The organism is Pseudomonas sp. G5(2012) (assembly GCF_000408945.1).
Lineage (GTDB): Bacteria > Pseudomonadota > Gammaproteobacteria > Pseudomonadales > Pseudomonadaceae > Aquipseudomonas > Aquipseudomonas umsongensis.
The window spans coordinates 112,613-170,107 of sequence record NZ_APIO01000009.1 but is presented as its reverse complement, the minus strand read 5'-3'; the positions used below and the strand labels follow the sequence as shown (position 1 = coordinate 170,107).

Below are 57,495 nucleotides of genomic sequence, written 5' to 3'. Positions count from 1 at the left end.
ATCGACCCACCTTCGACCACGGCGCCGGTCGCGGTGAGCGTCAGGCCGGTAGTATCTGGCGAATCGGTGATGGTGGTCACGGCAGGCGTGGTGCTGGGCACCAGGTTCTCAAAATTACCGCCGGTAGCACCAGTAATCGTGGTGCTGACCGTACTGCCATTCACGTACACATCATTGGCCGGTGTCTCAACGACCACGGTACCCGTAGTCTTGCCCGCTTCGATGGTAATGACCGAGCCATTGCTCAAGGTCACGGTCACCGGTGTGCCGGCCGGGTTGGTCAAGGTGGCGGTGTAGGTGATCGACCCACCTTCGACCACAGCGCCGGTCGCGGTGAGCGAAACCCCAGTGGTGTCTGGCGAATCGGTGATGGTGGTCACGGCTGGCGTGGTGCTGGGCACCAGGTTCTCAAAATTGCCGCCGGTAGCACCAGTAATCGTGGTGCTGACCGTGCTGCCATTCACGTAAACATCATTGGCCGGGGTTTCAACGACCACGGTACCCGTGGTCTTGCCCGCTTCGATGGTGATGACCGAGCCATTGCTCAAGGTCACGGTCACCGGCGTGCCAGCCGGGTTGGTCAAGGTGGCGGTGTAGGTGATCGACCCACCTTCGACCACGGCGCCGGTCGCGGTAAGCGTCAGGCCGGTGGTGTCGACGGTGTCGGTGACCTGAGTCACGGCTGGAACCGTTGGAGGAATGACCACTATTGCGCCACCGGTGATGCCGGTGACAGTGACCGAGATCTGGGTCGCATCTTTATAAACGGTGTCGTTCGGCGCGAGCGGAACGTTCACGGTGCCGGTGATTTGACCGGCGGCGACGATGATCACTGCACCATTGGACAGCGTAACGGTCAGGTCGGTCAGGGGCGCCTGGCTCAGGGTCGCGGTGTAGACCAGTACGCCGCCGGCCTCGGTGATTGTCGGGGTGGCGCTCAGGCTCAGTGTCGACTGGAGCGGGTCATTGGCATTCGCATTGTTGTTGGTCGACTGGCCGCCCGGGGTCTCCAGGGTGACCTGCGCCGCGGAATCGAGGCCTTCAGTCGGGAAACCAATGGTTGGGTCTACACGGCCAGCGGTGGCGTCCAGCATCACGAAACTATGGCCACCGCCAGCCGCGCCGCCAGTGCCTGCCGCCGCTGGGCCGGCCGCGGTCGGTTCAAGATCCTTGGTCGGGTCGGCGCCAGCAGCGATGGCTTGCTGCAGTTCTTCAACGGAGGGCGCGGCCTGTGCTGTGGCTGCTGCCAGGTCGGTGCTGGAGTCCGGAGCGCTGCCGCTCCACTGAGTATCGCGGCCCAGATCCAAAGTCCGGCCATCCGCCAACTCGAGCGTAACGGCCCCGGCCGCGCCCGTGTCTACCTGGTCGCCGACATACAGGCGGTCGCCTTCAACGAGCACACGGCGGATGCCCTCCGGGGACACCACGAAAACTTGACCAACAATGTTTTTGACGATGGCCACAACGCTGCTCATTGAAGACTCTCCGGTGACACGTTCAGTTGACTTCCATGACCTGAGAGACAATCGCCTGATCAGTCTGGCCGTGCTTTTAAAACTACTTGAATGAAATATTGACGCGATGGAAGGTCAATTTATTGACTATATTCTTTCGCTATTAACTTTATGCCAAACTATTGACCTTCCTGTGGGCATCCTAAACAATCGTCCCAGTAATGTCACATTGATATTCAAGCGATGACTGCCTCACAGGATGTGACCCAATTCTGAATTTTGACTTTCCGACATACGGCCATTCCGGTTGCCATCATCCGATGCAGCGCCGCTTTCTGCAGTGATTCAAGACAAGCATTCCCCGGGAAATTCCAACTATGCGTTTGCACCTGTTCAAGGCTTTACCCTTCGTCGTTGTCGCCAGTTTTGTTCAGGCTCAGACCCTTCCGCAGGCCATGCAACAGGCGCTGGAAGTCCATCCGGAGATCCAGGCAGGTGTTAACAGTCGATTGGCTGCGGATTATCAGTTAAAAGCGGCCCAGGGGGGATACCTGCCACGGGTCGACCTGCTGGGCGGTTATGGTCGTGAAGGCACTGACAGCGTCACCACTCGAGGTGCTGGCAGCAACAACCACTGGGAAACCTTGAACCGCAGCGAGTCGAACTTGCGCCTCTCGCAAATGGTGTTTGACGGTTATGCAACGTCCAGCGAAGTGGGGCGTCAACAAGCCACCGTGAATGCTCGCGCCTACTCCCTGTTGGGCACTTCGGAGCGAACCGCTCTCACCGTGGCACAGGTGTACCTGGACGTGCTGACGCGGCGCGAATTCGTGCGCCTGGCTGAAGAGAACCTCAAGAGCCATCAACGGATTTACGACCAGATCCAGTTGCGCACCCAGCGCGGTGTCGGCAGCGGTGCGGACCTGGACCAGGCTGAGGCGCGCATGGCTCAGGCGCGCAACAACCTGATTACCGAACAAACCAATCTGGCCGATGCCGAGACCAACTTCCTCAGTGCTGTCGGGCAGATGCCAGACCAGCTGGAACGTCCCGCCCCGTTCCTGGCGCTGTTGCCGGCCAGCCTGAACGAAGCCCGTGCGCAGATGCTGGAAAACAGCCCGATCCTGCGCTCCGCCGAGTCCGATATCGCGGCAGCGGAAAAACAGTATGAAGCCGCCAAGTCGAGCTTCTACCCTCGTTTCGATGCCGAGCTCGGTCGTTCCGCCGACAATGACATCGATGGCCAGAACGGCCACAACAACGAATGGCAGGCCATGCTGCGCATGCGTTTCAACCTGTATGCCGGCGGCAGCAACAAGGCCGACATGGAATCGAAGTCCTACCTGTCCAACCAGGCGCTGGATATTCGCAACAACGCGTTGCGTCAATTGAACGAAGAGCTGGGCCTGGCGTGGAACGCGCAGAACAACGCCAATGCCCAGGTGCCCATCGCCCAGCAATACGTGGACCATAGCACCAGCGTGCGCACGGCCTATCAGCGCCAGTTCAGCCTCGGTGAGCGAACCCTGCTGGACTTGCTCGACAGTGAAAACGAGTTGTTCAACGCTTCGCGCCGTTTGGCGGAGATCAAGAACATTCAGTTATTTACTCAGTATCGAATCAAGGCGACCATGGGCGAGTTGCTCAAGAGCCAGGGAGTGGTCGCACCGTTGGCATCCGTCGTGCAGAACGATGTAAAGCCAAAGGTCCAGCTGCCCGGTATGAACTGAGCAGGATCTTATTGTTCATCCGTTAGCCAAGAGTGCCGAGCGTGGAATCAGAAGCCAGTCGAGTTCATCTCATTCATGACCCACGCGCGTTGCATGACGATCCTTTGCTGGACGGCTTGCTGAGCCTTTGTACGTTGCATCAAAAGCCCGCCAGCGCGGCGATGTTGACCACGGGCCTGCCGTTACCCAAGCAACGCCTGAGCGTCGAATTGTTGCCACGCGCAGCGGCGCGCGCCGGTTTGCAAGGGCGGGTGCTGGTGCGCAAGCTGGACCAGATCCCGGCGATCGCGATGCCGGCACTGTTGCTGCTCAAGGACGGTCGCAGTGCCGTGCTGCTTGGCTGGCAAGGCGACGACCAGGCCCGGTTGTTGCTCAGTGAAAGTGACGGCGGCGAGAGCCTGGTCAGTCGCGAGCTGCTGAACGACGACTACAGCGGCAAGGTGTTCTTTGCTCAACCCCAGCATAAATTCGACGTCAATCACGGCACCCTGATTCCCCGGGCGCGCTCATGGTTTCGCGACACCCTCATGCGTTCGCGCTGGCTTTACGCCGATGCCATCGCCGCCAGCTTCCTGATCAACATCATCGCCATGGCCGCGCCATTGTTCGTGATGAACGTCTACGATCGCGTGGTGCCGAACCAGGCCGAATCGACCCTGTGGGTACTGGCCATCGGCATCACCGGTGCCTACATATTCGACCTGATCCTCAAGAGCCTGCGCAGCCTCTGCCTGGACCTGGCGGGCAAGAAAACCGACCTGATCATCTCGGCGACGTTGTTCGAGCGCATCGTCGGCATGGCCATGAAGTACCGTCCGGCGCGCGTCGGCAGCTTTGCCCAGAACATCCATGAGTTCCAGAGCCTGCGCGATTTTCTTGCGTCGCTGACCCTGACCAGCCTGATCGACCTGCCTTTTACGCTGCTGATCTTCCTGGTCATCGCCATTCTGGGCGGACACCTGGTGTGGATTCCGGTGTTGGCGTTCCCGATTGCCTTGCTGATCGGCTATGCCTTGCAGAAACCCCTGGTGGCCACCATGGAGCGCACCATGGCGCTCGGCGCCGAGCGGCAGTCGAGCCTGATCGAGACCCTTGCAGGGCTTGACGCGGTGAAGGTCAACAACGCTGAGAGCGAGCGCCAGTATCAGTGGGAGCAAACCATCGGTACCCTCAGTCGCCTTGAGTTGCGGGTGAAAATGCTGTCTGGCCTGGCGATGAATATCACCTTGCTGATCCAGCAACTGGCCGGCGTGATCATGATCGTCTTTGGTGTGTACCAGATCATCGCCGGCAACCTGAGCATGGGTGGCCTGATTGCCTGCTACATGCTCAGCGGTCGCGCACTCAGCCCGCTGGCGTCGTTGTCCGGCCTGCTGACACGCTACCAGCAGGCGCGTGTCACCATGACCTCGGTCGACCAGATGATGGAATTGCCCCAGGAGCGTAATTTCGAAGAACGCCCCTTGAGCCGCAAGGTGCTGCAAGGTGCCATCGAATGCCGCCAGCTGAATTTCACCTACCCGGACCAGCAAAACCCGGCGCTGAAAAACATCAATCTCACGATCAAGCCGGGCGAGAAGATCGGCATCATCGGTCGCAGCGGCTCGGGCAAGAGCTCCCTGGCCAAGCTGGTCGTGGGCCTTTATCAGCCCGATGAAGGTGCGCTGTTGGTTGACGGTGTGGACATCCGTCAGATCGACGTCAGCGAACTGCGCCACAACATTGGCTACGTGCCTCAGGATATCCAGCTACTCGCCGGTACGCTGCGCGACAACCTGGTCTCGGGTGCACGCTATGTAGAAGACGAAATGGTGCTGCAAGCCGCTGAACTGGCAGGCGTTCATGAGTTCGCCCGCTTGCACCCGCAGGGCTACGAACTGCAAGTCGGTGAGCGAGGGCAGAACCTGTCCGGCGGTCAGCGCCAGAACGTGGCCCTGGCCCGTGCATTGCTGCTCAACCCGCCGGTCCTGCTGCTCGATGAGCCAACCAGCGCCATGGACAACACCGGCGAAGAACGCCTCAAGCAACGGCTCGCCGCGGTGGTTGAAAACAAGACCGTGGTGCTGGTGACGCACCGTGCTTCGCTGCTGTCGCTGGTCGATCGCCTGATCGTCATCGACCGTGGGCAGATACTCGCCGATGGCCCGAAAGCCGTCGTGATGGAAGCGTTGAAGAAGGGGCAGATCAGTGTTGCTTAAGTCCGGCCTCAAAGGCTCCATCCGCCGTTACTTCAAAGGTTCCGACTCGCTTAGGGACCAGCCTCTGCCCGAGGTCAACAAGGCGCTTATCGAAGACGCCCCGCGCGTGGTGCGGCTGACCATCTGGACAATTATCGCCTTCTTCGTCTTCCTGATGCTCTGGGCCAACTTTGCGGTCATTGACGAAGTGACCAAGGGCGACGGCAAGGCGATTCCTTCCTCCAAGATTCAAAAGATCCAGAACCTTGAGGGCGGTATCGTCGCCGAGTTGTTCGTCAGTGAGGGGCAGATCGTCGAGGCCGGCGCGCCACTGATCCGCCTGGACGATACGCGGTTCGCCTCTAACGTCGGCGAAACCGAAGCCGACCGGCTATCGATGTTGCTTCGGGTGGAACGCTTGAGTGCTGAAGTCGATGACCGTCCGCTGAATTTTCCGTCTGACGTCTTGAAAGCGGTTCCCGGTCAGGCCGCGAGCGAAGAATCCCTGTACATCAGCCGTCGCCAGCAACTGCAGGATGAAATCGGCGGTTTGCAGGAGCAGTTGATCCAGCGTCAGCAAGAACTGCGCGAATTTACCTCCAAACAGTCCCAGTACCGCACTGCGCTGGGGTTGCAGCGCCAGGAAATCAACATGTCCGAGCCGCTGGTGGCCCAGGGTGCCGTTTCGCCCGTGGAAGTACTGCGACTCAAGCGCGCCGAGGTTGAAACCCGCGGGCAACTGGATGCCACCACCCTGGCGATCCCGCGTGCGGAGTCGGCGATCAAGGAAGTGGCGCGCAAGATCGAAGAGACCCGTGGAAAATTCCGCAGCGAGGCACTGACCCAGCTCAATGAAGCGCGCACTGACCTGAACAAGGCCCAGGCCACCGGCAAGGCGCTGGAGGATCGCGTGAGCCGGACAATGGTCACATCGCCGATGCGCGGCATCGTCAACAAGCTTCTGGTGAACACCATCGGGGGTGTGATTCAGCCAGGCAGTGACCTGGTGGAAATCGTTCCGCTGGACGATACCTTGCTGGTGGAAGCCAAGATCCGCCCACAAGATATCGCCTTCCTGCACCCTGGTCAGGAGGCGACAGTGAAATTCACCGCCTATGACTACACCATCTACGGTGGGCTCAAGGCCAGGCTCGAGCAGATCGGCGCGGACACCATCACCGACGAAGACAAGAAGACCACCTACTACGTCATCAAGCTGCGCACGGAGCGCAGCCACCTGGGGACGGATGAAAAGCCCCTGTTGATCATTCCGGGCATGGTGGCGTCGGTGGATATCATCACAGGCAAGAAGACCGTTCTGAGTTACCTGCTCAAACCGATCATCCGGGCTCGCGCCGAGGCATTGCACGAGCGGTGATTCGTTGGTACGGCTGATTGGCCTCTTCGCTGGCAAGCCAGCTCCCACCGGATCACGCGGTCCCTTGTAGGAGCTGGCTTGCCAGCGAAGGGGCCGCAAGGCTATTACAAGATTCAAGACCGCCTTTGCCGGCAAGCCGGCTCCTACAAAGGAGCGGCATCTCAAAAGCCATATCGTTATTCGTTAACGGTATTTAAATTTCAATTCTTATATCTATAAAGTCACTCTCCTGCGTACCTGCCGACCAATCGGCGCGCCGCACGACACGAACCAACACGGGACCTCCGTGAGTTTCTGATCGACGCGCGCGCCTTTGAGCGCGCCGTGCGTGGGAGTGATTTATGTCTGCAGCTTCACCATCGCCAAGCATCGCGCCACAATCTTTCGACATCCGCCCGTTCAGCGGTGCGGTGGGCGCCGAAATCATCGGCCTCGATTTGTCCCGCCCGGTCAATGACCAGGACTTCGCGCGCATTCACCGCGCGCACCTGGATCATCACGTGGTGGTGTTCCGCGACCAACGCATTACCCCCGAGCAGCAAATCGATTTCAGCCGCCGTTTCGGTGTGCTGCAGATCCATGTGCTCAAGCAATTCCTGCTGGCCGGGCACCCGGAAATCCTCATCGTTTCCAACATCATCGAAAACGGCCAATCCATCGGCCTGGGGGACGCCGGCAAGTTCTGGCACTCCGACCTTTCCTATAAGGAACTGCCAAGCCTGGGCTCAATGCTGCATGCCCAGGAACTGCCGTCCGAAGGCGGCGACACGCTATTTGCCGACATGCACAAAGCCTGGGACAGCCTGCCCGAGGCATTACGCAAAGCCGTTGAAGGTCGCTCGGCGGCGCACTCCTATACGGCGCGCTACAGCGAGACAAAATTCGAAGGCAATTGGCGCCCGACCCTGACCCCGGAACAACTGGCCCAGGTTGCCGAAGTCATTCACCCGGTGGTGCGTACCCACCCGGAAAACGGCCGCAAGGCGCTGTTCGTCAGCGAGGGTTTTACTACCCGTATCGTTGGCTTGCCGGAAGACGAGAGCAAGCAATTGCTCGACGAGCTCTACGCCCACAGCGTGTTGCCGCAAAACATCTACCGCCACCAGTGGCAGCCCCATGACCTGGTGTTCTGGGACAACCGATCGCTGATCCACCTCGCCGCCGGATGCCCCAGCCATCTGCGCCGCAAGCTGTATCGCACCACCATCCAGGGCGACGCGCCTTTCTGATTTGTCGGAGATTTGACCATGTCCAAACGTCTACCCTTTGCACCGCTGGCCGCGGCAATCGGCCTGGGGTTCAGCCTGATCGCCGGCAGCCTGGTCGCACCGACCGTGGCCCAGGCCGAAGGTGAAATACGCATCGCCGAACAGTTCGGCATCGTTTACCTGCTGCTCAACGTGGTGCGCGATCAGAACCTGATCGAGAAGTACGGCAAGCAGCAAGGCATCGACATCAAGGTCGACTGGACGCAGCTCTCCGGTGGTGCCGCGGTCAACGATGCGCTGCTCTCCGGCTCCATCGATATCGCGGGTGCCGGCGTCGGCCCGCTGCTGACCATCTGGGACCGCACCCACGGCAAGCAGAACGTCAAGGCCGTGGCCTCCCTGGGCAACTTCCCGTACTACCTGGTCAGCAACAATCCCAAGGTCAAGACCATTGCCGACTTCACCGAAAAGGACCGTATCGCGGTACCGGCGGTGGGCGTGTCGGTGCAGTCGCGCTTCCTGCAATATGCCGCCGCCAAGCAGTGGGGCGACAAGGAATTCAATCGCCTCGACAAATACACCATCGCCGTGCCGCACCCGGATGCCACGGCAGCGTTGATCGCCGGCGGTACCGAGCTGAGCGGGCACTTCTCCAACCCGCCATTCCAGGATCAGGCGCTGGCCAATCCAAACGTGCATGTGGTGCTCAACACCTATGATTTGCTGGGCCCGAACTCGCCGACTGTGTTGTTCGCCACCGAAAAATTCCGCAATGAAAACCCGAAAACCTACAAAGCCTTCATCGACGCGCTGACTGAAGCGGCGACCTTTGCCCAGAACGATAAGGGCGCGGCAGCGGACACCTACATTCGCGTCACCAAGGCCAAGATCGACCGCGCCGAGCTGCTGAAAATCATCGACAACCCGCAGTTCGAATTCAGCGTCACGCCGAAAAATACCTACCCCCTGGCCGAGTTCCTCTACCGCGTGGGCGCGATCAAAAACAAACCGGATTCGTGGAAGGACTACTTCTTCCAGGACGCCAAACCGCTGCAAGGGAGCTGACCGACATGAACGCCCCTTTGCAAGGCCACACGGTCAGCAAACCGAACGCCTGCGCCCAAGCGCTGCTGTCGGTCGATAACGTCAGCCTGGAATACCGCACGCCCCAGCGGGTGGTGCGTGCCACGCACCAGGTCAGCTTCGAGGTCGACCCTGCGGATCGCTTTGTGCTTCTTGGGCCGTCCGGGTGCGGCAAGTCGACATTGCTCAAGGCTGCCGCGGGATTCATCCAGCCAGTCGAAGGCGAGATCCGTCTGCAAGGCCAGCGCGTCCATGCGCCAGGGCCTGACCGGATCGTGGTGTTCCAGGAATTCGATCAACTACCACCGTGGAAAACCGTCAAGCAGAACGTGATGTTCCCGCTGCTGGCTTCTAAAACCCTCAAGCGCAATGAGGCCGAAGAACGGGCGTTGCACTACCTGGACAAGGTCGGTCTGGCGGCGTTTGCCGATGCCTATCCGCACACCCTGTCAGGCGGCATGAAGGCGCGGGTTGCCATCGCCCGGGCCTTGGCGATGCAGCCGAAAATCCTCTTGATGGACGAACCCTTCGCCGCGCTCGACGCCCTGACCCGACGCAAAATGCAGGAAGAATTGCTGCTGCTCTGGGAGGAGGTGCGCTTCACACTGCTGTTCGTCACGCACTCCATCGAGGAGGCGTTGGTGGTGGGCAATCGCATCCTGCTGCTGTCGCCGCATCCGGGGCGCGTGCGTGCCGAAGTCCACAGCCATCAGTACGACTTGCACAGCCTGGGCGGCGTGGCATTCCAGGAGTCGGCGCGGCGCATCCATCGCTTGTTATTCGATGAAGGCCAGTCGCCGGGAACCGAGCGCGAGCTGGATTTCGCCGACATCCGCATTGCTTATTGAGCCAGTTTGAGAGGAGGGCCCGATGAGCCATTTATCATCCCCGCGTGAAGAGTTCGAAACGGTTTTGCAGCCACTCACCAGCGTACCGCTGGAACGCGAACTGCCGCTTGGCCAACGCCTGTGGCAACAGGGTTGGCTGCGCAAAAGCCTGATCCTGATTTTGCTCGCCGTACTCTGGGAAGCCGTTGCCCGTTATCAGAACAACGATCTGCTGCTGCCAAGTTTTGTGCAGACCACGCATGCGCTGTACGACGGCCTGCTCAGCGGCGAATTGCTGGGTAAAGTGTGGATTTCCCTGGTGGTGCTGCTCAAGGGCTACCTGATCGGCATCGTCCTGGCCTTCGCCCTGACCACCTTGGCGGTGTCGACGCAATTGGGCCGCGACCTGCTCAGCACCCTGACCTCGATGTTCAACCCGTTGCCGGCGATTGCCCTGCTGCCGTTGGCGTTGCTGTGGTTCGGACTGGGGCAGAACAGCCTGATCTTCGTACTGGTGCATTCGGTGCTCTGGGCCCTGGCGCTCAATACCTACGCAGGCTTTCTCGGCGTCTCGGAAACCCTGCGCATGGCCGGGCGCAACTACGGCCTCAAGGGCCTGCGCCTGGTGCTGTTCATCCTGATCCCGGCGGCGCTGCCATCGATCCTCGCCGGCTTGAAAATCGGCTGGGCCTTTGCCTGGCGCACGTTGATCGCTGCCGAACTGGTGTTTGGCGCGACCAGTGGCAAGGGTGGGTTGGGTTGGTACATCTTCCAGAACCGTAATGAGCTGTACACGGACAAGGTGTTTGCCGGGTTGGCGGTGGTGATTCTGATTGGGTTGCTGGTTGAGAATCTGGTGTTTGATACGTTGGAGCGGGTGACGGTGAAGCGGTGGGGGATGCAGCGCTGATCCGTTGAGTCTGCCTGTCAATGATTTGCTAGCATTGCGCCTGAATCAATCCTGATAAGGCATGCGTGCTCTCCATGCAACTACCAGATATGAACCTGTTGGTCGCCCTCGACGCCTTGCTCGACGAGGGCAGTGTGGTGGGCGCCGCGCGGCGAATGAATCTCAGCCCGGCGGCCATGAGCCGCACCCTGACGCGTATCCGCGAAGCCATCGGTGATCCGATCCTGGTGCGAGCCGGCCGTGGTCTGGTGCCGACGCCAAAGGCACTTGAATTACGCGAGCAGGTACGCGACGTAGTAGAGCAGGCCGCGCACTTGTTCCACTCGGCCAGGGTTGTGGACCTGGGCAGCCTGCGCCGGCGCTTCAGTATTCGGGCCAACGATTTTTTCATCGGCATCTATGGCGGCAAGCTGTTCGACACCATGGAGCGTCAGGCCCCGCACTGCGAATTACGTTTTGCGCCAGAGGGCGATGGCGATGATGAGGCCTTGCGAGAGGGTCGCATCGATCTGAGCGTCAGCAACAACCGGCCGTTGATGCCGGAAGTGAAGGTGCAGAATCTGTTCTCCACCCAGTTTGTCGGCCTGGTGCGCGAGGATCACCCCTTGCTCGATCAAGAAATCACCGCAGAACGTTTTGCTGGCTATTCACATATCAGCATGTCCCGTCGCGGGATCGCTCGCGGGCCGATCGATGCGGCGCTCAACGCCCTGGGCCTGGAGCGGCGAGTGGCGGTGATTGCGCCAAGTTTCCACGCGGCGATGTTTGCCTTGCCCGATTCCGACCTGATTCTGCCGGTGCCCAGGGAGACGCTGTTGAGCGTGCGTCGACTGGGGCTGAAATTACGCTCGTTCACCTTGCCCATTCCATTGCCGACCATCGTGCTTAACCAGGCCTGGCACCCGCGCTTCGACAATGACCCCGCTCACCGCTGGCTGCGTGAAACGCTGAAAGCTTGCTGTGACGAGACGTGGTTGGCAGCGCAACCGGTGGTGAGTTGAACGAATGAACCTGTGGGAGCGAGCCTGCTCGCGATAGCGGGGTGTCAGTCAACGGTGATGGTGAATGTTACAACCCTTTCGCGAGCAGGCTCGCTCCCACAGGTTCTGCAGCATTGCGTGTAACGCACTTATAACCTGTCGATAAGTCAGTTTTCGTCAGGTCACACGCTTCATAGAATGTTTCGGACTTCAAATCCCGGAGCTCGCAACAATGACTTCCCTCACGGTCACGGCACCTCTCGCCGCGACCATCCCGACGGCCGCCACACCACCGGTTTTCGGCCCGCGGATCATCATCGGCCTGGTTGGCGTGTTGCTGGCAGTGCTGGTGTCGGGCCTGAACGAGATGGTGACCAAGGTTGCCCTGGCCGATATCCGTGGCGGGTTGGCCATCGGTTACGACGAAGGCACCTGGCTAGTCGCTTGCTATGCCGCGACCTCGGTGGCTGCCATGGCGTTTGCGCCTTGGTGTGCCGTCACGTTCTCGCTGCGGCGCTTCACCCTTTACGCCATCAGTGCCTTCACGCTGTTGGGGGTTTTGTGCCCGCTGGCGCCGAACTACGAAAGCCTGCTGGTCCTGCGCACGTTGCAGGGGCTGGCCGGTGGCGCGCTGCCGCCGATGCTGATGACCGTTGCCCTGCGTTTTCTGCCAGCCAACGTAAAGCTCTACGGATTGGCTGGTTATGCCCTGACGGCCACTTTCGGCCCGGGCCTGGGCACGCCACTGGCAGGCCTCTGGACCGAGTATGTGGGCTGGCAGTGGACCTTCTGGCAAGTGGTCGTACCCTGCTTGATTGCCCTGGTCGCGGTTGCCTACGGCATACCCCAGGACCCGCTGCGGCTGGAGCGTTTCAAACAGTTCAACTGGCGTGGTTTGCTGTTGGGTTTTCCGGCGATCTGCATGCTGGTGATTGGCATCTTGCAGGGCAATCGGCTGGATTGGTTCGAGTCGAGCCTGATTGTTGGATTGCTGGTGGGCGGTACGCTGTTGCTGGTGCTGTTTTTGATCAACGAGTGGTCGCAGCCGATTCCGTTTTTCAAGATGCAGATGCTCGGCATCCGCAATCTGTCGTTCGCGCTGGTCACCCTGGCCGGCGTGCTGGTGGTGTTGCTGGCGGTGGTGATCATTCCTTCCAGCTATCTGGCGCAGGTTCAGGGGTATCGCCCGGTACAAACTGCACCCATCACCCTGTTGGCGGCGCTCCCGCAATTGATAGCGCTGCCGTTGGTCGCTGCGCTGTGCAACCTGCGCTGGGTCGATTGCCGCTGGGTATTGGGGATCGGCCTGAGCATGCTGGTGTTGTCCTGCATCGGCGGTTCGCAGTTGACCTCGGCGTGGATTCGCGACGAATTCTATGTCCTGCAACTGCTGCAGATCTTCGGTCAACCCATGGCGGTCCTGCCGCTGCTGATGCTCTCGACTGGCAGCATCAACCCCATGGACGGGCCGTTTGCGTCGTCCTGGTTCAACACCGTGAAAGGCCTGGCAGCAGTGGTCGCCACCGGCGTGCTGGAAACCCTGACCACGCAGCGCCTGCATTTTCACTCGACCATGCTGGTGGACCGTCTCGGCAACTCTCCCCTGGTCGACAGCGACGCCCCGGGCCTTGCCCACCGGCTGCATGAGCAGGCCGTGGTGCTGGCCGCCTCGGACCTTTACCTGTGCATGGCCGGCGTCGCATTGGCGCTGATCCTGCTGATTTTCTGGCTGCCGACGCGGATCTATCCGCCCCGTGCGCCGACTTGAACGCATCACTGAAACAGAAGGTTTTCATGACGACTCAATCCAAGCAAAAAGTAGCTGTTGGCGTCGCCGTCGTGATCGCGACGGGCGTACTGATTTATCTGCTGGCGCCCGGCCTGTTTGGCCAGCGCACAGAGCAGAGCACCAATGATGCCTATGTCTCGGCTGACTACACACTGGTGGTGCCGCGCGTTGCCGGATTCATCAAGCAAGTGCTGGTGGAAGACAACCAGCAGGTCAAGGCCGGGCAACTGCTGGCGCTGATCGATGATCGCGACCTGCGCGCCGCCGCCGAAGCGGCCGCCGCCGAAGCCGTGGTGGCTCAGGCGCAACTGCAAAATGCCCGGGCGACGCTTGAGCGTCAGGCCTCGGTGATCGCCCAGGCACAGGCACAGGTAGTGTCCGCCAAGGCTGAAATAGCCTTCGCTCAACATGAACTGAACCGATACGACCACCTGGCCGGGGTCGGTGCCGGCACGGTGCAGAATGCTCAGCAAGCGCGCACGCGCATCGATCAGGCTACTGCCCGGTTGGCCAATGTCACGGCGGTGCTGGCGGCGGAGCGCAAGCAGGTGGATATCCTTACGGCCCAGCGTGACGGAGCAGAAGGTGGGTTGAAACGGGCGCAGGCAAAGCTGGAAATCGCCAGTTACGAACTGTCTTACACACGTATTACCGCGCCGCAGGATGGCATGGTCGGTGAGCGCGCGTTGCGTGTCGGGGCCTATGTCACGCCGGGCAGCAAACTGCTCGCCGTGGTACCGCTGGCGCAAGCCTATGTGGTGGCCAACTTCCAGGAAACCCAACTGACGAATGTGCAGCCAGGGCAGGACGTGCAGGTGCGTGTCGACACCTTTGGCGGCGCAGCGCTGAACGGCCGGGTCGAGAGCATCGCACCGGCCACCGGCGTGACCTTTGCTTCAATCAAGCCGGATAACGCGACGGGCAACTTCACCAAGGTGGTGCAGCGGATTCCGGTGAAGATCGTGCTGGAACCGGGTCAGCCGTTAGCCGAACGGTTGCGGGTGGGGATGTCGGTGGAGGCGAGTATCGATACGGCTGGTGCGAAGGCCAATGAGGTTGCGCAGCGATGAGTATCTTCGTTGATTGCGATCCCCTGTGGGAGCGAGCCTGCTCGCGAAGAGGCCATCCGTCTCGACTCACCCTTTGTGCCTTGCTCGTGATGAGCCTGTCAGCCTGCACCGTAGGCCCGGACTTCCAAAAACCTCAGGCACAGCAAGTCACCGAGTGGGCGAAACCATCCAAGGCCGCCGCCAGCCAGGCCAGTGAGGAGACGATGAACGAACGCTGGTGGCAAGTGTTCAACGATCCGCAACTCTCGGCCCTCACTCAACGTGCCCTGAGCGACAACCTTGACCTGAAACTCGCCAGCAGCCGCTTGCAACAAAGCCGTGCTTTACGCCAGGTGATCACCGCCGACCGCTATCCGAATACCGCCGCCACGGGTAGTTACGCCCGTAAACGCAACAGCGGCGAAGGCCTGAGCGATCCGTCGGGGCACAACGGCAATTCTGCATTCAGTCTCTGGGATGCCGGCTTCTCCGCCTCTTGGGAGCTGGATTTCTGGGGTCGCGTGCGCCGCGAAACCGAGGCCGCCGATGCCACCGTGGAAGTCGCCGAAAACGACCGTCGCGGTGTGCTGTTGTCGGTGCTGGCGGAAACCGCTCAGGACTACATTCAACTGCGCGGAGTGCAGAACACCCGTGCCGTTACCGAACAGAACCTCGAGGTCGCTCGGCACAGCCTGAAACTTTCGCAGCTGCGCCTGGCTGATGGTGTCGCAACGGACCTTGATGTCGCCGAAGCCGCCGCCCAGGTCGCGGCCATCGAGTCGCGCCTGCCAGCACTGGAGCAGCGCCAGGCCCAACTGATCAACGCCTTGAGCCTGTTGATGGGGGAACCTCCCCAGGCGCTGGCGGCCGAGTTATCCACTGACGCGCCGGTGCCGCAAACGCCGCGCCAGGTTGCCATCGGCCTGCCTTCGCAACTGGCCGAGCGCCGCCCGGACATTCGCCAGGCCGAAGCCCGCCTGCATGCCGCGACCGCGAGCATCGGCGTGGCCAAGGGGGATTTTTATCCACGGATTACCCTGTCAGGCAGCGTCGGTTCGCAAGCCATGCAACTGAGCGATTTCGGTTCCTGGGGTTCACGCACGTTCGGCATCGGCCCGCAATTCAGCCTGCCGCTGTTCGACGGCGGCCGCCTGCGCGGCGTGCTGAACCTGCGCGAAGCCCAGCAACAGGAAGCGGCCATCGCCTATCAGCAAACCGTCTTGCGCGCCTGGCATGAAATCGACGACCAATTGAGCGCTTACAACGCCAGCCAACTGCGCCGCGACAGCCTCGCCGAAGCGGTACGCCAGAACCGTATCGCCCTGCAAACCGCGCAACAGCAATATGTCGAGGGCGTGGTGGACTTCGTCAACGTCCTTACCGTGCAAGGCGCATTGCTGGCGACCCAGGAGCAATGGGTGGAGAGTTCCACCGGCGTGTCGCTGGCAGCAGTCGGGTTGTACAAGGCACTGGGTGGCGGATGGGAGTCGGTTTATCCGCTGGCGGCGCAACGCTGACTCAAGGTTTAGCCGACAGATCCGCCATGCCCTTGAGCAATTCGATCGGCAACGGGAAGACAATGGTCGAACTCTTGTCCCCGGCGATCGAACTCAGCGTCTGCATATAACGCAGCTGCATGGCGCCGGGTTGGCGGCCGAGCATTTCGGCGGCTTGCATGAGTTTTTCCGACGCCTGCAATTCGCCTTCCGCATGGATCACCTTGGCCCGGCGTTCGCGTTCCGCTTCTGCTTGTCTGGCGATAGCGCGGATCATCGATTCGTTGAGGTCCACGTGCTTGATTTCGACATTGGCAACCTTGATGCCCCAAGCGTCGGTCTGGGCGTCGAGAACTTGCTGGATGTCGATGTTCAGTCGTTCTCGCTCAGCCAGCAGTTCATCAAGTTCGTGTTTACCGAGCACCGCACGCAAGGTGGTTTGCGCCAGCTGGCTGGTGGCCATGAGAAAATCTTCGACCTGGATGATTGCCTTCTGTGGATCAAGTACTCGAAAGTACAGCACTGCATTGACTTTGACCGAGACGTTATCGCGGGTGATAACATCTTGCGTCGGGACGTCGAGGACGATGGTGCGCAAGTCGACCCGGACCATTTGCTGGATCACCGGAATCAGCAGGATCAGGCCGGGGCCCTTGACCTGCCAGAAGCGTCCGAGCTGGAACACCACCCCACGCTCGTACTCGCGCAGGATGCGGAACGTCGCCCCCGCCAGTGCGATCAGCAGTAGCAGCAGCGCGACAAAACCGATTTGCAGACCCATGGCTAACCTCCAACCGTTACCGCGTCAGCCGCGGCCACTTCCAGCAACAATCCCTTGCGCGCCACCACCCGGACCTTTTGCCCGACCTGCAATGGCTGGGCGCTCGATACCTGCCAGTGTTCGCCCTGTAGATGCACCCAGCCCAGACACGCATCGCCGGCCTGCAAAGACAGCACCGGGGTCACGCTGCCCAACAGGCCGGCGTCACCGCTGACGGTGTGGCGCGGTCGGGTCTTGAGGGCGCGGATCAACAGGAATATCAAGAGCAGCGCGCTGAGCAGTCCCAGGCCGATCATCAACGGCACGGGCAGTTCGGCATTGGTCAGGATCACTGCGCCGATCACGAACATCACGATTCCGCCCAGACCGATCACGCCATAGTTGGGCAGCGCCGCCTCGGCGATTAAAAAAGCGATACCGAAAGTGATCAGCCAGATCCCCGCGGGATTGGAACCGGGCAGTTCGGCGGTGTCCGCAGCGATGGCGACTCCGCTCAATGCCAACAGCAACGCAAGCGCACAACAACGAATGTTCACGTGACCCTCCGGGAGAGTCGCAGGTGGTTCTGTATACAGTCTAGTTGAGCTGCTGATTGTATGAATTTTGCTCAGTTGTCGACCTGTCCGATGGGCGGAATTCCCGCTGGTTTGCCCCAGCGGGCCTAGACTTTTACTACGTACAAAAGTGTTAACCATCGTCCGCCAGGCGTTTTTGCGGACACCGAGGTGCATCATGCGTATGGCAAGAACCGTGCAGAAAAGCCTGGAGCAGGCTCAATGCGAATATGACATCGTCACCCATCCCCACTCGGCCAGCAGCCTCGAAACCGCACGGGTGGCGGGTATTCCTGCAGAACGGGTGGCCAAGTCGGTCATTCTTGACGACCACCACGGGCATTACCTGATGGCCGTGCTTCCCGCCAGCCGTCACCTGGACTTGAGCAAAGTGCGCAGCACCGGTGAATGGCAGGTTTCCCGCGAGAGCAACCTTCCGCATCTGTTTGAAGACTGCGAACGCGGGGCCGTGCCGGCCCTGGGCGAAGCCTATGGACTTGACGTTGTCATCGACCCGCTGCTGACTCGACAGAAAGACATCTATCTGGAAGCCGGCAATCACATCAACCTGCTGCACATGGACATGCCGCAATTCCTGAAAATGGTGCCCCATGCAGAGGTGCGGGAGTTGAGTCATTGAGGATCGTTTCGTCAATGCTGTCGTCTTCACGAGCGGGCTCGCTCCCACAAGGTGAACGCCTTCCCTGTGGGAGCGAGCCTGCTCGCGATTGACCGCGCAGCGGTCCCTTTATCAGTTTTACTGGAGCCCGACATGGAAAACCCAACCCACAATCTTCCCTCCCTGTTCAAGCAACTCGGCCTGCCTGACGACGCCGAGAGTATCGACAAATTCATCACCACCCACTCACCGCTCAAACCGGACCTGCACCTGGCGGATGCTTTTTTCTGGAACCCGAGCCAGGCGGATCTGTTGCGCAATGAAATTCTGGAAGACGCCGATTGGGCGGAGGTGGTGGATCAGCTGGATGTGATGTTGAGGAAGGGGAGGGGAATGTAAAAAGCCGAAGATTTGTTTCAAAACTTGACTGAAAATCCCTTCCAATGCCATATTGATAGTTAGCAAACTAACAGTGTGTTTTCCCTCGTGCCGAATAACCTCGACGCTCTGCAAATGAACATCAGCAGCACCATGGTGGTGGCCGCCCGGCACTGGCGCAAAATCTGCCAGTCCACCCTGGCCAACTATGGAATTTCCGAAGCTTGTGCCGTCCCGTTACTGATGATCGGGCGTCTAGGCGAGGGCGTGCGGCAGGTGACGGTGGCGCAGGCGGCGGGGATGGAAAGCCCGTCCCTGGTACGTTTGCTCGATCAGTTGTGCCATGGCGGTTACGTCTGCCGCACCGCAGACGCCCAGGACCGGCGCGCCAAATGCCTGAGCCTGACCGCTACCGGTCGGACCCTGGTGCAAGCCGTCGAGGTTGAGTTGGTGCGTTTGCGTCATGAAGTCCTCGAAGGCATCGATCCGGCAGATCTTGAAGCGACGCTGCGCGTATTGAAGGCCTTCGAGTCGGCCAGTCATTTGCCGGTAACCAGCCCTTGAACGGTTTCTTTTCCGGTATGCCCCCGGCCCGGGACTGGTTCTACGGAGTACGCACCTTCGCGGCCTCGATGATCGCGCTGTATATCGCCTTGCTCATGCAAATGCCGCGTCCTTATTGGGCGATGGCCACGGTGTATATCGTTTCCAGCCCGTTTGTCGGCCCCACCAGTTCCAAGGCGTTGTACCGCGCAGTCGGCACTTTTCTGGGCGCCGCTGCGGCGGTCCTGTTCGTGCCGATGTTCGTGCAGAGTCCTTATGTGCTGGTGCTGGTCATCGCACTGTGGACCGGGATTTTGTTGTTCCTGTCCATGCATTTGCGCACCGCGAACAATTACGCCCTGATGCTGGCCGGCTACACCTTGCCTTTGATCGCCCTGCCGGTAGTGAATAACCCGTTGGCAGTGTGGGACGTGGCCGAAGCGCGCACAGAAGAAATTTTCCTCGGCATCGCCGTCGCTGCGGTGGTCGGTGCGATGTTCTGGCCGCGACGGCTGGCGCCGGTGTTCAACGATTCGGTGAGCAAGTGGTTTGCCGACGCGTCGAATTACAGCACGTGCTTTCTCGCCCGCAACGTGCAGTCCGAGGAGGTCAGCGCCTTGCGCGCCTCGATGGTCGCCACGTTCAATACCCTGGAACTGATGATCGGTCAGTTGCCCCACGAAGGCGCGCGTCCGCAAACAGTGCGCAACACCAAGGAGTTGCGCGGACGGATGATTCACCTGTTGCCAGTGATCGATGCCCTCGACGATGCGCTCTACGCGCTGGAAAGGCGCACCCCTGAGCTGGTGGACAAGTTCGCGCCATTGCTGGCCGCTGCCACTGAATGGCTCGATCACAAGAATGCTGATCCCGAGCGTTGGCAAGCGCTCAAAGACCAACTCGAAGCGCTGCAGCCCAGCACCGAAGTGCTGGATGATCGCAAGCAACTGCTGTTCTCCAACGCCCTTTATCGCCTCGGCGAGTGGGTCGATTTGTGGCAGGACTGTCGCAGCCTGCAACACGCGATCCAGTGCGAAAGCCAGGACAGTTGGCGTGCGGTCTATCGGCATTGGCGCCTGGGGCGCCTGACCCCCTTTCTGGATCGTGGGCTGATGCTCTATTCCGCCGCTTCCACCGTCGCGGCGATCATTGTCGCCTCGGTGCTGTGGATTCTGCTGGGCTGGACCGATGGCGGCAGTGCAGTGATCCTGGCGGCCGTGGCGTGCAGCTTCTTTGCCTCGATGGATGACCCGGCACCGCAGATCTACCGATTCTTTTTCTGGACGGCGATGTCGGTGGTATTCGCCAGCCTTTACCTGTTTCTCGTCCTGCCCAATCTGCATGATTTCCCGATGCTGGTGCTGGCCTTCGCCGTACCGTTCATCTGCATCGGCACACTGACGGTCAAGCCGCAGTTTTACCTGGGCATGTTGCTGACGCTGGTCAATACCTCGTCGTTCATCAGTATTCAGGGCGCCTACGACGCGGACTTCCTCAGTTTCGCCAACTCCAACCTGGCTGGACCGGTGGGCTTGCTGTTCGCGTTCGTCTGGACCCTGATCGCCCGGCCGTTCGGTGCGGAGCTTGCGGCCAAACGCCTGACCCGTTTCGCCTGGCGCGACATTATCAGCCTCACTGAGCCGGCCACGCTGGCCGACCATCGACGCCTGGGCGTGCAGGTCCTGGATCGACTGATGCAGCATCTACCGCGGCTGGCGGTGACCGGCCAGGACACCGGCATCGCCTTGCGCGAAGTTCGTGTGGCGCTGAACCTGCTTGACCTGCTGGCTTATACGCCGCGGGTTCACGGCGTTCCGCAGGCATTGCTGCGTCAGGTAGTGGCCGAGGTCGGCGAATACTTCAAGGCCTGCCTCAAGGCCGGCGAACGCCTGCCGGCGCCGAGTCCGTTGCTGATGACCCTCGACCGAACGCGCCGAGCGTTGGGCGGCGCGGGTGATGAAGAAACCCGCTTGCACCTGTTGCACGCCTTGAGCGGCTTGCGCCTGGCGTTGTTGCCCGGCGTCGAGTTCGTCGGATCTGCCGAGCCCGAAGAACCGCTTCCCCATGGCATCGATGGAGCGCCTTTATGATCGGTGATCTGGATATCAGCGGGGTGTTTTTGCCTACGCTGCTGGTGCTGATGGGCATTACCTATGTGTTGTACCTGTTGGTGCACGGGGTGCTGACGCGCCTGCACTTTTACCGTCTGGTCTGGCACCGGGCATTGTTTAACGTGGCTCTCTACGCCTTGCTGCTTGGCGCCGTGGATTCACTCAGTCGATACCTGATGACATGAAAAAGCCGTTTCTAACCCTTGGTCGCGTGGTCCTGACCCTGTTGATCGTAACTTTCGCCGTGGTCGTGGTCTGGCGCATGGTGATGTACTACATGTTCGCGCCCTGGACCCGTGACGGGCACATCCGGGCCGACATCGTGCAGATCGCGCCGGACGTATCCGGGCTGATCCAGCAAGTGCAAGTGCGCGACAACCAGTTGGTAAAGCGCGGCCAAGTACTGTTCAGCATCGACCAGGACCGTTTCAAACTGGCCTTGCGCCAGGCGAAAGCGGCGGTCGCAGACCGCGAGGAAACCTTGGCCCAGGCCCAGCGTGAAGCCAAGCGTAACAAGGGTCTTGGCAATCTGGTGCCGGGCGAACAGCTGGAAGAAAGCCAGTCCCGGGTGGCCCGCGCACAAGTGGCGTTGATGGAAGCCCAGGTTGCGGTAGACAGCGCGCAACTGAACCTCGACCGTTCGGTGATCAGAAGTCCCGTGGACGGTTACGTCAACGACCGCGCGCCGCGAACCCAGGAGTTCGTCAGTGCCGGGCGGCCAGTGTTGTCCGTCGTGGACAGCAATTCTTTCCATATCGACGGCTATTTCGAAGAAACCAAACTCAACGGCATCCACATCGGCCAAAGCGTCGACATCCGGGTCATTGGCGACAATGCGCGCCTGCGCGGCCATGTGGAAAGCATCGTGGCCGGTATCGAAGACCGCGACCGCACCAGTGGCAACAACTTGCTGCCCAACGTCAATCCGGCCTTCAGCTGGGTGCGGTTGGCCCAGCGGATTCCCGTGCGTATCGCGTTCGATGAGGTCCCTGAGGATTTCCGCATGATCGCCGGGCGCACCGCCACGGTATCGATCATCGACGACCAGAACCGGGAGCCCGTGCAATGAGCAAGGCCTCGGGTTTGGCGATCGCCGGATTAGGCTTGCTGCTGTCGGCGTGTCAGATGGTCGGTCCGGATTATCACCTGCCGGAGGAAGCCGCGATCCACCGTGAAGACCTGCAGGGCGAACTGGCAGTGGACGGCAAGCCGGTGGTCTCGGCGCCGGTGCCTGCCGATTGGTGGCGCTTGTATCAGGACCCGCGGCTCGACCAACTGGTGCAGCAGGCCATGGCGTCCAACACTGATCTGCGTGTAGCGGCCGCCAGCCTGCTGCGCGCTCGCGCTCAGGTGGACGAGGCCGAGGCGGCGGGCGGCTGGAGCGGTGGGGTGAAGATGGGCGCCCAGCGCTTGCAGGAATCCGGTGAAGCGTTCTTGCTGCCGGAAAAGGTGCCGGTGGCCAACATCGGCGATATCGGCATCAGCGCGTCCTACCAATTTGACCTGTTCGGCACCTTGCAGCGCGGCATCGAAGCGGCCAAGGCCAATGCCGATGCGACCCAGGCTGCCGCCGATACGGCGCGCATCACTCTGGTGGCCGATGTGGTCCGGGCTTACACCCAGGTGTGCGCAGCCAACGAGGAACGGGAAATCGCCCAGCATTCCCTCGACCTGCAAGCCCAGAGCACCACGCTGATCCAGCGTTTGCGCGATGCCGGGCGTGGCGACGAAACCCAGGTCACCCGTTCGCAAACCCAATTCAAATCCTTGCGCGCCGACATGCCGCGCTATGAGGCGGCACGTCAGGCCGGGCTTTTCCGCTTGTCGATGCTGCTGGCCAAGCCTGTGGATCAACTACCGGCCGGCACCGCCAGCTGCGACGAACTGCCAAAAATCACGCAATTGGTACCCGTGGGCGACGGTGCATCGCTGCTTAAGCGCCGCCCCGACATCCGCCAGGCCGAACGTCGACTGGCGGCCGCGACCGCGGGTATCGGCATTGCTACCGGTGAGCTTTACCCGGACATTCGCATCGGCGCGACCATCGGCACGGTCGGTCTCCTGGAAAACCTCGGCGAACCCTCTGCCAACCGTTGGGGCTTTGGCCCATCGCTGACCTGGAATGTGCCGACCAACGGCGCCAGGGCACGAATTCGCGAAGCTGAAGCGGTGACCCAGGCGACGCTGGCGCATTTCGATGGTGTGGTACTCAACGCTATTCGTGAAACCCAGACCGGCCTGGCCCAGTACTCCGCCTTGCTGCAACGCCGTGAGGCGCTGGCGGACGCCGAGCAGTCGGCGAAGCTGGCCGCCGACCAGACCCATCGTTTCTTCCAGGCCGGTCGTGCATCGTTCCTGGCGGACTTGCAGGCGACCCGCACCTACATCGACGTCACCGCGCAACTGGCCGCTGCCAACACCCAGGTTGCCATCAGCCAGATCGATTTGTTCCTCGCCTTGGGCGGTGGTTGGGAAAGCGGACGAACGCAAGCATCGAACTCCGGCAAACCCTGAGGCCGTTGCTATGCTTTGAAGTGTTGAAAGGGCGTTCGTGCAAAAGCGCCCTGGATTCGTACAAGGCATGCGCAGGTCATGGGGAAACCAATAATGAAAAACCCTTATGCTCTCGGCTTCTGGTGCGCCGTTGTGGCGCTGGTGCTGCTCACAGGCACCTATTTCTACGGCATCATGCTGGCTAACCAGATCGACAAAGCGCTGACGTTCCTCGACAGCGCCGCCCTCTTGATTGCCGTGATGTCCATTGCGGTGGTGGCCTGGGCGTCGGTCCAAGGACAACGAATCAAAAAAAGACAGCTTGAACAAGGCAAGACCCTGGTGATGATCTGGAACACCAAGGTGGCGCTACGGCGTGTCGAATCGGTCTTCGACCGGTATTTCTGGGGCAGCTACTGGCAGCCGGGCAGGACCTTCCAGGAAGTCATGGGCGAGCTCACGGGCACACCCCTGGAAAAAAGCCTCGAAACCTTGAAAAAACAATGCCTTGAGTTGGACAAACAAGTGGCCGACGACGGTCGGCACTGGCTCAACAATGCTCGCGAGCTGGCTGACGTCGCCACCGCCATGGCCCGGGAGCGCTATCAGCTCGACTACTGCGACCCGCGCAGTGAAGTGACGGGCGGGGCGGTGATCAACCGGGATTTCGAAGTGTTGATCTACACCTGGACGGCGCGGCTGAAAACCTTTGATCACCAGCTTGATGAGATCGAGGTTCAGTATTCCTGATTGCTAAAAGATCGCAGCCTGCGGCAGCTCCTACAGGAGATTCGTATCACCCTGTCGGAGCTGCCGCAGGCTGCGATCTTTTTTCAGGCGACACTTTTTCACCGTTAACCATTGGGCTGCCTTGCACGCCTGATGCTAACCTGCACCCCATTTTCAGCGCAGTCGTGACCGCAACCCCTCATGGGTTCAGGGAAGACGACCACATTTTCAACAACGGACATCGAACGGGTCTTTCATGAATAAATCAGCAGGCGTGCTCCTGGGAATCGTTGTCGCGATTGGTGCAATCAGCGCTGGCGGAGCCTGGTTCACCGGCACCAAAATCGAAGGTGTGCTCAACAGCTCCCTGGCGGATGCCAACAAGCAATTGCAGGCTGCAATGGTCGGTTACAAAGGCACGGCCTCGCTGGAACTGGTGTCCCTGGAACGTCATGTATTCAGTAGCACTGCGCATTACCGCCTCAAGGGTGAAGGCGAAATGTTCGGCGAGGTACCGGTCGAATTGCTGTTTACCGACCACATCGAGCACGGCCCGCTTCCGTTCTCGCGCCTGGTATCGCTGAAATGGTTGCCGGTCATGGCCACCAGTCACTATGAACTGGAAAAGACCCCGCTCACGGAAAAATGGTTCGCCGCCACCAAGGACGCGTCGCCGCTCAAGGGCGTGGTCAACATCGGCTACGACAATTCCACCAACGGCACGCTTGAATTGCTGCCGCTGGAAACTGCACTGGATGACAAGTCCAGCCTGAAATTTTCCGGCCTGAAGGTTGATGTCGCGGCCAGCGCCCAGGCGCAGAAGGTCAAGGCCGATGGCTACATGGACAGCCTCAAGCTGACCACTGTTTCCGAAGACCAGGCACCCGTGCTGGTCGAGTTGAGTGGTCTTACCCTGGCCAGCAACCTGACCAAAAGCACCTACGGTTATTACACCGGCGATAACACCGTCGAATTGAGCAACAGTAAAACCACCTTTGGCCCCAAGCAGTCGGTGCTGGGCTTGAAGAGTTTCGAAATGAAGAACCACACCGAGGAGTCAGGCACCAACGCTTCCGGGCATGCCGACTACAAGATCGGTGAAGTGTCCCTGAACGGCAAGGCTGTGGGTTCTGCCCAGCTTGCCATGAGCCTGAAGAACCTCGACATCCCGGCGACGTTGTCGCTGATGCAGATCTACCAGACTAAATTGCAGCCTTATGAGCAGGCCGCCGCCGAGGCTGCCGAGGCCGGTCAACCGGTCCCCGAGCTGAACTTGACCCCTGCAGAAGAAGCGCAGCTTAAAACCGGCCTGGAAAAATTGCTGGCGGCCGGCCCGCAGGTGGCTCTGGAGAACCTGTCGTTCAACACCGCCAATGGTGAAAGCCGCGCCAACCTGGTGCTTAACCTGACCAAGCCGCAATCGATCGACCTGCCGGCTGACCAGTTGATCCGCCAGATGATCGCGTTACTGGACGTCAACCTGAAAGTGTCGAAGCCGATGCTCGTCGACATACTCAGCGTGCAGTCGCAAATCGACGGCCAGACCGACGCCAAGCTCATCGCCGACCAGGCGACTGCCACCACCGATATGTTCAGCAGCATGGCGGTCGGCTCGCAGTTGGCGAAACTGGATGGCAGCAACGTCGTCACCCAACTGCACTTCGCCAATAACCAGGTGGAATTCAACGGCCAGAAAATGACCGTCGAGGAGTTTGTCGGTTTCCTTATGAGCAAGTTCAGCGCTCCTGCCGTCGTCCAGGAGCCGTAACCCCCAGCAGGCTGGCTGGCGAACTTCGGTGTCCGGTTTGCCTGTAGGAGCCAGGCTTGCCGGCGAAGAACGATAACGCGGTGTAAAAGGTACACCGCAGCGTCCCTTTCAACCGCGGATCAGCCGCCATGCCTCATCCACAGACAACGGCTGCTTCATCCGTTCGGCAAGCATCGCCATCGTGCGCTCTTCATCACAGGCGACCGCCGCCGTCACCACGCCATTTTTGCCAAACAGCCCGATAAAAGGCGGGTTGCCAGGATCACCCTTGAACTCGACTTCGTCCCAGGCTTGCGCGCAACCAAGGTAGTCGTAGTTTTTGCCAAAGTGCCAAGTCCAGAAGTACGGCACGTCGAGGTAATGTTCATCGCCACCGAGCATGTTCGCCGCCGCGATCCGCGCCTGTTGTTGCGCTAGGCGCCAATGTTCGATGCGCTGGGGCTGGCCGTTAAGTGTGAACGTCGCGATATCGCCAGCCGCCCAGAGCCCATCGGCTACGCGCATCCCGCCGTCGACCAGCAGCGACTGGTCATTTTCCTTCGGCAGATCGGTAAAAGGCGCAGTGGCGGGGGTGACGCCAATCCCGACCAGCACCAGGTCCGCTGGCAGACGCTGGCCATTATCCAGTTGCACCGCTTCGACTCGCGTCGCTCCTTCAATCTGCGCTGCCTGCCCCTCGGTTCGGTACACCACGCCGTTGGCCTGATGCAGCGCCAGAATCGCCTTGCCGACGCTGTCACCGAACTGTTTGGCGAAAGGCACCGGATGGCGGGCCAGCACCGTGACCTCCAGGCCGTATTGGCGCAGGGAGGAAGCGGATTCCATGGCGATGAAACTGTCGCCGATGATCACCGCCCGCTGACCGGCCTTGGCGCTGTGCAGAATCTGTTGCGCATCCGCCTTGGAGCGCAAGACGAACACTTGCGGCAGGTCCGCGCCGGGCAATTGCGGTCGAACGGGGATACCGCCTGTCGCCAGCAAGGCGGCGTCGTACTTCAGCGATTGGCCGTTGACCAGTTGTAGCGTTTTGTTGGCGGCATCCAGGCTCGCCACTTCAGCGTTCATTCGCTCGATTCTTTGCTCCCGGTAGAAGTCTTCGTCGCGCAGGGGCGGGATTTCTTCCAGTGGTGTCTGTCCGGCAATCACGAATTTGCTCAGTACCGTGCGGTCGTACCCGGCGTTGGCTTCGCGGTCGATCAGTAGCACCCGACCGCCAAAGCCTTTTTCGCGCAGGGCCGAAGCCGCCGCCGTGCCCGCGGCTCCCGCACCGACTATTACAAAAGTGCGCTCGTCATCGGCCGGTGGCGTGTGAGCGTCTTGCAGTGGCTGATCGTCGACCCAGATTTCGTCCCCGCGCACTTCAAGCGGGTAGCGCTTGAGGCTGTCCAGGGCTGGCGGTTCACACAATCCGCCGTCCTCGATCCGAAACTGTCCCTTGTGCCATGGGCACGTCAGCCGCCCATGGCAGAGCGCGCCTTCGACTAGAGGCGCTCCGGCATGCGGGCATTCGCCTTGATAGGCGCGCACGTGATCGCCGACTTTAAGCAGGAGGATCTTGCTGTCCTGGACGCTGACTTCCAGGCCACGTTCTTCGGGTATATCGGCGAGATGGGCAACGCGATGCAGGGTCATGATCGCTCTCCAGACAGGCGTTTAAATTAAGAGTCTGGCGCTTAACTCGAGGTTCATCCAATTGCCACTGCCACCGCGCAAACGGTCCAGCTATAGTTTGCTCGCCGACCTCGGCCCCACCCGCACCAGGTACTCCCGGTATGACCCGATTGACCTCTCTGACCCCTTGGCTAGCGGCTGTCACAGTCGCCCTTTGCGTGCAATTTCCGGCGCAGGCCCAGGAGCGTTTTACCCTGAACATCCCAGGCGTCTCGGATGATCGACTGTTCACCTCGGCTGCCGCCAGCGACGCCCCGGGTTGCGGCGGACACAACGTTTCGCCAGCGCTGAACTGGAACGCCGGCCCTGCAGGCACGCTCAGCTACGCCATCGTCATGCACGACCCGGATGGCCAGAAAGGCCAGGGCATCGATCATTGGGTGCATTACGGCATCAAGGCCGGCACTCACCAGATCCCGGCGGGCGTCGGCGCAAAATCCGCGCTCGAGGGCGTCGGCGGTACCAACAGCAAAGGCACTACGGGGTACGTCGGGCCTTGCCCACCGGTTGGCGACAGCGCACATCACTACATCATCCAGCTCTTTGCCCTGGACCTGGCCCCGGATGCCCTGCCAGCCGGCCTGACGCGCACCCAGCTGCTGGAAAAAATCAAAGGTCATGTGCTGAAAAACAGTAGTGTGGTGCGGCGCTACCACCGCTGAAGATTTTTTTAGCACGGGTTAACCCGAACCGTCCGGGCTGTCCGTCTCACGGGATGAATGGATCAATTTCCTCCTGAGGTCAGCCCCCATGTCTCTCCCTCTGCATGTTCTACGTCCGGTCGCCCAGGGTTTTACCGCCGGGCTGTTGCTGGCGATTGCCGGTTGCGGTGTTTCTTCGAAACCTGAGTCCGCAGCGGTACCGCCACCGGCTCAGGCGGAGCTGAAAACCGAAGCGGTGCAGCATGAAACTGTCATGGCTGATGCAGCGGTGGCCAAACGCAGCGTAGGCGCGGCGCCCATGACCCGTTTCGCGCCGATGCCGGGCGCAGAAACTTATCCACAGGGCTATCGCGATGAACAGCGAGAGCAATACCAGGCCTTGGCAGACAACCCGATCCACAGTGTCGCCGAAACACCGGTATCGACCTTCAGTGCCGACGTCGACACCGGCGCTTACGCCAACGTCCGCCGCTTGCTCAATCAGGGACGACTGCCACCGCAAGGGGCGGTGCGGCTGGAAGAGATGGTCAATTACTTTCCTTACGATTACGCCTTGCCCACCGATGGCTCGCCCTTCGGCGTGACCACGGAACTGGCAGCCTCACCCTGGAATCCGCATACGCGTTTGTTGCGCATCGGCATCAAGGCCTCGGACCGCACGGTCTCGGACCTGGCCCCGGCGAACCTGGTGTTCCTGGTGGACGTGTCCGGCTCGATGGATCGCCGCGAGGGCCTGCCGCTGGTCAAAAGCACCCTGAAATTGCTGGTCGATCAACTACGCGACCAGGATCGGGTGTCGTTGGTGGTCTACGCCGGGGAATCGCGCGTGGTGCTGGAGCCCACTTCCGGACGGGAAAAAACCAGGATCCGAACAGCCATCGACCAATTGACCGCAGGGGGGTCCACTGCCGGAGCCTCGGGTATCGAGCTGGCTTATCAACAGGCGCAACAGGCATTTATCCCCAAGGGCATCAACCGCGTTCTACTGGCTACTGACGGCGACTTCAACGTCGGCGTCAGCGACTTCGACAGCCTCAAGCAAATGGCTGTGGATAAACGCAAGACAGGCGTATCCCTGACCACCCTGGGTTTCGGTGTGGATAACTACAATGAACACCTGATGGAACAACTGGCCGATGCTGGCGACGGCAATTACGCCTACATCGACAACCTGCGTGAAGCGCGCAAGGTGCTGGTGGATCAACTCGGCTCGACCCTTGCCGTCGTGGCAAAAAACGTCAAGCTGCAAGTGGAGTTCAACCCCGCGCAAGTCAGCGAATATCGCCTGCTGGGTTATGAAAACCGTGGATTGAAACGTGAGGATTTCAGCAATGACAAGGTCGATGCCGGTGAAATCGGTGCAGGACACACGGTGACGGCGTTGTACGAAATTGTCCCCACGGGCGAGAAGGGCTGGTTGGAGCCGCTGCGCTACGCTCAAACGGCCGCCGCTGCTTCCGAAAAGAATGGCGAATTGGCGATGCTGCGTGTGCGTTATCAGTTACCGGAAGGCGGGAACAGTCGCTTGATCGAACGCCCGATCGCTAACGAACCGGCCGGCAAGCCCAGCGATGACTTGCGTTTTGCAGCGGCGGTGGCGGCGTTTTCCCAACAGCTCAAGGACGGACGCTACACCGGCGAGTTCAGCCTCAAGGACACCGAAGCGCTGGCCCGTGGCGCCCGGGGCGATGACCGCTTCGGCCTGCGCAGTGAGTTCGTACAATTAGTGGAACTGGCGCAGAGCTTGCGCACCACCACGGCGTCCAATCCAACTGCCACTGAACGACGGATTGAATAGTGAGCCGATTGAAGGGGTTCATCAGCCAGTTGTTTGCACCCGCAAGCAGCCTGGATGCCAGCAGTGACGAAGCGCTGCTGGCCCGTTATCGCGAGGGCGATGGAGCGGCGTTCGAGATTCTGTACGCGCGCCATCGCCAGGGCTTGTACCGGTTTCTGCTGGGGTTGAGCGGCAGGGCTGAACTCGCCGAGGAGGTCTATCAGGAAACCTGGTTGAGCCTGATCCGCAGCGGCAGCCAGCCACAAGGTCGGGCGACTTTTCGTACCTGGCTCTACCAGATTGCCCGCAACCGCTTGATCGATCACTGGCGCAAGCACGGCGTCCATCAACCGCTGCACGACAGCTACGACGAGCAGGCCCATGCGCTGGCCGATGAGACGGCTGATCCTGAGCAGTTGCTGAGCCTGAGCCGCGACAGCCAGCGCCTTGACGCCGCCCTGCAAGCCTTGCCCGCCGACCAGCGCGAAGTGTTCCTGCTGCGCGCCTACAGCGATCTCGATTTGCCACAGATCGCCACCCTCACCGAAACACCGCTGGAAACCGTCAAGAGCCGCTTGCGTTACGCCCAGCAAAAACTGCGTCGGCTGCTGGCCGAGGAGGTACTGACATGACTGACGCCAAGCACACCACGGAACACCAAACGCTCGACCATTACCGCGAGCAGGCCACTGGCGAACCCCCGGCGCATCTCGACGCCTTGATCCTGGCCGCCGCGCGCAACGCCGTGCCCGCGCCAAAGCCAGGCCTGTGGCAGCGCTGGATTCGCGCCTGCCAGCAACCCCGCTGGCAAGTGGCATTCGCCAGCCTCGTCGGCATCGCGCTGATGCTTTCGCTGGTGCAGCGCACGCCTGAGCAAGTGCCAGGCTACGACTTCGCGCCTGCGCCCAAAGCCTCGGCACCGATCGCCAAACAGGAAACCGAAGCAGCGCCACCAGCGGCGGCCCGTTCCCTGAAGGCCCCGGTTGGCGCGCTCTCCGCACCTGCACCCGCCGCACCCATGGCGGAATCGATGGCCCCGGCGCAAGCAGAATCCTTCAGTGCCGGCATGGCAGACGAAGCCAAAACCAGCAAACGCACCGCAGCCCCGGTTAAATCCCTGGATGAGCAACTTCGCGAAGTGCTTCGCTTGCAAAAAGCCGGGCACAAGCAAGCCGCCGATAAACTGCTAGCCGATTTGCACGCACGCTTCCCCGACGAAAACCTCAGCGCCCGACTCAAGGATCTGCAGAAAAACTGACCGGCACAGCGCTCGTCGATTTGGCATCAAGGCCCGAAAGCGCGCACTATCGGGCCATAGTCGATGCGTTGGAGGATGCCGTGACAAAAAAAATCGACCGCATCGCCCAAATGCTCAACTGCCCGGAAAAGGGCGAGGAATTACGACGGGCAATTACCGAGAGTCGTAAGGATTTTCTGCTGAACCAGCAGGAAGAGGGTGACGCTGAGGAAGAAGACGTTCTTGAAGAGGAACAATTCGAGGACGATGAGGACGATGAGTACGACGAGTTTGACTGGACGACGGAGTAATCATTGGTGCAGGGTCATCTCTCATGGTGATCCTGCACCAGTAACCGATATACGCTAAAGCGATCTACCCCGGCCTGACTCGCTCGCGTCCTCAGATCTCTTCCCAGCGCTTGCGCAGTGTTCTGATCAAGGCATTACCGCGTAACGGACGGCCATCCGGTCCACATAGTGCAACCGATCCAGTTGGCAGACCGAAGACCTCTTCTATCCGCAAGCGAATGCTGCTGACCTTGGCGTCCGAGCGTGCCGCACGATAACGCGCTGCTTTTCTGCTGACGGTTACGACCTGGTCCTCGTCTTGTTCTTCCTGATTTTCAGCTTCCCAGTCGTCGTCCTCCTCGAGCTCCTCCCATTCGTTGTCGGTGCCCACGACTTCGCTGGCAACTTTTTCCTCTTCCCCTCCATGGGAATACCAGGTGCTGCCATCCTCTTTTTCCCAAACTAAGCCATCTTCGACGTGGAATGTCCGCACGGCTTCTGAGGATGGTACGTAGTCGCTATAGCGAGACTTGACTCCTGGTAGTCGCTCAAAGCCCGCACCCAGCGCCATCAGTACTTTTTGCGGACCCGCCACCAATAAAAACTCAGACCAGCAAGGCTCGCGGAAATTGACACTGACCGTGCCATATAAATAGAGGGTGGCTCGCAGTGTCGAGTCGTCCGCGGCCAACTTGGATAAGACCTCCATCACGGTGCGATAAATGCTGTAGCCGGCTGCTTCAACGCTTTCCGAGTCCACCTCGACAGTCGGGAGTGGGGTCTTGCTGTTGACGAAGGCGAGGTCGGTTACTGATTTCTTGATCATTTTATCCATCCCTTGAACCATTACAGTGGCTGGCGAATGCCAGTCGTAGGGTTATTTCCTGAATCAGCCCTGAGGCCAATGTCGGTAGCGCCAAGTCATAATTACACTGACTGAACCTTTGCCTTCTCTAGAACCTCTCGAGCTTTACGCACCATCAAGTCGAAGCGGTCTACTAGTTGGGTCATCACTTCCAGCGTGTCCGCTTCTTCTTCACTGTCATGTATCTCCAGCAGTTTGCCGATGCACTCCACAACGGCTGGCGACCAACATTTATCTTCCTCGGCTACATCCATCAGTGCGCGCAAGGTATTAAGTCCGCGTTGGCCACCCGACGTGATCGCCTCGGCCTCTTTGTTAAAACCGGTCTGCTCCGCTTTCGAGAGATCAAGGACGAAGGCCTCCTCCTGCGTTTCGATCGTGGCCTGTGCGTCTGGCTCGCCCTCGGTCTGCGCAACCGCCACCAACTCGTCAATGAAGGCCTTTGCGTCGTGACTGAGGAACTGCACGGTGCTCAAGTGGGTATTGCGTTTGGGTGCCTGAGGAAGAAAGAACAGAACCTGTTCACCTTCACCCAGGACCGTATCGCTCCACTCCCGGAGGGTTTGTCCGTACGACAATCGCGGATAGTTGATACGCGGATACAGACGTTCCACTACTTCGTCACTCAAGGAGTCTGGATCGACCAGTACGCCGTATTTACGCAACAAGTCGAAGGTGACTTTGGAGCGACGAGTCAATAGATCACGGTCTACGCCCTTGTGGCACTCCCCGGCCTGGACGCGCTGAGCGGCCAACAGCGTGCGGTTATCCAAGACACCCACCAGATCGCCCAAGGCCTGCTCGGCACTGATGCCCTCAGGAGGCACCCATTGGGCAAGAATGGACTGTGCGCTGGATAAAGCGTCGGCGATGGTTTGGTTGGCGCTGGGCATGGAAAGTCCTTTTAAAGAATGATTCTGGAAATGAAATGGTGATAAAACGCTAGTGGCGAATTGATGGCTTTCGCCGCAAATGGTGCAGGGATACGGTGCTCACGGCAAGTAGGTGAGCGTTGTTGGGGAATTGACCGATCTCCATTCGGTCTATCGGGGCCAATAAGCAGGGGAGAGCATCAATCAATTAGCAGCCGAAATCGCTGGATTGCTAGTCGTTATCCAGTTTTGGCAGGCCACTTAGAACGAGAGCGGCCATTCCATCCAGTCGCGCTTTGACCTTCTCCCAATGCGGCATCACCTGCGTCAACAACCGATAAAACCGTTCACTGTGGTTGTGTTCAGCGATATGACAGAGCTCATGAAGGATGACGTAATCAATGCACTCGCGGGGTGTTTTCACCAGGTGAGGGTTCAAGGTGATCCGACCATTTGGCGAGCAACTGCCCCATTGGGTTTGCATCGTTTGAATACGCAACGGCGGTTCATCTGCTACCCAAAGCGTTTGTTCGAGTAGGGCATGCAAGCGACGATCGAACACATCCCGTGCGCGGGCTCTGTACCAAGCCCTTAGCAGTTCGCGAACATTTTCTGCAGTTTTGTGCCTGACAGAAACCTCCAGCTTTCCTCGCAACATACGGACTTGAGGAGTGTCTCCGGGAGCCTCTATCACCTTGAGCACATGTTGTTTGCCTAAGTAATAGTGGCTTTCCCCACTGACGTACTGACGAGGCGTGACATGCGTCAGCAGCGCTCGAAACTGTCGCAGCTGCTGGTAAATCCAACGACCACGATGCTTTAACGCCCGCAATACGTCTTCGTCGCTGGCAGTAGCCGGTGCCTGTACTGACACCCGGCAGTCAGGATCAACTTTGATCAGCAGGCGTTGCACCTGCCGCGCCTTAGGCGCCCGCTCAACCACAATCAGTTGGTCGGCATAGTGGAAGCTCAGCCAGTGTCTGGTCGGACGCCCACCAGCTTCAGGTAGAAGTATGGGAACACTCATGCAGCGCTCAAGCCTACACGGGTGATCTGAACGACCCATTCAACGATGGTTTTTGCCTGATCCATCCCTGCGCCAATGGCTTTGCACTCCTTGAACATCAGCGGCAGCAGTTTTTTGCGAATATCTGCTTCAATGTTTTGAGGGTTGATCGAGTGTTCAGCCACCGAAGCCGTTACCAACTCTTCCAAACTAAAAGCCAATTTGACCCACGCGTCCTGAGCTGCAGAGTCCAGCGCAGCGAAAGCGGCGGGTAGGGTCTTTTTAAAGACACCGTAGTACGCCTGCGCATGCTTGTTGCCATCAAACGCATCGGGCAACTCATCCAGTTTGCGTGCCTGTACTTGTTGCTCAAACTCGAGGAACAACAGGTACTGTTTGAGTGGATGGTCGAAGAGCTTTTCCGCTTCCTCAATGGCTTGACGCAACAGCGTTGAAAACGCCTCCCTGGCATAGGGGTCGTCAAGCATCTCCTGTTCGATCATCTTGCTCACGCGAGTCTTGATGATGTCAGTCTCGTTACGGGTTTTCTCTTCGCTCCACTCTTCAGGCTTCTTCTGGCCCATCTTGCCGACTTCATAAACGCCATGAGGGTCGCGCACCTCAACTCCGACCACGTGCTTATCAAGCAACTTGCGCACCTGATCGGCATATTGATCATAGTTAACCGTTTCCCCTGCATCCTGCTTGGCCAAAAGTCGCAGGCTGGAGAGCTGTTTCAGGGTGTCCTTGTAGTGGTCACGATCTGCATCGCTGAAACTGGTGTCTTCGAAAAACGAAGCGGATTGCAGCGCAACTTTTAGGCAGCTGGCAAATTCGCTCAGGGCTTCGTAGAAGTCCTCGCGAACCTTGAGGTTGATGTCAACGAGCTCGCCATCACGTTCTTGCATTCGGGGGACGAGCACATGACGCAATTGCTCGATATCACCTTTGTTTTTGACGTTGGCAAAAGTCGCCCAAAGGGCTTTGTACAGTTGTGGCAGGCGTTTGTATTCGCTGCTCATCGGGTCATACAGACCGGCGATGTCATTGATGTCATAGCCGCCCTGCGTACGAGATGCCAAGTCCTGGTACTTCTGAATGGTGGTGTCCAGCTCGGTCAGGATGCCGCGGTAGTCGATCAGCAGGCCAAATTTTTTCAGCGGATGCAGACGATTGACTCGGGCAATGGCCTGAATGAGGTTGTGTTCCTTGAGCGGCTTGTCGATGTACAGCACGGTGTTTTTCGGCTCATCGAAACCGGTCAGCAACTTGTCCACAACGATCAGCAGTTTGAGCGAGTCATCCTTGTCGAAGCGCTCGATCACCTGCTTGGTATAGGTTTGCTCATCCGTGCTGCCGACATTCTTGGCCCACCATTGAGTCACCTCAGGTGTAGAAGACTCATCGACTTCAAGGTTGCCTTCGCGGCTGTCCGGTGGGCTCATGACAAGGGCGCTTTCGAACAAACCCGCTTCGTCCAGGTACTTCTTGTACTTGACTGCCGAAGCCTTGCTATCACAGGCGAGCTGACCTTTAAGGCCGGCATCGATGTTCTTCACGAAATGGTTGGCGACATCAAGGGCAATCAAACGGATGCGATCCTCAGAGCTGTAAATCGCCCCCTTCTTGGCGAACTTGCGCTTGAGGTCTGTCTTTTGTTCGTCCGTCAGCCCTTCGGTGATACGCGCAAACCAACTGTCGATGGCGCGCTCGTTAACATCCAGATCGGGCTTACGCTCTTCATACAGCAGTGGCGTCACGGCCTTATCCTCAACCGCACGCTGCATTGTGTAGGCATGCACAATCGGGCCGAACTTGTTGGTGGTTTTGTCTTTCTTGAGCAGCGGTGTACCGGTGAAGGCGACATAAGCCGCATTCGGCAGCGCTTGTTTCATGCGAATGTTGTTTTCACCGCCCTGGCTGCGGTGACCTTCGTCGATCAGCACGATGATGTCCGAGCTGGTATTGACGCACTCCGGCAGTTTGGTAGCGCTGTTGAATTTCTGGATCAGCGAAAAAATGATGCGTTCATTACCACGACCAATTTGTTCAGCGAGGCGAGTGCCAGAGGTGGCCATCGCAGCGGTACGGTCTTTTTTACCTGAGAGCTCTCCACTTGATGCGAAGGTTCTGCTCAGTTGATTTTCCAGGTCAATCCGGTCGGTGACCACCACGATGCGACATTGTTTAAGGTCGTCGTGCAGAATTAACGCCTTGCTTAGAAACACCATGGTGAACGACTTACCTGAACCAGTGGTATGCCAAATCACCCCACCTTCACGACCACCGTCTTTGCGTTTCAGGCTGATTCGTTCAATCAGTCGCTTGATGCCGAATACCTGTTGATAGCGGGCAACGACCTTGCCAGCCTTTTTATCGAACAAGGTGAAGTAACGAATCATGTCCAGGAAACGATCGCGGGATAACAGGCCAATCAGAAGTTCGTCTTGACCGGTGACGGCTAGCTCACCGCCAGCCAACAAACCTTCGTACCAGGGCAGGTCCCCGACAGGCCTATGGGCAAACAGCTTGTTTTTCTGGTCAGTGCTGAGGGGACGATTTTTTATCGCATGCTGTTCAGTGGTGGCGAAATCTTCTTCGCGCCACGCCGCCCAGAACTTCGTCGGGGTGCCGCAAGTCCCATAGCGTCCGTCGCTGCCATTGATCGATAGCAAGAGTTGGCTGTAAGCGAACAACCGAGGGATTTCATCGTGGCGTTGATTGCGCAAGCTCTGTGATATGCCAGCATCAATGGTCGGGCCTTTCTGGGCGTTGCCGTCCGGGCGCTTGGCTTCAATGACTACCAGAGGGATGCCGTTGACGAAGCAGACAATATCCGGGCGCCGCGTCTCCACTCCGCCACTGCGAAGCACGCGGAACTCTTCAGTGAAGACAAAACTGTTGTTGCTCAGATCCTGCCAGTCAATCAATGCGATGGTCGGGTTGGCCCGTTTACCATCGACAAATTCGGTCACCGAAATGCCATACAGCAGATGGTTGTAGAGCCGTTCATTGGCCGCTTGCAGCCCTTCATTCATGGCCGGGCTGCAGACTTCGCTGATCAGGTTGTCGATGGTTTTGGAGGACGGCGAACATTCGTTGCCTGCAAACATGAACCGTCGTTTGCTCAGTTGCTCACGCAGTACATCACGCAGCACGACTTCATCGGTTTTGCCAGACCGCGCGCGCAGCGCTTGTTCAGGCGACAAAAAGTCCCAGCCAAGATTGCTCAGCAGGGCCAACGCAGGCAATTTCGCGCTGTATTCTTCCTGGAACTTTGGGCCGCTTATCATGGTGCGAATTCCTTGTTTGTCGCCGGTATTAGTTTGGCTTCTTGTGGCTACTGAGGCGCTTTTCCAGGCGTTCCAGTTCTGCCAGTTCCTGAGTGTCTGCGTCTCGCGCTTCTGCGCTTCTGCGTTGTTGGTCGAACGCTTCATAACGTTCGTGGGCAACGTTTTTCATCTGCTCGTGGCTGACGCTGCCGGCTGTACGCAACAACGGCTGCTCGTTAAAGGCCATGAAACTGTCGATGTAGCGCCGCCAATCTTCCAGTTTTATGTGCTGGCGCTGTTTGGCGCGTAGCTCGGCGAAGTCCAGGAACATGCTGACCAAGCGGTTGAGCTGATCCAGCTCTTCGCCATTTAGATAGTTTTTGGCGATCACTACATCCGCCTTACGCACACGGTCGCCTTTGAAACTGAGCAAGTTCATGTTCGGCACGCTGGCATCGGCGCGGCGCACGATCAGTTCGGCAGCGGTATGTCCGGTCACTGCAAAAAACAGCTTGTTCTGTACTTCGGCGAACAACCGCACGGTGTCTTGCTCATTGGCGCGATAGTCCTCGGCCAAAGAAAAGAGATCACGAACTTTCTGATAGAAGCGCTTCTCCGACGATCGTATGTCGCGGATGCGTTCGAGCAGCTCATCGAAGTAATCCCAGCGAGGCTCCTTGAGGCGGGCGTCGTCCATCACGAAGCCTTTGATCATGTACTCGCTCAGCGTTCGGGTGGCCCACTGGCGGAACTGCGAGCCGCGGGTTGAGCGTACTCGATAGCCAATCGCAATGATCATCGGCAGGGCGTAGAGCTGCGTCTGGTACTCCTTGCCATCAGCGGCAGTTGTCAACTTTGAGTTGACAACTGCCGCTTCGGTCAGCTCGCCATCGGCCAAAACCGCCTGGATATGCTTGCTGATGTTTTGCTTGCTGGACTGATACAGCTCGGCCAGCTCCAGTTGAGTCAGCCAGACCTGACCATTCATTTCCCGCAGCGTGAACTGCGCCAAGCCGTCCTCGGTGCTGTAAAGGATCAGGTCGCTAATGGTCATAAGGCAGCCACCTCCTTGACTCGGCGTTTGCCAGTAAGGAGTTGTTGCATGAGAGATTTTTTCTCTTGTTTTAGGCAGGTGAGTTTTTGCTGGAGAGTTTCGATTTCGCAGTCGGCGGCGTCCAGAATTGAAGCAATTTTGTGCTGTTCATTCACTGGTGGCAGCGAAATTTCAAGTTTACTTAGATCATTGAAATAAATTCGCACGCGAACGCTGCCATTACCGGCTCTATTCATATAGTCAGCCCAGCGCTCTGATTTGCGAAACTGATCAAAGTACGAGGTTAGTATTACATTTTCATCGCAGCTGAATACAACGTAGTCGGGGCTAACCAAGCAATCGTTTTCGCCATTCCAGCGACAAATTGAGCCGACATTAATACGCATTGGGTTGTAAGCAAACCAACCATTTTTTACGACTTTGTATCGGTCGATAGTTTTGCCGATTGTCTGCTCCCTCATAGGAATCATTCCGAGAGATTTGTTGACCGACATGACTTCGTCAATTCCAAGTTGAGAGTTGGAGTTGCGAAGGCTGGAAGCGACCAAGCAATTTGTTATAGGTTTCTTTTTCCACTGCTCGGAAAAACCTGAAAAACGCTTCGTGCCTGACAGCAACTGCGCCATAAGCGCATTTTTTTGCTGTTGGCAACGGGTGATTAGTTGATCGGTGGTGGTAATGGCTAGATCCCATGTGGAGAGGATTCTAGCAATTCCTTCCTGCTCAGTACGAGCTGGGTGATAAATGCTTAGTTTTTTTACTTCCCCAATGTTTATGCCTTTAACTGCTTGGCCAACAGTATTTAGCTCTATTTGCCGTTGGATGTCAGGGGATTGAAGAGCGTAGTAGACATATGTAGGGCTGTCATTCGAAGATACTCTTATTCTCGCTGTATCTTGAGTGATATTTGCTCCAGTTAGAGTCTTCGGTACGATCGCGACTCTTCCTGTTGTTCCCCTGATTGTAAGCAAAAGGTCTCCGCCTTTGACTTCGGCTCTCTTATATTGTTTATGGATTTCAGGAGAGGTGAACAGTAGGTTGTCTTCAAGAATTTTTCCGCCAATGATATTTTTTACTTTGATTATAGGAATCCCGCCAGGATGGTTTTCCCCAGGTTTCAGGATGCCGTAGCAAATTGGACCGTCAGGATCAACAAAAAAATCGAGGGGGGTGAACCTAGTGTTAGTTGGATTCATAGCCAAGTTCCTTTAAATAGCTATCCATCATAACTTCTAGCTCAGCCAATTTTGCTTTTAACTCTTTACGGTTTGCGCGTACAGCAAGTAGATCAATTTCGGCTTCTTCCTCGAAGGTTTTAACATACCGCGGGATGTTCAGGTTGTAATCATTTTCCTTTATCTCCTCGAGATTCGACCGATGACTGTATTTGTCTGAGTTGATGCGATGACGGTAGGTTAACAAAATATTCTGAATATGCTCTTCGCTCAGTACGTTCTGATTCTTGCCGGATTTAAACTCTCGGCTGGCATCGATAAACAACACGCTCTCATCGGTCTTGGCCTTGTTGAACACCAGAATCGCAGCCGGGATGCCAGTACCGTAAAAGAGCCTTTCCGGTAGACCAATCACAGCATCTAGCAGATTTTCATCAACCAGTTTTTGGCGAATCTTGCCTTCGCTGGAGCCACGAAAAAGCACGCCGTGCGGAACGACAACCGCCATGCGCCCAGTCTTAGGTTTCAGTGTTTCGATCATGTGCAAAATGAAGGCGTAATCACCCTTGGTTTTCGGCGGAATACCACGGTTAAATCGACCGAATTGGTCGTGTTCTGCGGTGTCATGGCCCCATTTGTCCAACGAGAACGGCGGGTTGGCGGTCACAATATCGAACTTAAGCAACTGTCCATTTGGGTCGAGCAATTTAGGATTACGCAACGTGTCGCCCCACTCGATCTTGTGGTTGTCCTCGCCATGCAGAAACATATTCATCTTTGCCAGCGACCACGTGGAGCCAATGGCTTCCTGACCATACAGAGCGTACTGCTTGCTGCCATGGTGCTCACGCACTTTACGCCCGCACTTCATCAACAACGAGGCCGAACCACAGGCTGGGTCACAAATCGAATCGCCCGGTTGTGGATCGAGCAGTTCGGCGATCAGTTCGGATACTTCTGGCGGGGTATAGAACTCACCTGCCTTCTGCCCGCCGCTGGCAGCGAAGTTCTTGATCAGATATTCGTAGGCGTTACCAATCACGTCGAGGCTGCCGACGCGGGAGGGTTTGAGGTTGAGTTCAGCTTTGGAAAACTCTTCCAGCAGATCACGCAGGATGGTGTTTTTCTGCTTCTCTTCACCGAGACGATCGGTGTTGAAGGAGATGTCCTGAAACACGCTTTTGCCGGCGTCTTTTAGCTTGGTGCCGTTGGCTTCTTCGATCGCATGCAGCGCCTGGTCAATACGTTCACCGTTGCCCGGCTCATGGCGCTGTTCATACAGCGCATAGTAGCTGGCGTTGCGTGGCAGCACGAAGCGCTCGTTCTTGAGCATTTCCTCGATCAGCTCAGGCTCGTCGCCATACTCTTTACGATAATTGTCGTAGTGATCCTGCCAGACATCGCTGATGTACTTGAGGAACAGCATGGTCAGGATGAAATCTTTGTAGGTGTCGGCGCTGATTGTGCCGCGGAAGATATCGCAAGCCGCCCAGAGCGCCTTGTTGATGTCGTCCTGTTTTACTTTGCCACTCATGGTTGTTCCTTAATCAGTTGCTGATAAATGCCCTGGAGCATTTGTTCGCGATTCGTGTGGAGCTGGGCGATCAGTTGATCTTCTTCATCCCAGAGGCGCTGTAAGTGAGCCAGCCTGGTTTGGGTTTCCAGCGATGGCAGCGGAATTTGCATGTGCATCAACGAATGCTTGCTGATGGCCTGAATGCTGCTGCCGCTGCGTTCAAGGCTTCGTTGACTCTGGGGAAGGTTGATCATCCAGCACAGGTACTCCGGTAATACTTTTGATGTTTTCGGGCTGAGAATGAAAAATTGGCTACTCGCTACAACCTGTTGCCCTTCTCTATATAAAGCCGCGTTGTTGGTATCGCCCCGAGCAACGACTGCGATTTCACCCGGTGTCAGCGAAGGCGGGGCTTTGCTGCCCTCCCAGCGAACAGACATGAGCAAGTCAGGAGCGATCACGGCGCGCTGACGAACGTCTTTGATCTGCAGGACCTTAACGTCCCCAGCTGGATCATTCTCAAGCGCTCCACGGAATGTGTAACCGGATCGGACATCAGCCAGTTCGCTCAATATGCATAATCGGGTTGGCATAATTCTCTCGAGATAGAAGCGCCATCCTTGGCGTAGGTGCTCAGACCGTACAGTGTGGCGCCTGGTTTTTCAGCCACTGCGTCACTTCCTGCGACAAGCCGACCCACGCGCCTTCCCCCTGAAGGCGGGTGACCAGCAGCCCATCATCCTTATCCAGAGCCATCTGAAGATTGTCCCGGACCTCAACAGAGCTCTGATTGGTGACAATGAGCCAGGTGGACTCCAAGGCATGGCACCAGGTGCCGTAAGCCTTGATTCGCTGATAAAGCGACAGATAGTCACGTTGTTTACGCAGGTCGTAGCTGATTTGGTAAAGTTTCATGGCTTTAGCTTTCCTAGTTGGTCAGTTATCGCAATCGCGGCAGGCTGCAACCTGCCGCACCCCCCAAAATTTCTCAGTACAGTCGCTATGAAAATGGTGGCGACTCAATATCGCTCGGAAATCTCCTACGGTCAAATGTAATTTTGTGAAGTAGGTCGTCTATGGAGTTGGCTCGTAAGAAAGGGTATTCGGATAAGGGTCATACATGAGCGACATCCAGCTCTTTCGCTTGAATACCGCCAACGGTGCCTGCGAGTTACCTGGGCGCGCCGTAGCGGTTGAAAAGCATTTGCAAAACCTGATTGAGGCGCACATGGACGCCTTCCTTGGCGTGCGTTTTCTCGCGACCGAATACGCCACCGGAAAGACCCATAAAGGTCGTATCGACTCGCTGGGTCTCGATGAAAATGGCTGCCCGGTCATCATCGAGTACAAGCGACACAGCAACGAAAATGTGATTAATCAGGGCTTGTTCTATCTCGACTGGCTGCTGGATCACCAGGCTGAATTTCGCTGGTTGGTGATGGAAAAGCTGGGGAAAGAAGCCGCCGAGCAGATTGAGTGGGGTGGTACTCGCCTGCTGTGTATCGCTGCCGATTTCACCCGTTACGATCAGCATGCTGTGCAACTGATTCAGCGCAACATCGAGTTGATTCGGTATAAGTTGTTCGCAGACGACCTGTTACTGCTGGAATTGGTGAATGCAGTGAGCGTGTTAGGCACCAATCCCGCCAAGTCGGCAGAAATGGCAGCAGATAAGCCAGTCCCTGCAGCTAAGGACAAAACTTGGCAGGAGCAACTTTGCCAGGCCAGTCCGGAAATCTCTGTGCTCTTCGAGCAGACCTGCAGCTACCTGCAATCGCTCGGTGATGACGTGCAGGAGAAACCGTTGAAGCTGTACCTCGCATTCCGCCGTCTGAAGAACTTCGCCAGTTTGGTGGTGCAGTCCAAGCGGCTTCAGCTTTATCTCAAGCTCAACCCTGACTCCGTCGAGCTGGTTGAAGGTTTTAGCCGCGATGTGCGTGTCATCGGTCACTGGGGTACAGGTGATCTGGAGCTTAGCCTGCGCACTCAGGTCGATCTGGAAAGGGCCAAAGTGTTGATCGAGCGTAGCTATCAGGAAAATTAGGTAAGCAGTCTGCTTTCTATTCGCCCACAAAAAAGCCCCAGACCCAACGGCCTGAGGCTTTCTCGTTTCTACGTATGGTGCACCAGGCGGGATTCGAACCCACGACCCCTGCCTTCGGAGGGCAGTACTCTATCCAGCTGAGCTACTGGTGCAGCGGGCGCCATGATACTCATATGCAATGCGGGCGTCCATGCTGCTGAATCGCATGCGTTTTTTCAAAGCGTAACCTGCGGTTGCTACGTTGATCAGAAAATAGCAGCAAATGCGGCGTTTTCGTTCTTTTTTTCGAACAGGCTATTGTCCTTTACCCCCTTTGATCCTAGGATTCGTTTGAGATTTCAAACGCTCTTGTCTGGGTGCTGAACCGCACGATCTGAATCAGTGCGCTATTTATGTGCTTCAGCCCGGTGAATGATTTCCCTGACGGCAGCCTACTGAGGCGCCTTTCTACAATCATAATTTGCTCCGCGCGTGCGCGGTGCTGTTAAGGAAAGCCGACATGCAGCTTAAAGACACCCAGTTGTTCCGCCAGCAAGCCTTCATCGATGGCGCTTGGGTAGACGCGGACAATGGTCAGACGATCAAGGTCAACAACCCGGCAACGGGCGAAATTCTGGGCACCGTGCCGAAAATGGGCGCTGCCGAAACCCGCCGTGCCATCGAAGCCGCTGACAAAGCGCTGCCGGCCTGGCGTGCACTGACCGCCAAAGAACGTGCGAACAAACTGCGTCGCTGGTTCGAGCTGATCATCGAGAACCAGGACGACCTGGCTCGCCTGATGACTCTGGAACAAGGCAAGCCACTGGCCGAAGCCAAGGGTGAAATTGTTTATGCCGCTTCCTTCATCGAGTGGTTCGCCGAAGAAGCCAAGCGCATCTACGGTGACGTGATTCCGGGCCACCAGCCAGACAAGCGCCTGATCGTGATCAAGCAGCCAATCGGCGTGACCGCGGCCATCACCCCGTGGAACTTCCCGGCAGCCATGATCACCCGTAAAGCCGGCCCGGCCCTGGCCGCCGGTTGCACCATGGTGCTCAAGCCTGCTTCGCAAACTCCGTTCTCCGCCTTCGCCCTGGCTGAATTGGCCCAGCGTGCCGGTATCCCTAACGGTGTGTTCAGCGTTGTTTCCGGCAGCGCCGGCGACATCGGCAGCGAGCTGACCAGCAACCCGATCGTGCGCAAACTGTCCTTCACCGGTTCGACCGAAATCGGTCGTCAACTGATGTCGGAATGCGCCAAGGACATCAAGAAAGTGTCCCTGGAACTGGGCGGCAACGCGCCGTTCATCGTGTTCGACGACGCGGACCTGGATAAGGCCGTCGAAGGCGCGATCATTTCCAAATACCGCAACAACGGCCAGACCTGCGTCTGTGCCAACCGCCTGTACATTCAAGACGGTGTCTACGACGCCTTCGCCGAGAAGCTGAAAGTGGCCGTGGCCAAGCTGAAGATCGGTAACGGTCTGGAAGCAGGCACCACCACTGGCCCGCTGATCGACGAAAAAGCCGTGGCCAAGGTGCAAGAGCACATCGCCGACGCACTGAGCAAAGGCGCGACCGTATTGGCCGGTGGCAAGCCGATGGAAGGCAACTTCTTCGAGCCAACCATCCTGACCAACGTTCCGAACAACGCTGCAGTGGCCAAGGAAGAAACCTTCGGTCCATTGGCTCCGCTGTTCCGCTTCAAAGACGAAGCCGACGTGATCGCGATGTCCAACGACACCGAGTTCGGACTGGCCTCGTACTTCTATGCTCGCGACCTGGGTCGTGTGTTCCGTGTGGCTGAAGCCCTGGAGTACGGCATGGTCGGCGTCAACACCGGTCTGATCTCTAACGAAGTCGCGCCGTTCGGCGGCATCAAGGCTTCCGGCCTGGGCCGTGAAGGCTCCAAGTACGGCATCGAAGATTACCTGGAAATCAAATACCTCTGCCTGGGCATCTAATCCCGGGAACAGGCATCGCTTCAAACGCAAAGGGCACGAGAGCGCTGCCCCTTTGCGTGCAATAAACGGAATTTTCTCGGTGGCCGGGAACGCTGTGGCAGTCGATCATCGCATGCTGTCGCCGTTGTTCCCCGCCGCTTAATCCTTGAACCACGCCGACCGATGAGCGGCGAATGAGGAATGTAATGAGCAAGACTAACGCTGATTTGATGGCCCGCCGTACCAATGCAGTTCCACGTGGTGTTGGCCAGATTCACCCGATCTTCGCCGAGTCCGCGAAGAACGCGACCGTGACCGACGTTGAAGGTCGCGAGTTCATCGACTTCGCTGGTGGTATCGCCGTGCTGAACACCGGCCACGTGCACCCGAAAATCATCGCCGCCGTGACCGAACAGCTGAACAAGCTGACCCACACCTGCTTCCAGGTACTGGCCTACGAGCCGTACGTAGAAGTGTGCGAAAAAATCAACGCCAAGGTGCCAGGCGATTTCGCCAAGAAAACCCTGCTGGTGACCACCGGTTCCGAAGCCGTTGAAAACTCCATCAAGATCGCCCGTGCCGCCACTGGCCGTGCCGGCGTGATCGCGTTCACCGGCGCTTACCACGGTCGCACCATGATGACCCTGGGCCTGACCGGTAAAGTCGTGCCTTACTCGGCCGGCATGGGCCTGATGCCAGGCGGCATCTTCCGCGCGCTGTACCCGAACGAACTGCACGGCGTGAGCATCGACGATTCGATCGCTTCCATCGAGCGCATTTTCAAGAACGACGCTGAGCCGCGTGACATCGCAGCCATCATCATCGAGCCGGTTCAGGGCGAAGGTGGTTTCTACGTCGCTCCTAAAGAGTTCATGAAGCGTCTGCGTGCCTTGTGCGACCAGCACGGCATCCTGCTGATCGCTGACGAAGTACAAACCGGCGCAGGCCGTACCGGTACTTTCTTCGCCATGGAACAGATGGGCGTTGCTGCCGACCTGACCACCTTCGCCAAATCCATCGCTGGCGGCTTCCCGTTGGCCGGTGTGTGTGGCAAGGCCGAATACATGGACGCCATCGCTCCAGGCGGCCTGGGCGGCACCTACGCCGGTAGCCCGATCGCTTGCGCCGCGGCCCTGGCCGTGATGGAAGTCTTCGAAGAAGAGCACCTGCTGGATCGTTGCAAGGCTGTTGGCGAGCGTCTGGTGACTGGCCTGAAAGCTATCCAGGCCAAGTATCCGGTGATCGGCGAAGTGCGTGCCCTGGGCGCAATGATCGCGGTCGAACTGTTCGAAGGTGGCGACAGCCACAAGCCGAACCCGACCGCCGTGGCAGCTGTTGTGGCCAAGGCTCGCGACAAGGGTCTGATCCTGCTGTCCTGCGGCACCTACGGTAACGTTCTGCGCGTCCTGGTACCGCTGACTTCGCCGGACGAGCAACTGGACAAAGGCCTGGCGATCATCGAAGAGTGCTTCTCCGAGCTCTGATCTGCGAGTGTGACCTGTTTCACAAAAAACCCGCTTCGGCGGGTTTTTTCATGACCTCTAAACCGCAAAACCGCGTATTAGCGCTGTAACCGATGACCGGCTTTGGCTAAGGTTCACGCATTGCCAGGGAGAGCTGTATGACAGTTGTCATTTTACCCGCGATTCCGAGAGTATTGATTGCCGAGGCCGACCCGTGGGCCCGCGATCTGCTCAAGGAAGTATTGTTGAACGTTCGCTGCGATGCGCGGCTGGATTTATGTGCCGATGGCCAGCAGGCGTTGGAGTTGCTGGCGTCAAACCCGTACGACCTGGTCATCGCCGACTGGGAGTTGCCAGGCGTCGATGGTCTGAATGTGTTGCGCAGCGTGCGTCAGCGCAAGCGCAACCCACCGTTGCCCTTCATTCTCATGAGCAGCCGTAACGACAGTGCGAGCGTACGTGAGGCCCTGCCGCTGGCCCCCGCCGCCTACCTGACCAAGCCCCTGAACATGGCAAGCCTGACCCAGCGCCTGCAGGCTTTGCTGCTGAACGCTGGGGAAGAGATATCGTGCGAGGTGCCAGCGCTGGCGCCGGGCATGACGCTGTCGGTGTTTCTTGAGCGCCGTCGCGAACTGGCGGAAGGCGCGCCGCTGATGACTGACGTGCAAGTGGCGGTCAAGCGAAGCCTCAATCCTGATGGTCTGGATTTGGCGGTGCTGGAAGGTGAGATCCGCACCGATCCACAGGTCACCGCCGTGCTGATTGCCGCCGCCAACAGCGCCGCCCAGCACCATGGCACCGCCGTGCAGACGCTGTCCCAGGCATTGCACCGATTGGGCACCGGACAGAGCATGAACCTGATCCTGGGCCTGACACTCAAGCGCAGTGCGCGGCTCAGCGATCCGCAGCTGGCGGACTATGCCGAGCGTTACTGGGATTTGTCGCTACACACGGCCGAGTACGCGCGAACGCTGGCGCGCTTGCTGGATCTGGATCAGGCCCGTTGTTACTGCGCCGGCATGCTGCATCGCCTGGGCGACCTGGCGTTGCTGCGTTGTCTGCAGGAATGGAAACAGGCCGGTGGCGAACTGGACGAGCAGGAGCAAGTGGGCGAGGCGTTGGCCGAGTTCGGTGCCGCCTACGGTTCGGCGTTGCGCACCCGCTGGCGTTTGCCACTGGAGCTGCGGCAGCTGATTGCGGCGGCTTACCAGCTTGGTGGCGGGGTTTACTCCCGTGAGGCGCTGGTGATGAATATGGCGGCGCAATTGGCACGCCTGAACGAGCATGAGGGCATTGAGGTGTTGGCCAATAGTCGAGCGGCGCGATTACTGAAGATCGGCTTGCCGGAGTTGGTGCGGATTCGCAAGAAATAAGGCTGTCGCAGATCCCTGTAGGAGCTGGCTTGCCAGCGATGGCGGTGTATCTGACACACCGAGTCGTCTGGATTCGCCAGCAAGCCGGCTCCTACAGGAGTTATGTGTTGGACGGGTCAGGCCGTGATGATCCGGTTCTTGCCCTGGCGCTTGGCCTCGTACATCGCCGCATCCGCGCGGGCAAACAGGCTTTCCACGCTTTCATCCTCGGCAGTAAGGCTGGTCAGCCCCTGGCTGACGGTGATACCGAAAGTCTGGCCTTCATGGTTGAAGGTCAAACCCTGAATCTCCCGTTGCACGCGCTCGGCTACTTGCAGGGCCATGTCCGGCGTGCAGCCGGGGAAGACGGCGGCAAATTCCTCGCCACCAATGCGTCCGAACAGGTCACCGCGACGCAATGCGGCTCGGCCACAGTCGGCGATACGTTGCAGCACGTTATCGCCTTCCTGGTGGCCGTAGGTGTCGTTGATGGCCTTGAAATCATCGATATCCAGCATGAGAAACGATAACGGCGTGCCCTGTTGTCGCGCCTGTTCGAATTCGTGCTCAGCGCCTTCGAAGAAATGCCGGCGGTTGCTGCTGCTGGTCAGGGCGTCGGTGGTCGCCAGTCGTTGCAGTTCGGACTCCAGTTGCTTTTTGTCGGTGATGTCTTCGGCGATGCCGACAATGATCACCGGCTGCCCAGGCTCGGCCTGCCGGTTGATGAAGCACTTGTCGCTGAGCCAGCGCAGCTGGCCGTCAGCGGTGATGATTCGGTACTCGCGGTCTTCAACGGCACCTTTGACCAGCACGTCTGCCAGGCTGCGCTCGGCGTACTCCAGGTCGTCAGGGTAAATGCTGTCGCGCCACTGGTTGTAGTCGGCCAGCAGCAGGTCGGCGCTGCGGCCGAAAATCCGTTCATAGGCGGGGCTGACATACAGCACCTGGCGGGTTTCCCAATTGAATGCCCACAGCACCGCGTTGACGCTCACCAGCAAGGTGCTCAGCAGCTGTTCACGTTCGCTCAGGCGCGCCACCTCGCCTTGGGCGTGCATCAGCGCCATAAGGGTTTGCGCGGCCTCGGGCCATTGCGCAAGGGATGAGTCTTGTTGGTTATTGACCATCGTCACAAATCTCAAGGGGCGTGCACCGCTCAAGGTTCTAGGCGACCACAGCGAAGCCCGCCTGGATGGCGAAGTGTCTTTGAGATAAGGGATTTGCAGCGAAGTTCCGAAGGGTGCGCCCCGGCAATGGGCGCACCGATCAACGGCGTCAGGCAGCGCTTGGGCGCAGGGAGTAGGTTTTCAACTGATCGGCGAAGTCACGCAGCGATTGAATCCCGCTGGCTTCGGCTTCGTGTACCCAGTCCTTGATGGCAGCCAGCATGTCGTGACCATTTGAGCTGGTCTTGACCCAGATCTGCTGCAAGGCCAGGCGTTTCTCGTAGATTACCTTCAGCGCCTGGCTGTGTTCGAGCATGTTCTGGATGCGTACGTGGTGCTTGTCGTCGAGCAAGCTGGTTTCCCGCGAGAGCAGACGCTTGGCGCGGTGGAACTGGTGGCGGACCGAGTGATCGACCTTTTCCAGCTCTTGCTTGACCAGCGGCCCGATCACCAGCTTGCGGTACTGGGCCATGATCTGGAAGCGGTTGTTGAGGATCGCCATGGCGGTGTCCATGTCCAGGTTGCCCTTGCCTTCGACGCGGTGGGCAATGGGCGCGACCCGCTGGACCTTGGCCAGGCGCAGGAAGCTGAACACTTGAATCCAGGCCCAGCCCAGATCGAACTCCCACTTCTTCACCGACAGTTTTGCCGAGTTAGGGTAGGTGTGATGGTTGTTATGCAGTTCTTCACCACCGATGAGAATGCCCCAAGGCACCAGGTTGGTCGCCGCATCGCGGCACTCGAAGTTGCGGTAACCCACGGCATGGCCAAGGCCATTGACCACGCCGGCGGCCCACACCGGGATCCACATCATCTGGATGGCCCAGATGGTGATGCCAATGGTGCCGAACAGCAGCAGGTCGATAACGGCCATGATCGCCACGCCCAACAGTGGGAAACGGGTGTAGACGTTACGTTCGATCCAGTCATCGGGGCAGTTCTTGCCATAGATGCGCAAGGTCTCGGGGTTTTCCGCTTCGGCGCGATACAGTTCGGCGCCTTTGCGCAGAACGGTGGAGAGGCCCTTGATCACCGGGCTGTGCGGGTCATCGACGGTTTCGCACTTGGCGTGATGCTTGCGATGGATAGCGGTCCACTCGCGGGTGTTCTGCGCCGTGGTCAACCACAGCCAGAAACGGAAGAAATGTTTCAGGCCAGCATTCAACTCAAGCGAGCGATGGGCCGAGTAGCGGTGCAGATAGACCGTGACGCCGATGATTGTGACATGGGTCATCAGCAGGGTGACTGCCACCAGTGACCAGGGCGACAAGCCGAGAAAACCTTCGTACCACATAGGCTATAGGGCCCTCGAAAAAGAAAAAAACAGCCGATGCATTATCACTAAGCGGACAGATAAAACCAGTCGCCCTTTCAGATATGAGTGGCAGGATGTGTCTTTAATCTATAATCCCGACTTTTCCGTAGGGACATGGACAGCCTTATGTCTGCCAGCTATCGCAATGCCGTGCGCGCAGCACTGCTTTACCTGCTGATTTCGCTGATCTGGATGCAGCTCAGTGGCTATTTATTGAGCAGCTTATTCGATAATTCGGCCGAGCGCCTTCGCTGGCAACTGATCAACGGTCACGTTTGGGTGGTGTTGAGCGCAGGCGTGATCTTCCTCGCCCGATCGCGGCTGATGCGTTGCCTGGGCGGCGGCGCGACATTGCAGGGACGAAGCGAAGACCGCGAGCGCCTGCGCCAGGCGGCCGCCGTGTTCGATTGCACCCGAGAAGGCGTGTTGGTCACCGATCATCAAGGGCTGATCGTGCATGTGAACCGCGCCTTTATGGCTATCACCGGCTATCAGCGTGAAGAAGTGCTGGGGCGCCAGCCCAGTCTGTTCAAGTCGGGGCATCATCCCCCCGCGTTCTATCAGGCGATGTTCGCCACGCTCAACAGCGTCGGCGAATGGAGCGGGGAAATCTGGAACCGCCGCAAAAGCGGCGAAATCTACCCGCAATGGCAGACCATCCGCCTCATTCACGATGATCATGGGCGCTGCAGTCATTTCGTGGCGGTGTTTTCCGATATCAGCGCGATCAAGGACTCTGAAGATGAGTTGAGGCGCCTGGCTCATCACGATCCGCTCACCGGCCTGCCCAATCGCCTGCTGTTCACCGACCGCGCCACGCAAGCCCTGGCATCGGCGCAAATCCACAAACGTGGCTGTGCATTGCTGATGATCGACCTGGATCACTTCGTGATGATCAACGATAGCCTTGGGCACACGATGGGTGACCAATTGCTCAAGGCGGTGGCCAATCGCTTGAGTGCCATGTTCGACCCTGGAATCACGTTGGCGCGCCTGGGTGGCGATGAGTTCGCCGTGCTGGCCGAAAGCTGCCCGCAACTGATGCAGGCGGCAGCGCTGGCCGAGCGGATCATCGAGGGTCTCAAGGAGCCATTCGACATTCACGGGCATCGATTGTTCATCAACGTCAGCATCGGTATCAGCCTCTTCCCCAGCGACGCCTTGAGTGCCGAACAGTTGTTGCGCAATGCCGACTCGGCGCTGTTCAAGGCCAAGAGTGGCGGGCGAGATGGCTATGCCCTGTACACCGAAGAGTTGACCGCCCATGCCCAGCAGCGGGTCGAGACGGCCTCCGAGCTGCGCAGGGCCCTTGAGCAAAATGAGCTGCGTGTGTATTACCAGCCTGTTCACGATCTCAAGACCTGTCGCCTGATCGGCGTCGAGGCACTGGTGCGCTGGGAGCATCCACAGCGCGGCCTGGTGTCGCCTGCGCAATTCATTCCGATTGCCGAGCGAACCGGCCTGATCGCCCGGATCGACGCCTGGGTGATGCGCCAGGCCTGCGAGCAGATGTGCCAGTGGCTGCGGGCGGGCGTGGCGTTGTCGTTTGTCGCGGTGAATGTTTCATCGCGTCTGTTCGCCGGCCGCGAGTTGTACCAACAGGTTGCGCAGGTACTGCGTGAAACCGGTTTGGACCCGGCTTTCCTGGAGTTGGAAGTCACCGAGAGTGCGGTGATGGAAGATCCAGAAGTTGCGCTTGAGCAAATGCACCGCCTACGTGAATTGGGTGTGCAACTGGCCATCGATGATTTCGGCACCGGTTATTCGTCGCTGCTGCGGCTCAAGCGCCTGCCGGTGCAGAAACTCAAGATCGATCAGGGCTTTGTCGCCGGGTTGCCAGCGGATGAAGACGACGTGGCCATTGTGCGGGTCATCATCGCCCTGGCGCAGAGCATGGGCATGCAGGTGCAAGCCGAAGGCATCGAGCAGGTCGAGCAGGCGGCGTTCCTGTTGGAACACGGCAGTCATCTGGGGCAGGGGTACTGGTTTGGGCGGCCAGTGCCGGCCGGGCAATTGGATTGGTCTCGAATCCCAGTCATTCGTTGATCTTTTGATCTTCAGCGCCGCAAACCGTTGTCCCGCCGAATAATCTCTTCTGGTTATATAAACATTCTTAAATAGTCTTTTTAAGAATATCAGCGCCTCTCTACTATTGGTCTCACGCCGTAAGCAGTGCCGCCACTGCCAGGCAACCTCTCAGTCGAAGGAGCAGCACCATGAGCGCATCTCTACGTAGCGTTGACGGCCAGGACGAAGCAACCATCCTGCGCGAAATCCAGAGCGCCCTGCGCGACCTGCGGTTTGGTGCGGTGGAAATCACCGTGCACAACGCCCAGGTGGTCCAGATCGAACGCAAGGAAAAATTCCGCTTGCAGCAACCGGGCAATAAACCGGGCTGAAGCGAAAGATCAAAAGATCGCAGCCTGCGGCAGCTCCTACAGGGGCACGCAATTCCCTGTAGGAGCTGCCGAAGGCTGCGATCTTTGAGCAGGCAACCCGATTCCAGATCATAAGAAAAGCCAACACATTTAAGAATTCCAGGAGCTTTCACCATGTCGTCGATTCGCCATTTCGCCTTGGCCGCCCTGGCCAGCGCCTTGTTTGCCGGTTCCGCCGTTGCCAAGGATTACGAACTGCTTAACGTGTCATACGACCCGACCCGTGAGCTGTACCAGGATTACAACGCTGAATTCGTCAGCTTCTGGAAGAAAAGTAATCCCGGTGACAGCGTTAAAATCCAGCAGTCTCACGGTGGCTCGGGCAAGCAGGGCCGGGCGGTGATCGACGGCCTGCGCGCTGATGTGGTGACCTTGGCCCTGGCCGGCGATATCGACGAAATCGCCAAGCTCGGCAAGACCCTGCCGGTCGACTGGCAGAAGCGTCTGCCGGAAGCCAGCACGCCGTACACTTCGACCATCGTGTTCCTGGTGCGCAAGGGCAACCCTAAAGGCATCAAGGACTGGGGCGACTTGGTCAAGAACGACGTCTCGGTGATCACCCCGAACCCGAAAACCTCCGGTGGAGCACGCTGGAACTTCCTCGCTGCCTGGGCCTATGGCCTGAAAGCCAACGGCGGTGACGAAGCCAAGGCCAAGGAATATGTGCAAACCCTGTTCAAGCACGTGCCTGTACTGGACACCGGTGCTCGTGGCTCGACCATTACCTTCGTCAACAACGGTCAGGGTGACGTGTTGCTGGCCTGGGAAAACGAAGCCTTCCTGGCCTTGAAAGAAGATGGCGGCGCCGACAAGTTCGAGATCGTCGTGCCTTCGCTATCGATCCTTGCCGAGCCGCCAGTGGCCGTGGTCGACAAGAACGCCGAGAAAAAGGGCAACGAGCAGATCGCCGAAGCCTACCTCAAGCATCTGTACAGCCCTGCCGGCCAGGAAATTGCCGCGAAAAACTTCTATCGTCCACGTGACAAGGATGTGGCCGCCAAATACGTCCAGCAGTTCCCGAAACTGGACCTGGTGACCATCGACAAAGACTTCGGCGGCTGGAAAACCGCGCAGCCGAAATTCTTCAACGACGGCGGCGTATTCGACCAGATTTACCAGGCGCAGTAATCTTAAATAGCCATCAAGGAGCCTCGAATCGCGATTCGAGGCTTTGTGCGTTCTCAACCAAGGACTCTTATGTCGCGTCGTATCTCCCCCGTCATACCCGGCTTCGGGCTGACGCTGGGCTACACCTTGGTGTACCTCAGCCTGATTGTGCTCATACCACTGGCGGCGATGTTCGTGCACGCCGCTCAACTCACCTGGGATCAGTTCTGGGCAATTATCTCGGCGCCACGGGTATTGGCGGCGTTGAAACTGAGCTTCGGCACCGCCCTTTATGCCGCAATCATCAACGGCATCATTGGCACGCTGCTAGCGTGGGTGTTGGTGCGCTATACCTTCCCCGGACGCAAAGTCATCGATGCAATGATCGACTTGCCTTTCGCATTGCCTACCGCCGTGGCCGGTATTGCACTGACCGCGCTGTACACCCCCACCGGTCTGGTAGGTCAATTTGCAGCGGATCTGGGTTTCAAGATTGCCTACACCCCCCTGGGCATCACCCTGGCCCTCACTTTTGTGACACTTCCATTCGTAGTACGTACGGTACAGCCGGTGTTGGCCGATATTCCCCGTGAAGTGGAAGAAGCGGCGGCGTGCCTGGGTGCCAAACCCTGGCAGGTTGCCCGTCATATCCTGCTGCCCGCATTGCTGCCGGCCTGGCTAACCGGTTTCGCCTTGGCCTTTGCCCGCGGGGTTGGCGAGTACGGTTCGGTGATTTTCATCGCCGGCAACATGCCGATGAAAACCGAGATCCTGCCGCTGCTGATCATGGTCAAGCTCGACCAATACGATTACACCGGCGCTACCTCCATTGGTGTACTGATGTTGGTGGTTTCCTTCATTCTGTTGCTGCTGATCAACTTGCTGCAGCGGCGTATCGAAACCCCATAAGGAGGCGCGAACAATGTCCCAATCGTCTATTGCTGCCGCCTCTTCGGCCAACGCTGCCCGCCGTGGCAGTGCAACGTCGCGGCGAATCCTGATCGGCCTTGGCTGGCTGATTTTTGCGCTGTTCCTGTTACTGCCGCTGTTTATCGTGGTGTCCCAGGGTTTGAAAAATGGCCTGGGTGCGTTCTTCACCGCGATCTTCGAACCCGACGCACTGTCGGCGCTGAAACTCACGGTGATTGCCGTATTGATATCGGTGCCGTTGAACCTGGTGTTCGGCGTCAGCGCCGCATGGTGCGTGAGCAAGTACTCGTTCCGCGGCAAAAGCATGCTGGTGACCCTGATCGACCTGCCATTCTCGGTATCGCCCGTTATCGCCGGTCTGGTCTATGTGCTGATGTTCGGCGCCCAGGGGCTATTCGGCCCGTGGCTGCAGGATCACGACATCCAGATCGTCTTCGCCTTGCCGGGCATCGTGCTGGCGACGATTTTCGTCACCGTGCCGTTCGTGGCCCGTGAGCTGATCCCGCTGATGCAGGAACAAGGCACTCAGGAAGAGGAGGCCGCGCGTTTGCTCGGGGCCAATGGCTGGCAGATGTTCTGGCACGTCACCGTGCCCAACATCAAATGGGGCCTGATCTACGGCGTGGTGCTCTGTACCGCGCGGGCCATGGGTGAATTCGGTGCGGTGTCGGTGGTTTCCGGGCACATTCGCGGGGTGACCAACACCTTGCCGCTGCACGTCGAGATCCTCTACAACGAATACAACCACGTGGCCGCGTTCGCCGTGGCGAGCCTGTTGCTGATCCTGGCGCTCTTCATCCTGCTGCTCAAGCAGTGGAGCGAAAACCGTATTAACCGCCTGCGCGCCAGCGCCGCGGAGGAATGATTTCATGTCGATCGAAGTGCGTAATGTCAGCAAGAATTTCAATGCGTTCAAGGCGCTGAATGACATCAGCCTGGACATTCAGAGCGGTGAGCTGGTGGCGTTGCTTGGCCCGTCCGGCTGCGGCAAGACCACGTTGCTGCGGATCATCGCCGGCCTGGAAACCCCGGACCAGGGCAATATCGTGTTCCACGGCGAAGACGTCTCCGGCCACGACGTGCGTGATCGCAACGTCGGTTTCGTGTTCCAGCACTACGCCTTGTTCCGCCACATGACGGTGTTCGACAACGTCGCGTTTGGCCTGCGCATGAAGCCGAAAAACCAGCGCCCGAGCGAAAGCCAGATCGCAACCAAGGTTCACGAACTGCTGAACATGGTGCAGTTGGATTGGTTGGCTGATCGCTACCCGGAACAACTCTCCGGCGGTCAGCGTCAGCGTATCGCCCTTGCCCGCGCCTTGGCGGTGGAGCCGAAAGTGCTGCTGCTCGACGAACCCTTCGGCGCTCTCGACGCCAAGGTCCGCAAGGAGCTGCGGCGTTGGTTGGCGCGCCTGCATGAAGACATCAACCTGACGTCCGTTTTCGTGACCCACGACCAGGAAGAGGCGATGGAAGTCGCTGATCGCATCGTAGTGATGAACAAGGGCGTGATCGAACAGATCGGCTCGCCGGGTGATGTCTACGAAAATCCCGCCAGCGATTTCGTCTATCACTTCCTCGGCGATTCGAACCGCCTGCATCTGGGAGAAGACAATCACGTGCTGTTCCGTCCGCACGAAGTGTCGCTGTCGCGGCATGAACTGGAAGATCACCATGCGGCCGAAGTGCGGGATATCCGTCCGCTGGGCGCGACCACTCGCGTGACGCTGAAGGTCGAAGGGCAGAGTGATTTGATCGAGGCCGAAGTGGTGAAGGATCACGACAGCCTGATCGGCCTGGCGAAGGGCGAGACGCTGTTCTTCAAGCCGAAGGTCTGGCAGAAAGTCGCCAACCTCTAAAAGCTTCGCGAGCAGGCTCGCTCCCACATTTTGATCATCAGTGAACACAAAATCTGTGAACAACCGAGATCCACTGTGGGAGCGAGCCTGCTCGCGATTGCGATCTAGATAGCAGCGCGCTTTGGATTAACCCGCACACCCCCCGCCCGCGCCTCGATCTGCTCTTTGAGTTCATGGCGCATCCCCAGCAAAAACGCCAGTTCAACCACCACAAACAACGGCCCGACAATCAACCCCGTCACATCATCGACAAACGCCGGCTTGCGACCTTCGTAGTGATGCCCGACAAACTGAATCGCCCAGCCAATCACAAACATTGCCGCACCACTGCTCAACCAGACCAGCGTGCTTTGCTGCGCGAGTGCCTGGCCGGCCCAAACGCACAGCCCCAGCAACACCGTCATCAGCACGCCGAGGCGCAACTCCAGGCGCAGGTAGAACCACGCCGA

General features: G+C 58.6%; 51 protein-coding genes and 1 tRNA gene (1 of these 52 running past the window's edge). 35 read left to right on the top strand and 17 right to left on the bottom strand.

Annotated elements, in window-relative coordinates; genetic code table 11:
* On the bottom strand, nt 1–1,475 hold a 1,475-nt coding region (locus tag PG5_RS04400), incomplete at its 3' end, for a retention module-containing protein (protein WP_042955234.1).
* 356 nt (nt 1,476–1,831) lie between these two features.
* On the opposite strand from PG5_RS04400, the gene PG5_RS04395 reads away from it, so the two are divergent.
* From PG5_RS04395 to PG5_RS04345, 11 genes are all read left to right on the top strand, one after another.
* The gene (locus tag PG5_RS04395) at nt 1,832–3,184 is read left to right on the top strand and encodes a TolC family outer membrane protein (protein ID WP_020795877.1); all 1,353 of its coding nucleotides are present in this window, start codon (nt 1,832–1,834) and stop codon (nt 3,182–3,184) included.
* Nucleotides 3,185–3,225: 41 nt separating this feature from the next.
* On the top strand, nt 3,226–5,382 hold the full coding sequence (locus tag PG5_RS04390; RefSeq protein WP_020795876.1) for a type I secretion system permease/ATPase: 2,157 nt from the start codon (nt 3,226–3,228) through the stop codon (nt 5,380–5,382).
* Nucleotides 5,372–6,739, top strand: coding sequence for an HlyD family type I secretion periplasmic adaptor subunit (locus PG5_RS04385; protein ID WP_020795875.1), 1,368 nt, complete (start codon nt 5,372–5,374; stop codon nt 6,737–6,739). The genes PG5_RS04390 and PG5_RS04385 overlap by 11 nt, the downstream gene beginning before the upstream one ends.
* A gap of 341 nt (nt 6,740–7,080) precedes the next feature.
* The gene (locus tag PG5_RS04380) at nt 7,081–7,968 is read left to right on the top strand and encodes a TauD/TfdA family dioxygenase (protein ID WP_020795874.1); all 888 of its coding nucleotides are present in this window, start codon (nt 7,081–7,083) and stop codon (nt 7,966–7,968) included.
* An 18-nt stretch (nt 7,969–7,986) separates the two neighbouring features.
* On the top strand, nt 7,987–9,012 hold the full coding sequence (locus tag PG5_RS04375; RefSeq protein WP_020795873.1) for an ABC transporter substrate-binding protein: 1,026 nt from the start codon (nt 7,987–7,989) through the stop codon (nt 9,010–9,012).
* A 5-nt stretch (nt 9,013–9,017) separates the two neighbouring features.
* Nucleotides 9,018–9,878 carry an ABC transporter ATP-binding protein gene (locus tag PG5_RS04370; RefSeq protein WP_020795872.1) on the top strand — a complete coding sequence of 287 codons (861 nt, stop codon included), beginning with the start codon at nt 9,018–9,020 and terminating at the stop codon, nt 9,876–9,878.
* A gap of 22 nt (nt 9,879–9,900) precedes the next feature.
* Nucleotides 9,901–10,767 (top strand): ABC transporter permease, encoded by an 867-nt coding sequence (locus PG5_RS04365; protein ID WP_020795871.1) that lies wholly within the window; start codon nt 9,901–9,903, stop codon nt 10,765–10,767.
* Nucleotides 10,768–10,841: 74 nt separating this feature from the next.
* Nucleotides 10,842–11,768, top strand: coding sequence for a LysR family transcriptional regulator (locus PG5_RS04360; RefSeq protein WP_020795870.1), 927 nt, complete (start codon nt 10,842–10,844; stop codon nt 11,766–11,768).
* Between the two features lie 211 nt (nt 11,769–11,979).
* Complete coding sequence (locus PG5_RS04355; RefSeq protein ID WP_020795869.1) at nt 11,980–13,515, top strand: MFS transporter; 1,536 nt, start codon at nt 11,980–11,982, stop codon at nt 13,513–13,515.
* A 26-nt stretch (nt 13,516–13,541) separates the two neighbouring features.
* On the top strand, nt 13,542–14,606 hold the full coding sequence (locus PG5_RS04350) for an HlyD family secretion protein (RefSeq protein WP_020795868.1): 1,065 nt from the start codon (nt 13,542–13,544) through the stop codon (nt 14,604–14,606).
* Nucleotides 14,603–16,102: an efflux transporter outer membrane subunit gene (locus PG5_RS04345; protein ID WP_020795867.1), complete on the top strand. Its 1,500-nt coding sequence runs from the start codon at nt 14,603–14,605 to the stop codon at nt 16,100–16,102. The genes PG5_RS04350 and PG5_RS04345 overlap by 4 nt, the downstream gene beginning before the upstream one ends.
* Nucleotide 16,103: 1 nt before the next feature.
* Here the strand turns inward: PG5_RS04345 and PG5_RS04340 are convergent, their stop codons facing one another.
* A complete protein-coding gene (locus PG5_RS04340) occupies nt 16,104–16,862 on the bottom strand; it encodes a slipin family protein (RefSeq protein ID WP_020795866.1) in 759 nt (252 codons plus the stop codon).
* A gap of 2 nt (nt 16,863–16,864) precedes the next feature.
* On the bottom strand, nt 16,865–17,398 hold the full coding sequence (locus PG5_RS04335) for an NfeD family protein (RefSeq protein WP_020795865.1): 534 nt from the start codon (nt 17,396–17,398) through the stop codon (nt 16,865–16,867).
* A 196-nt stretch (nt 17,399–17,594) separates the two neighbouring features.
* Between PG5_RS04335 and PG5_RS04330 the strand changes: the two genes are divergently transcribed.
* The 9 genes from PG5_RS04330 to PG5_RS04290 all read left to right on the top strand — a co-directional run bounded on the left by PG5_RS04330 (nt 17,595) and on the right by PG5_RS04290 (nt 26,057).
* Entirely contained in the window at nt 17,595–18,056 is a 462-nt protein-coding gene (locus PG5_RS04330) for an aminoacyl-tRNA deacylase (protein WP_033042421.1), read from the top strand.
* Between the two features lie 132 nt (nt 18,057–18,188).
* Nucleotides 18,189–18,434, top strand: coding sequence for a DUF2789 domain-containing protein (locus PG5_RS04325; RefSeq protein ID WP_020795863.1), 246 nt, complete (start codon nt 18,189–18,191; stop codon nt 18,432–18,434).
* A gap of 114 nt (nt 18,435–18,548) precedes the next feature.
* The gene (locus PG5_RS04320) at nt 18,549–18,977 is read left to right on the top strand and encodes a MarR family winged helix-turn-helix transcriptional regulator (protein WP_020795862.1); all 429 of its coding nucleotides are present in this window, start codon (nt 18,549–18,551) and stop codon (nt 18,975–18,977) included.
* On the top strand, nt 18,974–21,046 hold the full coding sequence (locus tag PG5_RS04315) for an FUSC family protein (protein ID WP_020795861.1): 2,073 nt from the start codon (nt 18,974–18,976) through the stop codon (nt 21,044–21,046). Before PG5_RS04320 ends, PG5_RS04315 begins: the two co-directional genes overlap by 4 nt.
* On the top strand, nt 21,043–21,252 hold the full coding sequence (locus PG5_RS04310; protein ID WP_008059581.1) for a DUF1656 domain-containing protein: 210 nt from the start codon (nt 21,043–21,045) through the stop codon (nt 21,250–21,252). The genes PG5_RS04315 and PG5_RS04310 overlap by 4 nt, the downstream gene beginning before the upstream one ends.
* Nucleotides 21,249–22,136: an HlyD family secretion protein gene (locus tag PG5_RS04305; protein WP_020795860.1), complete on the top strand. Its 888-nt coding sequence runs from the start codon at nt 21,249–21,251 to the stop codon at nt 22,134–22,136. Before PG5_RS04310 ends, PG5_RS04305 begins: the two co-directional genes overlap by 4 nt.
* The gene (locus PG5_RS04300) at nt 22,133–23,581 is read left to right on the top strand and encodes an efflux transporter outer membrane subunit (protein WP_020795859.1); all 1,449 of its coding nucleotides are present in this window, start codon (nt 22,133–22,135) and stop codon (nt 23,579–23,581) included. Before PG5_RS04305 ends, PG5_RS04300 begins: the two co-directional genes overlap by 4 nt.
* Before the next feature lie 93 nt (nt 23,582–23,674).
* Nucleotides 23,675–24,310, top strand: a complete 636-nt coding sequence (locus tag PG5_RS04295; RefSeq protein WP_020795858.1) for a hypothetical protein — start codon at nt 23,675–23,677, stop codon at nt 24,308–24,310.
* 235 nt (nt 24,311–24,545) lie between these two features.
* Nucleotides 24,546–26,057, top strand: coding sequence for a YdgA family protein (locus PG5_RS04290; protein WP_020795857.1), 1,512 nt, complete (start codon nt 24,546–24,548; stop codon nt 26,055–26,057).
* Nucleotides 26,058–26,165: 108 nt separating this feature from the next.
* Here PG5_RS04290 and PG5_RS04285 read toward each other — a convergent pair whose 3' ends face one another.
* A complete protein-coding gene (locus PG5_RS04285) occupies nt 26,166–27,689 on the bottom strand; it encodes an apoptosis inducing factor family protein (RefSeq protein WP_020795856.1) in 1,524 nt (507 codons plus the stop codon).
* 140 nt (nt 27,690–27,829) lie between these two features.
* Here PG5_RS04285 and PG5_RS04280 point away from each other — a divergent pair, with 140 nt between their 5' ends.
* The 5 genes from PG5_RS04280 to PG5_RS04260 all read left to right on the top strand — a co-directional run bounded on the left by PG5_RS04280 (nt 27,830) and on the right by PG5_RS04260 (nt 31,715).
* Nucleotides 27,830–28,390: a YbhB/YbcL family Raf kinase inhibitor-like protein gene (locus PG5_RS04280; protein WP_033045200.1), complete on the top strand. Its 561-nt coding sequence runs from the start codon at nt 27,830–27,832 to the stop codon at nt 28,388–28,390.
* An 88-nt stretch (nt 28,391–28,478) separates the two neighbouring features.
* Nucleotides 28,479–30,188 carry a VWA domain-containing protein gene (locus tag PG5_RS04275; RefSeq protein ID WP_020795854.1) on the top strand — a complete coding sequence of 570 codons (1,710 nt, stop codon included), beginning with the start codon at nt 28,479–28,481 and terminating at the stop codon, nt 30,186–30,188.
* A gap of 29 nt (nt 30,189–30,217) precedes the next feature.
* Entirely contained in the window at nt 30,218–30,799 is a 582-nt protein-coding gene (locus PG5_RS04270; protein WP_223194248.1) for an RNA polymerase sigma factor, read from the top strand.
* The gene (locus PG5_RS04265) at nt 30,796–31,425 is read left to right on the top strand and encodes a hypothetical protein (RefSeq protein ID WP_020795852.1); all 630 of its coding nucleotides are present in this window, start codon (nt 30,796–30,798) and stop codon (nt 31,423–31,425) included. Before PG5_RS04270 ends, PG5_RS04265 begins: the two co-directional genes overlap by 4 nt.
* Before the next feature lie 20 nt (nt 31,426–31,445).
* Complete coding sequence (locus tag PG5_RS04260) at nt 31,446–31,715, top strand: hypothetical protein (RefSeq protein WP_256227981.1); 270 nt, start codon at nt 31,446–31,448, stop codon at nt 31,713–31,715.
* Between the two features lie 91 nt (nt 31,716–31,806).
* Here PG5_RS04260 and PG5_RS04255 read toward each other — a convergent pair whose 3' ends face one another.
* From PG5_RS04255 to PG5_RS04215, 9 genes are all read right to left on the bottom strand, one after another.
* A complete protein-coding gene (locus PG5_RS04255) occupies nt 31,807–32,520 on the bottom strand; it encodes a hypothetical protein (protein WP_155943709.1) in 714 nt (237 codons plus the stop codon).
* A 101-nt stretch (nt 32,521–32,621) separates the two neighbouring features.
* A complete protein-coding gene (locus PG5_RS04250; RefSeq protein WP_020795849.1) occupies nt 32,622–33,452 on the bottom strand; it encodes a hypothetical protein in 831 nt (276 codons plus the stop codon).
* A 211-nt stretch (nt 33,453–33,663) separates the two neighbouring features.
* Nucleotides 33,664–34,458 (bottom strand): M48 family metallopeptidase, encoded by a 795-nt coding sequence (locus PG5_RS04245; protein WP_052024670.1) that lies wholly within the window; start codon nt 34,456–34,458, stop codon nt 33,664–33,666.
* Nucleotides 34,455–37,730: a type I restriction endonuclease subunit R gene (locus tag PG5_RS04240; protein WP_020795847.1), complete on the bottom strand. Its 3,276-nt coding sequence runs from the start codon at nt 37,728–37,730 to the stop codon at nt 34,455–34,457. Before PG5_RS04240 ends, PG5_RS04245 begins: the two co-directional genes overlap by 4 nt.
* Before the next feature lie 28 nt (nt 37,731–37,758).
* Nucleotides 37,759–38,763: a virulence RhuM family protein gene (locus PG5_RS04235; RefSeq protein WP_020795846.1), complete on the bottom strand. Its 1,005-nt coding sequence runs from the start codon at nt 38,761–38,763 to the stop codon at nt 37,759–37,761.
* Nucleotides 38,760–39,959 (bottom strand): restriction endonuclease subunit S, encoded by a 1,200-nt coding sequence (locus PG5_RS04230; RefSeq protein ID WP_020795845.1) that lies wholly within the window; start codon nt 39,957–39,959, stop codon nt 38,760–38,762. Before PG5_RS04230 ends, PG5_RS04235 begins: the two co-directional genes overlap by 4 nt.
* Nucleotides 39,946–41,472, bottom strand: coding sequence for a type I restriction-modification system subunit M (locus PG5_RS04225; RefSeq protein WP_020795844.1), 1,527 nt, complete (start codon nt 41,470–41,472; stop codon nt 39,946–39,948). Before PG5_RS04225 ends, PG5_RS04230 begins: the two co-directional genes overlap by 14 nt.
* A complete protein-coding gene (locus tag PG5_RS04220; RefSeq protein WP_256227977.1) occupies nt 41,469–42,026 on the bottom strand; it encodes a restriction endonuclease subunit S in 558 nt (185 codons plus the stop codon). Before PG5_RS04220 ends, PG5_RS04225 begins: the two co-directional genes overlap by 4 nt.
* 61 nt (nt 42,027–42,087) lie before the next feature.
* Nucleotides 42,088–42,369, bottom strand: coding sequence for a hypothetical protein (locus PG5_RS04215; RefSeq protein ID WP_020795842.1), 282 nt, complete (start codon nt 42,367–42,369; stop codon nt 42,088–42,090).
* A gap of 205 nt (nt 42,370–42,574) precedes the next feature.
* Here PG5_RS04215 and PG5_RS04210 point away from each other — a divergent pair, with 205 nt between their 5' ends.
* Nucleotides 42,575–43,498, top strand: a complete 924-nt coding sequence (locus PG5_RS04210; RefSeq protein WP_020795841.1) for an endonuclease NucS domain-containing protein — start codon at nt 42,575–42,577, stop codon at nt 43,496–43,498.
* Between the two features lie 75 nt (nt 43,499–43,573).
* Here PG5_RS04210 and PG5_RS04205 read toward each other — a convergent pair.
* A tRNA-Arg gene (locus tag PG5_RS04205) sits at nt 43,574–43,650 on the bottom strand.
* A 347-nt stretch (nt 43,651–43,997) separates the two neighbouring features.
* On the opposite strand from PG5_RS04205, the gene gabD reads away from it, so the two are divergent.
* The 3 genes from gabD to PG5_RS04190 all read left to right on the top strand — a co-directional run bounded on the left by gabD (nt 43,998) and on the right by PG5_RS04190 (nt 48,255).
* A complete protein-coding gene (gene gabD / locus PG5_RS04200) occupies nt 43,998–45,440 on the top strand; it encodes an NADP-dependent succinate-semialdehyde dehydrogenase (RefSeq protein ID WP_020795840.1) in 1,443 nt (480 codons plus the stop codon).
* 185 nt (nt 45,441–45,625) lie between these two features.
* Nucleotides 45,626–46,903, top strand: coding sequence for a 4-aminobutyrate--2-oxoglutarate transaminase (gabT, locus tag PG5_RS04195; protein ID WP_020795839.1), 1,278 nt, complete (start codon nt 45,626–45,628; stop codon nt 46,901–46,903).
* A gap of 137 nt (nt 46,904–47,040) precedes the next feature.
* On the top strand, nt 47,041–48,255 hold the full coding sequence (locus PG5_RS04190) for an HDOD domain-containing protein (RefSeq protein ID WP_020795838.1): 1,215 nt from the start codon (nt 47,041–47,043) through the stop codon (nt 48,253–48,255).
* 116 nt (nt 48,256–48,371) lie between these two features.
* Here the strand turns inward: PG5_RS04190 and PG5_RS04185 are convergent, their stop codons facing one another.
* Together PG5_RS04185 and desA are read right to left on the bottom strand one after the other, a co-directional pair.
* Nucleotides 48,372–49,358: a sensor domain-containing diguanylate cyclase gene (locus tag PG5_RS04185; RefSeq protein ID WP_020795837.1), complete on the bottom strand. Its 987-nt coding sequence runs from the start codon at nt 49,356–49,358 to the stop codon at nt 48,372–48,374.
* A gap of 148 nt (nt 49,359–49,506) precedes the next feature.
* Nucleotides 49,507–50,691, bottom strand: a complete 1,185-nt coding sequence (gene desA / locus PG5_RS04180) for a delta-9 fatty acid desaturase DesA (protein WP_020795836.1) — start codon at nt 50,689–50,691, stop codon at nt 49,507–49,509.
* A 147-nt stretch (nt 50,692–50,838) separates the two neighbouring features.
* On the opposite strand from desA, the gene dibA reads away from it, so the two are divergent.
* The 6 genes from dibA (at nt 50,839) to PG5_RS04150 (ending at nt 57,046) form a co-directional block, all read left to right on the top strand.
* Nucleotides 50,839–52,758, top strand: coding sequence for a phosphodiesterase DibA (gene dibA / locus PG5_RS04175; protein ID WP_020795835.1), 1,920 nt, complete (start codon nt 50,839–50,841; stop codon nt 52,756–52,758).
* Nucleotides 52,759–52,928: 170 nt separating this feature from the next.
* Nucleotides 52,929–53,111, top strand: coding sequence for a sulfur starvation response protein OscA (gene oscA, locus PG5_RS04170; RefSeq protein WP_007975618.1), 183 nt, complete (start codon nt 52,929–52,931; stop codon nt 53,109–53,111).
* 153 nt (nt 53,112–53,264) lie between these two features.
* Nucleotides 53,265–54,278, top strand: a complete 1,014-nt coding sequence (locus tag PG5_RS04165) for a sulfate ABC transporter substrate-binding protein (RefSeq protein WP_020795834.1) — start codon at nt 53,265–53,267, stop codon at nt 54,276–54,278.
* A gap of 69 nt (nt 54,279–54,347) precedes the next feature.
* Nucleotides 54,348–55,166, top strand: coding sequence for a sulfate ABC transporter permease subunit CysT (gene cysT / locus PG5_RS04160; protein ID WP_008055402.1), 819 nt, complete (start codon nt 54,348–54,350; stop codon nt 55,164–55,166).
* A 13-nt stretch (nt 55,167–55,179) separates the two neighbouring features.
* A complete protein-coding gene (gene cysW, locus PG5_RS04155; RefSeq protein WP_008055400.1) occupies nt 55,180–56,052 on the top strand; it encodes a sulfate ABC transporter permease subunit CysW in 873 nt (290 codons plus the stop codon).
* Nucleotides 56,053–56,056: 4 nt separating this feature from the next.
* Nucleotides 56,057–57,046 carry a sulfate/molybdate ABC transporter ATP-binding protein gene (locus PG5_RS04150; RefSeq protein WP_020795833.1) on the top strand — a complete coding sequence of 330 codons (990 nt, stop codon included), beginning with the start codon at nt 56,057–56,059 and terminating at the stop codon, nt 57,044–57,046.
* A 104-nt stretch (nt 57,047–57,150) separates the two neighbouring features.
* Here the strand turns inward: PG5_RS04150 and PG5_RS04145 are convergent, their stop codons facing one another.
* Nucleotides 57,151–57,495, bottom strand: the 3' portion of a protein-coding gene (locus PG5_RS04145; protein WP_020795832.1) for a DUF962 domain-containing protein. 177 nt of this gene lie beyond the right edge of the window; the window shows 345 of its 522 coding nt (coding positions 178–522); its start codon lies beyond the right edge, outside the window; it ends in the stop codon at nt 57,151–57,153.

Bases quoted from the DNA above. Each gene is read 5' to 3' on its own strand.
- PG5_RS04395 (WP_020795877.1), top strand. From the start codon at position 1,832: ATGCGTTTGCACCTGTTCAAGGCTTTACCCTTCGTCGTTGTCGCCAGT.
- PG5_RS04380 (WP_020795874.1), top strand. From the start codon at position 7,081: ATGTCTGCAGCTTCACCATCGCCAAGCATCGCGCCACAATCTTTCGAC.
- PG5_RS04375 (WP_020795873.1), top strand. From the start codon at position 7,987: ATGTCCAAACGTCTACCCTTTGCACCGCTGGCCGCGGCAATCGGCCTG.
- PG5_RS04370 (WP_020795872.1), top strand. From the start codon at position 9,018: ATGAACGCCCCTTTGCAAGGCCACACGGTCAGCAAACCGAACGCCTGC.
- PG5_RS04365 (WP_020795871.1), top strand. From the start codon at position 9,901: ATGAGCCATTTATCATCCCCGCGTGAAGAGTTCGAAACGGTTTTGCAG.
- PG5_RS04360 (WP_020795870.1), top strand. From the start codon at position 10,842: ATGCAACTACCAGATATGAACCTGTTGGTCGCCCTCGACGCCTTGCTC.
- PG5_RS04355 (WP_020795869.1), top strand. From the start codon at position 11,980: ATGACTTCCCTCACGGTCACGGCACCTCTCGCCGCGACCATCCCGACG.
- PG5_RS04350 (WP_020795868.1), top strand. From the start codon at position 13,542: ATGACGACTCAATCCAAGCAAAAAGTAGCTGTTGGCGTCGCCGTCGTG.
- PG5_RS04345 (WP_020795867.1), top strand. From the start codon at position 14,603: ATGAGTATCTTCGTTGATTGCGATCCCCTGTGGGAGCGAGCCTGCTCG.
- PG5_RS04340 (WP_020795866.1), bottom strand. From the start codon at position 16,862: ATGGGTCTGCAAATCGGTTTTGTCGCGCTGCTGCTACTGCTGATCGCA.
- PG5_RS04330 (WP_033042421.1), top strand. From the start codon at position 17,595: ATGCGTATGGCAAGAACCGTGCAGAAAAGCCTGGAGCAGGCTCAATGC.
- PG5_RS04325 (WP_020795863.1), top strand. From the start codon at position 18,189: ATGGAAAACCCAACCCACAATCTTCCCTCCCTGTTCAAGCAACTCGGC.
- PG5_RS04320 (WP_020795862.1), top strand. From the start codon at position 18,549: ATGAACATCAGCAGCACCATGGTGGTGGCCGCCCGGCACTGGCGCAAA.
- PG5_RS04310 (WP_008059581.1), top strand. From the start codon at position 21,043: ATGATCGGTGATCTGGATATCAGCGGGGTGTTTTTGCCTACGCTGCTG.
- PG5_RS04305 (WP_020795860.1), top strand. From the start codon at position 21,249: ATGAAAAAGCCGTTTCTAACCCTTGGTCGCGTGGTCCTGACCCTGTTG.
- PG5_RS04300 (WP_020795859.1), top strand. From the start codon at position 22,133: ATGAGCAAGGCCTCGGGTTTGGCGATCGCCGGATTAGGCTTGCTGCTG.
- PG5_RS04295 (WP_020795858.1), top strand. From the start codon at position 23,675: ATGAAAAACCCTTATGCTCTCGGCTTCTGGTGCGCCGTTGTGGCGCTG.
- PG5_RS04290 (WP_020795857.1), top strand. From the start codon at position 24,546: ATGAATAAATCAGCAGGCGTGCTCCTGGGAATCGTTGTCGCGATTGGT.
- PG5_RS04285 (WP_020795856.1), bottom strand. From the start codon at position 27,689: ATGACCCTGCATCGCGTTGCCCATCTCGCCGATATACCCGAAGAACGT.
- PG5_RS04280 (WP_033045200.1), top strand. From the start codon at position 27,830: ATGACCCGATTGACCTCTCTGACCCCTTGGCTAGCGGCTGTCACAGTC.
- PG5_RS04275 (WP_020795854.1), top strand. From the start codon at position 28,479: ATGTCTCTCCCTCTGCATGTTCTACGTCCGGTCGCCCAGGGTTTTACC.
- PG5_RS04265 (WP_020795852.1), top strand. From the start codon at position 30,796: ATGACTGACGCCAAGCACACCACGGAACACCAAACGCTCGACCATTAC.
- PG5_RS04255 (WP_155943709.1), bottom strand. From the start codon at position 32,520: ATGATCAAGAAATCAGTAACCGACCTCGCCTTCGTCAACAGCAAGACC.
- PG5_RS04250 (WP_020795849.1), bottom strand. From the start codon at position 33,452: ATGCCCAGCGCCAACCAAACCATCGCCGACGCTTTATCCAGCGCACAG.
- PG5_RS04245 (WP_052024670.1), bottom strand. From the start codon at position 34,458: ATGAGTGTTCCCATACTTCTACCTGAAGCTGGTGGGCGTCCGACCAGA.
- PG5_RS04240 (WP_020795847.1), bottom strand. From the start codon at position 37,730: ATGATAAGCGGCCCAAAGTTCCAGGAAGAATACAGCGCGAAATTGCCT.
- PG5_RS04235 (WP_020795846.1), bottom strand. From the start codon at position 38,763: ATGACCATTAGCGACCTGATCCTTTACAGCACCGAGGACGGCTTGGCG.
- PG5_RS04230 (WP_020795845.1), bottom strand. From the start codon at position 39,959: ATGAATCCAACTAACACTAGGTTCACCCCCCTCGATTTTTTTGTTGAT.
- PG5_RS04225 (WP_020795844.1), bottom strand. From the start codon at position 41,472: ATGAGTGGCAAAGTAAAACAGGACGACATCAACAAGGCGCTCTGGGCG.
- PG5_RS04215 (WP_020795842.1), bottom strand. From the start codon at position 42,369: ATGAAACTTTACCAAATCAGCTACGACCTGCGTAAACAACGTGACTAT.
- PG5_RS04210 (WP_020795841.1), top strand. From the start codon at position 42,575: ATGAGCGACATCCAGCTCTTTCGCTTGAATACCGCCAACGGTGCCTGC.
- gabD (WP_020795840.1), top strand. From the start codon at position 43,998: ATGCAGCTTAAAGACACCCAGTTGTTCCGCCAGCAAGCCTTCATCGAT.
- gabT (WP_020795839.1), top strand. From the start codon at position 45,626: ATGAGCAAGACTAACGCTGATTTGATGGCCCGCCGTACCAATGCAGTT.
- PG5_RS04190 (WP_020795838.1), top strand. From the start codon at position 47,041: ATGACAGTTGTCATTTTACCCGCGATTCCGAGAGTATTGATTGCCGAG.
- PG5_RS04185 (WP_020795837.1), bottom strand. From the start codon at position 49,358: ATGGTCAATAACCAACAAGACTCATCCCTTGCGCAATGGCCCGAGGCC.
- desA (WP_020795836.1), bottom strand. From the start codon at position 50,691: ATGTGGTACGAAGGTTTTCTCGGCTTGTCGCCCTGGTCACTGGTGGCA.
- dibA (WP_020795835.1), top strand. From the start codon at position 50,839: ATGTCTGCCAGCTATCGCAATGCCGTGCGCGCAGCACTGCTTTACCTG.
- oscA (WP_007975618.1), top strand. From the start codon at position 52,929: ATGAGCGCATCTCTACGTAGCGTTGACGGCCAGGACGAAGCAACCATC.
- PG5_RS04165 (WP_020795834.1), top strand. From the start codon at position 53,265: ATGTCGTCGATTCGCCATTTCGCCTTGGCCGCCCTGGCCAGCGCCTTG.
- cysT (WP_008055402.1), top strand. From the start codon at position 54,348: ATGTCGCGTCGTATCTCCCCCGTCATACCCGGCTTCGGGCTGACGCTG.
- cysW (WP_008055400.1), top strand. From the start codon at position 55,180: ATGTCCCAATCGTCTATTGCTGCCGCCTCTTCGGCCAACGCTGCCCGC.
- PG5_RS04150 (WP_020795833.1), top strand. From the start codon at position 56,057: ATGTCGATCGAAGTGCGTAATGTCAGCAAGAATTTCAATGCGTTCAAG.